Below are 56,330 nucleotides of genomic sequence, written 5' to 3'. Positions count from 1 at the left end.
TTCGATCCCTAAGTCCGACAGACTCCTAGAAAAGCTTTGAAACGGTTCCCCTTTGCTTCTATACTTACAACTTATGATAGAAATTGACAGTATCGGCCATTTTCCATCGTCACCCGGCGTCTACATTATGAAAGATGCGAGGCAGCAGTCCTCTACGTGGGCAAGGCCAGGGATCTGCGCAAACGGATCCGCTCCTACTTTGCCGCATCGGGTGATTCCCGTTACCAGATCCGCTTCCTCATGGCCAGGGTCACCGATATCCAGTTCATCGTCACCGATACGGAAAAGGAAGCGTTGATCCTTGAAAATACCCTGATCAAAAAGTACCGTCCCAAGTACAATTTCAATCTCCGGGACGACAAGACATATTTTTCCCTGAGAATGGACATGTCCAGCGACTTTCCTCGCCTGTCCATCATCCGCAAGGTTACCCGCGACGGAGCCCGCTATTTCGGACCATATTCATCCGCTTCCGATGCCAGGGCCGTGCTCAAGCATCTCTACAAACTGTTTCCCCTCCGTCACTACCCAATGGAGACCTGCAGGAGGCGAAATCGTCCCTGCCTGTTTTACCAGCTGAGGCAATGCTCCGCCCCCTGCCACGGCAAGATCTCCCGGGAAGACTACATGGCCCTGGCCGAAGGCGCCGCCCTTTTCCTCGAAGGGAAAAATCGGGAAATATTGAAAATTTTCAGGGAGCGGATGAGTGCCGCAGCAGCCGCTGAAGAGTACGAGAAAGCCGCCCGGTTCCGCGATCTGATCCGTTCCATCGAGGTTACGGTGGAAAAGCAGAAGGTGGTTGCCCAAGGGGGAGATTCCGATGTCATCGGCTTTTACCGGGAGGGGGAGCAACTGCACATCGCCCTTCTTTTTCTCCGCGGCGGCACCCTCACCGGCAGCAGGAACTATTCATTCAGCTGGGAAATGGACGATCGTGAAGGGATCGCTTCTTTCCTCAACGAATATTACAACCAGGAGGTATTCATCCTTCGGAAATAGTGCTCCCCATTGCCATCGCCGATCCCTTGCCACAGGAAGAGCTCCTCTCCGAATTACGCGGCAGGCGGGTATCCATAACGGTGCCCCAACGGGGCAACAAACTGGAACTGGTAAGACTTGCCATCAAAAATGCGGAAACGGCGGCCGCTGAACGAAAAAAAGCGGCCGAATCGGGTGAGGCCATTCTCCAGACACTCAAAGAACGCCTCCATCTGCATAAACTCCCCCGCCGCATCGAATGTTATGATATCTCCAACATTCAGGGACAGATGGCGGTCGGCAGCAAGGTTGCCTTTGTGGACGGCAAGGCTGACAAGCACATTATCGTCGTTATCGCATCAAGGGGGTCAGCCAGTCCGACGATTTTGCCATGATGAGAGAACTGCTTTCCAGGCGATTCAAGCCTGGAACAGCTCCCGACGACTACCCGGACCTGATCATCGTCGATGGAGGAATCGGCCAGTTGAACGTTCTCACCCATGTACTGGGCGACTTGCAGATTGCAGATGTGGAAGCTGCCGGATTGGCAAAGAGCAGGGTTGACCGGGAAATGGACGCTGCGGAAATCAGCAGGTCAGATGAGCGGGTCTTTCTGCCTAACCGAAAAAATCCGGTGGTGCTGCGGCAGAACTCCGCACCGCTCCTGCTTTTGGCCAGGATCAGGGATGAAGCCCATCGTTTTGCCGTGACCTACCACAAAAAACTGCGCGGCAATAAGCTGCTGGCTTCGCAGCTTGAAGCGATTCCCGGCATTGGCATTAAGAGGAGGAAGGAACTCCTGCGCCACTTCGGCAGCCTGAAAAAGATAAGTGAAGCAACGCTGGAAGAGCTGCGCCAGGTCCAGGGCATTTCCGCCACCGTCGCTGAGTCCCTATGGAAGCATCTGCATGAAAATGGAAAAGGCGATACAAACGCATCGCCCTTTGTGAATTTTGAATAACGTCCCAGGGATTATTCGACAAGAAGCCTCTTTATAGTATTTTCCAGAGTCCTTCCGACCTCTTCCGAATAGCCTTGCAACTTTTCGGCAACGATCCCTTTCTTGCTGATGACAAATATGGTCGGCACCGAGCGTAGCCCGTATTCTATCTGGAGATCTTCATCAACCATGGCAACCGGATAGTTGATCTTTTTTTCGGCGATGAATGCCTTGACCACCTTATCACTGCCATCGTCAACACTCATACCGAGGATCTGCAGTCCCTGCTTGCCGTACTTGCGATTCAGATTCAACAGATGGGGAATGGCTTCCTTGCAGGGGTAGCACCAAGTGGCGAAAAAATCCAGGACCAGCACATGTCCCTTGTAGTTGGCCAGCGATACCGGCTGGCCGGAGGTTGTCACCACATTGATTGGGGGAGCCGGCTGTCCTTTCTGCAAGGCGGCGGATACCGGAGCAGCAGATAAAAGCAGCGACATGGCGAGTAAAACGAAACGGATACTGCGTAACTTCATAGCAATCCTTTACAGAGCCTTTTTGATCAGCGCCTCAAGCTGTGCCTTGGGCACAGCACCGACCACCTGATCAACAACCTTGCCGTCCTTGATGAGAATGACGGTCGGGATACCGCGTACGCCGTATTTGCCCGGCATGCCAGGGCTTTCATCAACATTGACCTTGCCGACCTTTATCTTGCCTTCATATTCTTCAGCGATGGCATCGATGAGGGGGGCGATGGCTTTGCACGGGGCACACCAGGTAGCCCAGAAATCTACAAGAACAGGGATCTCCGACTGGAGCACCGCTGCTTCAAAGTTGTCGTCGGTAAATGTCAGTACTTTTTCGCTGGCCATGATTGCTCTCCTTGGATTTAAATCGGTAAAATACATGCAAAAAGTGCTATAACTATAGCCGACGCGAAAAAAAAATCAAGGAGTAATTGCAGGCGGCATGCGGTTCCGCGGTTCATGTACCTTCGATCATTATTTTCTATCACTGGCTATTGACTCCATTTCGCCGCTCATCCATAGTATATTCCCATGTCCTTTTTTCCCATAAATTTGAATATGGCCGGCAGGATGGTAACCGTTGTCGGCGGCGGCAAGGTCGCGGAGCGCAAGACTTGCAAGCTGCTTGAAGCAGGTGCACTGATCACCCTGATTACCCCCGCCCTGTCAGACAAGCTGGCAAAGCTGAGCGAAGGCGGTTTCATCAAGCATCTGCCACGGAACTACAAAAATGGCGATCTGGCCGGAGCATTTCTTGCCATTGCCGCCACCAGCGACAGATCCGTCAATCTGGCAGTAGCCGATGAGGCAAAAAATCGCAGCATTCTTGTTGATGTCTGCGACGATCCTGAACTGAGCAGCTTTATCATGCCGGCAGTGATGACCAGGGGCGACCTGGTGATTGCCGTCTCCACCGGAGGCAAAAGCCCGGCAATGGCAAAAAAAATCCGCGAGCAGTTGGAAGCGTCGTTTGGACCGGAGTATGAGCAGACCCTGAGGCTATTGGGCATTCTGCGTGAAAAGCTATTGACTGCAAAGGGCAACAGCGCATACAATAAGGCGCTTCTAAGCCAACTGGCAGCCCATGACCTTCCTCGAATGATCAAAGAACGGCGATACGACCAACTGGACCATCTTCTCCTCAAGATTTTCGGTTCGGAATTCAGCATCAGCCATCTTTTGGAGGAAGAAAAGGACCATCAATGAATGCCCTGCTCTTTTATTGCACCCTCGGCATCTATTTTGTCGCCACCGTCATTTATCTCATCTACCTGGTGAAACCTGAGAACTTGCTGGGGCGTACCGCACACTGGACCATCTCCGCCGGGTTCATTGCCCATCTGGCCTTCACCGCCAATCGTTTCATCGAGGTGGGGCATACGCCGATCACCAACCTGCACGAGTCCCTCTCCTTTTTCAGCCTGGCCGTTATCGGCATTTTCATCATTTTCGAACGCAAGTACAAAATGTTTGTCCTTGGTTCTTTCATTACCCCTCTGGCCCTGATTCTTCTGGCCGTATCCACCACATTTCCTTCAGCCATCACGCCGCTGAATCCGGCCCTGAAAAGCAAATGGCTCGCCGTGCATACCATTGTTGCGTTCCTCGGCTATGGCGCATTTGCCGTCTCTTTCGGCGCCAGCATCATGTACCTGATCCAGTCCCACTTCCTGAAAAGCAAAAAGCTCGGTGCTATGTTCCAGCGGCTCCCCTCCCTGGATACCCTGGACGATATAAGTTACCGCTGCCTCACTTTCGGCTTCCCTCTGCTCACCTTCGCCATCATAACCGGGGCGATCTGGGCTGAAACCGCCTGGGGCACATACTGGAGCTGGGACCCGAAAGAGACATGGTCGCTGATCACATGGTTTGTCTATGCAGCTCTCTTGCACGGCAGACTTACCACCGGCTGGCGAGGGCGCAAGGCTGCCATCCTCTCCATCTTCGGCTTTTTCATCATGCTTTTTACCTTTCTCGGCGTCAATCTCTTGTTGTCGGGGCTTCACAGCTACAAATGAGGGAAATTGGCAAATGCCCCGCTGCTCCAGTGGGCATTTGTGGAATCAGAGGCAGATCGAGCTATGAACATTATCGTTGTCGGGCTGTCCCACAAAACAGCCGCAGTTGAGATAAGGGAAAAAGTTGCATTTTCCCCGACCCAGATGGAGAAGCCGTTGCACGCATTGGTATCCATTCCGGATATCACTGAAGGGGTGATCGTCTCCACCTGCAACAGGGTTGAAATCTACGCCACCACCCGTGACATTGCCGGGGGTATCGCCCGCCTCAAGCGGTTCCTGGCCGACTATCACAACTTTCCCCTGGAAACCCTGGAGCCGCACCTCTACAGCTATCATGGCGAGGCGGCAACACGCCATGTTTTCCGGGTGGCATCAAGCCTGGACTCGATGGTAGTCGGCGAACCGCAGATCCTTGGCCAGATCAAAACCTCCTACGCTATGCCGCCGAATACAAAAGTTCCGGCATCATTCTCAATCGCTTCCTGCACAAGGCCTTTTCAGTGGCCAAGAGAGTACGCACCGAGACAAAGATTGCCTCCTCAGCCGTTTCTGTGGCCTTTGCCGCCGTGGAGCTGGCAAAAAGATCTTCGGCGATCTTTCCGACAAGACAGTCATGCTCATCGGCGCCGGGGAGATGTGTGAGCTGGCGGCCAAGCACTTTATCAACACCGGCGTGCGCGGCGTCATGGTCACCAACCGGACCTTCGAGCGGGCGTTAAAGCTGGCCGAAGAATTCGACGGCAAGGCAGTCAACTACGAGGACCTCTTCGACCAGCTGCACAAAGCCGATATCATCCTCTCTTCACCGGTGCGCCCCACTTCATCATCAAGCCAAAGGATATCGAAGACGTCATTCGCCGCCGCAAGCTGAAACCGATGTTTTTCATCGATATTGCAGTTCCCCGCGACATCGATCCCAAGGTTAACGACATTGAGAACATCTATCTATACACCGTGGATGATCTAAACGGCGTTGTCGCCACCAACCTGGAACAGCGGAAAAAGGAATCGGAGAAGGCCGAAGCCATCGTCGAGCAAGAGATCGGCCAGTTCTTCAAGTGGCTCTCTTCCCTTGAAGTCACCCCGACCATCGTTGCCCTTCGCTCCAAGTTCGACGAAATCCGCCGAGCCGAATTGGCAAAGACCATGGCCAATTGGAAGGACCTGCCACCCGAAGGTGAAAAGCGGCTGGAAGCCCTGACCAATGCCATCATGAACAAGCTGCTCCACCAGCCGACCAGTGTCCTGAAACGGAGCGACCAGGGCAATCGCAACGATCTTTATGTGGATGCGCTGCGGAACCTGTTCGATCTGGAAACCGCCCCCCATGAGGAAATGGAACTGGGGGAGCTGGAAGAATAGCTGAATAGCTGGATAAGCGACTGTCATTTGATGATGAGAAGATATAGATAGAAAAGGAGATTTCCGTGGCACTTAAACAACTGAGAATAGGCACACGCGCCAGCCAGCTGGCACTCTGGCAGGCAAACTGGGTCAAGTCCGAACTGGAAAAGCGTCATCCGGGCATGGAAGTGTCGCTGGTGAAGATCAAGACCATTGGCGACAAGATTCTTGACGTGCCGCTGGCCCAGGTAGGGGGCAAGGGACTCTTTGTCAAGGAAATCGAAGAGGCCATGCTCCGGGGCGATATCGACATTGCCGTGCACAGCATGAAGGATGTCCCCACCGAATTTCCGGAAGGGCTTGGCCTCCACTGTATCACCGAGCGTGAAGACCCGCGTGACGCCGTTATTTCCCGCGGCATCAAATTCGCCGATCTGCCCCAGGGGGCCAAGATCGGTACCAGCGCCCTGCGCCGTCAGGCCCAACTCCTCAAAGTCCGCCCGGACATGGAAATGGTCATCATCCGCGGCAACGTGGAAACCCGCATCAACAAACTGGAGACCGAGAAGCTGGATGCAGTAATCCTTGCCGCCGCCGGACTGAAGCGGCTTGGCTTTACCGAAAAGGTCGCAGAATATCTGCCGACCGAGCTGTCCATCCCTGCCATCGGCCAGGGGGCACTGGGAATCGAGTGTCGCCTGGACAATGAAGAGGTGAAAAAGACCATCGACTTCTTCAACCACCCCGCCACCGCCTTTGCGGTCAGGGCAGAACGCGCCCTGCTCTGGCGTTGCGAGGGAGGCTGCCAGGTGCCTATTGCCGCCTTCGGCGAAGTGACCGGCTCTGAACTGAAACTGGTTGGCTTTATCGCTTCCGTGGACGGCAAAACCTCGGTGCGGGGCACCATCAGCGGGCCTGCAGAAGAATGTGAAAAACTGGGCATCAAGTTGGCCGAGCAGCTCCTTGCCGACGGCGGCCATGCCATTCTTGCAGAGGTTTATCAGCGGGAAGTATCGCGGGAGAAGGAAATACCAGTTTAACTGCCGTTACTGCAGTTTGCGCTGAAGAAAACCATAACCAGCCGTCACCAAAAGGCGCAAAGACGCAGAGAAAAGCTCAAGGGTTTCCTGTCGTTCTTTGCGTCTTGGCGTCTCCGCGTGAATATGCTTTCCCGGTTTGAACGAAAGATATGCCATGACTAATATTTGCCCATCTAAAATTGATAAAGCTACGTCTACCTCATTGGCGCCGGTCCCGGCGATCCCGGCCTCATTACCGTGCGGGGACGTGAATGCATTGCTGCAGCCCAGGTCATCCTCTACGATTACCTGGCCAACCCGGCGCTTTTGGGAAATGCCGCCCCTAGGGCGGAGTTGATTTATGCCGGAAAGATCGGCGGAGCCCATAACCATGAGCAATGGCAGATCAATGAACTGCTGGTGGAGAAGGCGTTGCAAGGGAAGGTTGTTGCCAGGCTCAAGGGGGGCGATCCCTTCGTCTTCGGCCGTGGCGGCGAAGAATGCGAAGCCCTGGTTGCTGCCGGCATCCCCTTTGAGATCGTGCCGGGTGTCACGGCAGGTATCGGCGCCGCTGCCTATGCTGGTATTCCCCTCACCCACCGCAACTTCACAACCTCGGTGGCCTTCGTCACCGGCCACGAAAATCCGGGTAAGGAAGCATCGGACATGGATTGGGAGCGGCTCTCCCTGGGGAGCGGCACCGTCGTCTTCTACATGGGGATCAAGAACCTTCCCCTGATCGCGCAGAAGATGGTGGACAATGGCCGAGCGGCGGAAACTCCGGTGGCTTTGGTCCGCTGGGGAACAAGGACCGAGCAGGAAGTTCTGATCGGCACCCTGGGCGACATCGCCGACAAGGCCCGCCAGGCATCATTCAAAGCCCCGGCCATCACCATAGTCGGAGAAGTGGTCAACCTGCGGAAAAAACTGCGCTGGTTCGATAACCGGCCCCTGTTCGGCACCGGCATCATGGTAACCCGCGCCGCAGACCAGGCAGGGGAATTCTCCAGACTCCTGGCCAGCCACGGCGCCACCGTCCACGAATGCCCGACAATTCAGATCATTCCGCCTGAAACATTCAGCGAACTGGACAGGGCAATCACAGAACTACCCACTTTCAACTGGCTGATTTTCACCTCGTACAACGCCGTGAAATACTTTTTCTGCCGCCTTGACGAGCTGGGACTGGACAGCAGGGCCATCGGCCGCTGCCGCATCTGCGCCGTCGGGCCGAAAACCGCTGCCGCTCTCGCTCCCCACGGCATCAAGGCGGATCTTGTCCCGGAAAACTACAAGGCGGAAGGAGTTGTCGAAGCCTTCAGCAAGCTGGAAATCCAGGGAAGCCGCGTGCTCTTTCCCAAGGCAGACCGGGCTCGCGAGGTGATACCTTCCGAACTGCTGAAAATGGGGGCGGAAGTAATTGCCCCCATCGCCTACCGCAACGTCGTACCGGAGGAGCTTCCGACCTCAGCTCTGGAAGCCCTTGAAGCCGGACACATCCAATGCATCACCTTCACCTCGTCCTCCACCATCCAGAATCTCGCCGCCATGGTGGGGGAAAATCGGCTGCTCAAGCTACTGGATGGTGTCGCCGTCGCCTCCATCGGCCCCATTACCTCCAAGACCTGCCGCGAGTTGGGACTGACCGTAGATATTGAACCGGCCGAATACACCCTTGATGCACTTACCGCCGCCATCATCGAATACTTCGCCTCTCGACGCTAACTTCCATTCCCGAAACAATTAAATACCGACCAATCAAGTCAGCTGGTAACGTATGTTGTTTAAAGACAACAAGCCTTCATTCGTTAATCCGATTGAAGGCTTGTTACTCAGGTGATTTTTTCCATGAGCGGCGAGCAGCGTGATGGCTGAGCACTCGGCTATGGCAAATTATTGTCGGGGCTTAACTTTTGATTCTCTTCCGCAATAATCCAAAACCAGCCAGCCCGCTGGCAAACAGCAGGCAGGTAGCAGGTTCAGGTACCGGAGCTGTACTCGTCTGCACATCGACAAGCTGTAGACCAATACGATAATCGGGGTCCCAATCTTTCGTAACGTCTATCCAATCACCCACATGAAGTGATGAGAAAATATAAGTGTCGTAGGCATGATATTCGGGGGAACCAAAACGCGTCCTGTCGTGCCCCTCTAAAACTTCCATACCCCCACCCAAAAGATAATCAAAGTTGTCACCTGCCCGGGTCACCAGATTGCTCAGGTTGCCAAATATGTTACCGGAAACGTACTCAGCGTAATAGGCCCTGCCGGTCTGGTAGGGTGAGTTTTCTTTACGATAGTACTCAAGATCTCTGGTGGGATCAATATAGATCGTCGCGTTGTAATCGTTTTTCGCCTTGTCATGACCGGCAAAGGTATAATAGGTGGGACCGGCATAAGCACCCATAAATTGGGGCATGGTATTGTTATGATATGCCGCATCACTAAGCTCAGGCCAATGGGCAATATCGTCAGAAGTGAAGGGATATGCCGAGGCTATTCCAGCTGAAAAAAAGGATGCAAAAAGGACCAGCAGAAACAGGTTTTTCCTTTTCATGTTGAATCTCCTTTAATTGGAATACAAGCAGATCAATTATAGCACCAATTAAAGGTTTTTTATTATAGAGTCAATATTCTAAATTCCTTCCTTATGGCCCCGACTTTTTTCAACAGCCCACGTTACCGACGGGCCGATAAGAGAAATTGCTTTTAGTTCTGGCATTGCCATAGATATTGAACCGGCCGAATACATCCTTGATGCGCTTACTGCAGCCATCATCGAATACTTCTCGCTCCCGTCGCTGATTCCTGTATTTTTTCACCGCCACCCCAGTTGCGGCGCTCTTTCACCTGCCGCCAATGCCCCTCTTTGCCCGCCAACGATAACCACTGCAGCGGTTAGACATTTTTGCCCTTGACATGCCCCACTACCTGACATAATGTACCGGTCGGTCGGTTTATCGAGCGGAGGTGGAGCCGCATGTCGGAAAAAGGTGATAAGAGCCGGGAAAAGATTATCGATGCAGCATATGCCTTGTTCAAGAAAAAAGGCTTTGCTGCAACCAGCATCAACGACTTGATGGTCGCCAGTGGCCTAAAGAAGGGGACCATTTATTTCCATTTCACCGGCAAGGAAGAGATCGCTCTGCTGGTTCTGCAGCGTGCCCGGGAGCAGCTCCTGGAGTTCCTGAAAACGGTGACGACCGGCGCGACACCGGCTGACGCTCTGGAAAACTACTTTGCCGGGACCATCGCATTACACCATAGCCATGAATTCATCGGCGGCTGCATCTTCGGCAACGCCGCCCTGGAAATGGCCGATTCCAACGAACTGCTGGCCAACTTCGTCAACCTGGTGTTCCAGGACTGGACCAGGAAACTGCAGCAACTCATAACCGAAGGACAAAAGGTAGGCCAGGTCAGAACAGATTTGGCGGCTGAAACTCTTGCCCAGCACCTGGTGACGGCAACCGAGGGAGCCATCATGCTCGCCAGGCTTTGCAAAAGCGATGCACCCATTCGAACCTGTTTCGACACTTTCCGCGCTCTGCTGGCTCTGCCGCAGGCCACTAACACCATTGAAAGAAAGGAGTAAATTAATGGCACTAAAAAGTATCACACTGACAACAAGTGCACTAGTCCTGGTCGCTTCCCTGCTGGGGAGCATGAATGCCTGGGCTGGTCACAGCAATGATGCTGCAGCCCTTGAAGGAGTGAAGCAGGGAAAGGGGATATTTCTCGTGGATACTGATAATCCGCAGAAGACCGCCCTTTACTTGAATCTCATCAATGAGACCCACAAAAGCCTCGCGGCACAGAAGGTAAAATCCGACCTGGTGGTCGTTTTTATCGGCCCCACGGTTCGCTTCCTCACGGCGGCACCCGAAGCGGAACTGGCGGCCAAACACCAGGAGTTCCTGAAATCGATCACCGCCACAGTGAAGGAACTGGATAGGAAAGGGGTCAGGATGGAAGTCTGTGAAATCGCCACCGGCGTTTTCAAAGTCCCTGTAGACAAGCTGCTACCTGGTCTCAAACTTGTCGGCAACGGCTTCATTTCGCTGATCGGCTACCAGAGCAAGGGTTATGGACTGGTGCCCATTTTTTAACGAACCGGCAGGGGGAATCAGCTGCTCTCCCCCTGCCCGCGCAATATCAAGGTACCATCCTCCCGCTCCACATGTGTACCCAGCTTCTGCCCTTCCCGGTTCAGCAGGTCTCTCAGCCATAGTTCATCCCTGGTGGAAGCCCGCTTCAGCCTGAACTGCTGCATCTGCATCGGCTTCATCGAACACCGGGCCAACCTGCCGCTCTCCGGGTCCATGCTTATGAAATACATCAGCGACAGATCGCCGCGGAACCTCTCCTCGCCATGGATTCCCTCATAGTCATTGATGAAGTCGCCGCAGCCGTAAATTATCGGCTTGCCCCGATAAACCTCCATCCCCTTCACATGATGGGAGGAATGGCCGTGGATCACGTCCACCCCCGCCTCATCCACCAGGCGGTGGGCAAACTGCCTCTCCTCCGGAGCAATACTATAGCCCCAGTTTCCCCCCCAATGGATGGAAAGTACCACCAGGTCCCCCGGACGTTTTACCCGGCGCACCATTTCTGCCACACGGCCAGCCGTCCTGCTGGAAAGATCAGGCAGTAGATTCACCCCTGCTCTTTTATCGTTAGTCCCCCAGTTGATGGGAATGCCGCTGGACGTGCAGCCGCAGGCAAAGATCAGCACCCGGCCTTTCCCTTCAATATCAAACACTGCCGGTGCCCGTGCCTGGGCCAGGTCCTTCCCCGCACCGCCGTGCTTCACATGGGCCTTGTCCAGAACTGCCAGGGTCTCCGTTAACCCGGAATAGCCCCAGTCAAGGACATGATTGTTGGCCAGAGAACAGAAATCGATGCGGGCAGCGGTAATGGCCGGCAAATTCTCCGGGCTCATGCGGTAGTTGATTCCCTTCCCTTGCCAGTAATCGTCGCTTTTGGTGACGCTGGTTTCCAGATTGATCATGCGCAGGTCCGGGGCCACCGAAGAAAGTACTTCCAGGGCGTCGCCCCAGATATAGAAAAAGCTGGCCGGCTTCGGAATCAATCCATTGGTCTCCTCAGCCAGTGCCACATAGCCCCGTGCATCTTTCATATAAGGTTCATGGATGGCGGGATCACCGGGATGGGGAAGGATCTGGTCGATCCCCCGGCCGGTCATGACGTCGCCACACATGAAGATAGTGATCAGATTGTCTCTGCCCATACTCGTCTCCCTTTTGCAGATAACAACAGTTTCACAGACCAGGGGAAATGTGCAAGCGGGGGCATTTCCTTTCCCATTATAAATGAACATCCTTCTGAATTTACATATATGGGATATTCCTTACTTCTAAACTGATTGCCAGTACTTTTAACTGGTGCTATTATTGAGGCTATAAACTGGTCTCTTAAGGGGGCAAAACCATGCAAACATCGACTAAATTTTCCGAAGATATCGTACCACTAAGCGATATGAAGGTTAATCCCGGCAAAATCATAAGTCAGGTGGATAAAACCCACCGGCCTGTGCTCTTAACCAATAGAGGGCGAGGTGTTGCCGTTGTCCAGTCACTAAAGGACTACGAGACAGAAACAGAAGAGCGGGCCTTTTTACGTGGCGTAGTTCAAGGTTTGATGGACCTGGAAGAAGGGCGGGAAATGAACCTCTCAGATGTCAAAAAACATCTTGGTTTAAGCTGAAACATGCCACGAAAACACACCATCACATTTGCAGCCTCGGCGATCAATGATCTTGAGGAGATCCGAGAGTGGTATGCTGAACAGCAGATTCCAGACGTGGGCGCGCGGCTATTGAGGGAAGTAGTTTCCCATTTGGAACGGCTTGCCGACTTCCCCGAAGCCGGTCGTATTGTGCCGGAGTTCGGGGTTGCTCATTTAAGGGAAATTATTTATCCTCCCTTTCGCATTGTTTATCGTCTCGGTGAGAACCGGGTCAGAGTCGTTCGAGTTTGGCGGAGCGAGCGTTTGCTTAAAATACCATAAGGGGAGTAGGGTCAAGCTTTGTAAATGGTAATTTTGACCAGTAGGAGTTGGGGTGCTTTACCTCTTTCCCCAGACAATGCAGGCTTGACAAAGAGTAATCTTACTGGCGGCACAGCTGAGGAAGGCATAAAGATGGGAGAACTTTTGAAAGCATTAGGCGCGGTCTGGAAGACGCCATAGCTCACAGCTCGTCAGGCACTAAAAATAAACATGCCGCAAAGCACTCGCCGTTCAAAGCCGCCGTGCACTTAAATCTCGCAACAACCAAATTGATCAATAATGATACCGCGCCTGCAGAAAATCGATCCGGTTTTCACGGACCAGGTAGACGATGCGATGTTCCTGGGTGAGGCGTCTGGACCAGGCGCCGGTTGCCAGATACTTCAGCGGCTCGGGTTTACCGATGCCGGAGAAAGGATCGCGCATGATCGCTTCTATCAGATCGAAAGCGCGTAACGCAATTTTTCGATCAGTTTCCACCCAGTAACGCAGATCCTCGCGAAACTCGGGTTGGAAGACCGACTCCCGCAGCTTAGTCTTCTTCAAGACCGACCTCGTCACGCAGCGACTTCAGTGATGATGTTTCTCCTCCCCCTTTCAATGCACGTTCCAGGGCAGAAAGAATTCTTTCGGCATTTTTGGGAGAACGCATCAAATAGGCGCTTTCCACCAGGCTCTGCAGTTCATCGGCGGCAATCAGCGCCACATTGCTTCCCTTGCGGCGGTGGATGACGACAATCTCCCGGTTTTCTGTAACTTCATCGCAAAGTCCGGCAAAATTGGCTCTGGCATTGGTATATGTTGTCTGCAGCATGGTCGTGATCCTCCTTGACATGTACAGGATTACAGTACAGCAGAAATACTGCCCGGTCAACTGCTTTGATCACGGTTCCTCCCGCCGTTCAAACCAACCCCGCCTTGACTAATCTCTCCCGATACTCTACATAAGATACATCCGTGGCACCAAGAGCCAAGAGGATTTTCTGCAGCCGTTGTTTTTTATCAAAGAGCCGGTAGCCGTCCATGAACGAAAATTATAACCAAGTGCTGGTACGGGACTGCACGACAGGCCGCTGGCTTCGGTTCGAGCACCCTGTGGAGATCGTACAGGCTCATGCCGTAGGTGAAGTGCTTTCCTGTCTCAGGTATGTGGAGGAGGCTGTCGACCGACGCGGACTGTATGCCGCAGGAATGGTCGCCTACGAGGCTGCGCCCGCATTCGATCCTGCGCTGCAGGTGCGACCCGATGACGGTGATCTGCCGCTCCTCTGGTTCGGGCTGTACCATGGGCCGCATAAGGTAACCAGGTTTCCTCCTCCATCGGAATCGACCCGGCCCGAGATGGCCTGGCTTGCCACAGTTTCGCCTGAAGAGTACCGTTTGGCTTTCGACCAGATAAAAGGGCACATCGAAAGTGGCGACACCTACCAGGTGAACTACACCTACCGCCTGCGCGGCTCATCGTCGGCAGCCACCATCCATGACTTCCTCAGCCTGTTGCAGGACAAGTCTGCACCGTTCGGCGTCGCTCTTGCCACCAAGTCGTTTTCGATACTCAGCGCTTCACCGGAGCTTTTCTTCAGCCTTGACGGCGAACTGATCGAGTCACGGCCCATGAAGGGTACCATCGCCCGTGGTTTGACCCAGGAGGAGGACTGTCGCCAGGGACAAGCCCTGCAGAACTCGGAGAAGGATCGGGCGGAAAACCTGATGATCGTGGACATGGTGCGCAACGACCTGGGCCGGATCGCCGAAACGGGCAGCATCCAGGTTCCCCGCCTCTTCACCCTGGAGAAGTATCCGACTCTCTGGCAAATGACCTCCACGGTCAGGGGGCGGACACGGGCCTCGGTCACCGAGATTTTTGCGGCCATGTTTCCTGCCGCTTCCATTACCGGGGCACCTAAAAACAAGGCCATGCAGATCATCGCCAATCTGGAAACAACGCCGCGGCGGATCTACACAGGCTCCATGGGCTTTATCGCCCCCGGACGCAGAGCCCAGTTCAATGTGGCTATCAGGAGCATGCTTTTCAGCGAAAAAGAGAATGCTGTCGAATACGGCACTGGCGGGGGAATTGTCTGGGATTCCCATTGGCAGAACGAGCTGGCCGAATCACGCACCAAGGCGGCGGTGCTCCGGACGCGCCCGGCTGGTTTTTCGCTTCTGGAATCCATCCTCTGGACCCCTGAGGAAGAATACCGGCTGCTGGAACACCACCTGAAGCGCATGGCACTGTCGGCGGCATATTTCGATTATCCCATGGCCGAGAATGACCTGCGCCGGCATCTGGCCGACCTCTCCCGGCGGCTGCAACCATGCCCCCACAAGGTCAGGCTGCTCCTGGAGCAGAACGGCACGTTCACATCACAGGTCGAGCCGCTGATCCAGTCCGGCGACACATCACCCAAGGAGGTCGCCCTTGCTCCCTTTGCGTGGATAAGTCGGACCCGTTCCTCTATCACAAGACCACCTGCCGGGATGTGTACCGACGATGTCTCGCAGCCTGCAGCGGGTATGAGGATGTGATCATGTACAATGGGGATGGCGAGGTGACCGAATCCACCATTGCCAATGTGGTGGTCGATGTGCATGGGGTGCTCTATACCCCGCCCGTTCAGTGCGGTCTGCTGCCGGGTACCTTCCGCCAGTCACTCCTGGAAATGAAGAGGATCGAGGAAGGGATCATCACCCTGGACCAGCTTCACGGTCATGATGTCTACCTGATCAATTCGGTACGGGGCATGTACCGCGTCAAGGTGACATCCCCGCCTTGACTAATCACTCCCAATACTCTACATAGATACTACTTTCCCCTTCACCAAGCGCAAAGGATGAGATCATGGAACGGCACAACGGATTTGAACAAGGCCCCATTCGCCCCCCCAGCGAGGCTTCCAGCTTGCTTTTGCGCGTCAACCGCAACTGCCCCTGGAACCGCTGCACCTTCTGCTCCATCTATAAGAAGAGCAAATTTTCCATTCGCCCAGTGGACGATGTCATCCGCGACATCGACAACATCCATGAATTCATCAACCGGCTGCAGGACCGGGGCACTACGCCTGCCGCCCTTCAGAAGAACCTGTCCCCTGGGGAAGAGCCTGCGTTTTATGCCGCATACAACTGGCTGGCGGGGGGGATGGAGTCCATTTTTCTTCAGGATGCGGACAGTCTGGTCATCCGGCCGGAAAATCTCCTGAAAATACTCCGCCACATCCGGTCGAAATTTCCGGGGGTGAAGCGGATCACCTCCTATGCCCGTTCCGACAGTGTGGCGCGCATCGGTGATGAGATGCTCAAGGAAATCGCCGCTGCGGCCTGAACCGCATCCACATCGGCATGGAGACGGCTTCGGACACTGTGCTCAAGCTGGTCCGCAAGGGGGTCACCAAGGAGACGCACATCAGTGCCGGTCTCAAGGTGAAGGCGGCCGGTATCCAGCTTTCCGAATATTTCCTCATCGGCCTGGGGGGTACTGAATTCTCGCAACTGCACGCCCTGGAGTCGGCAGACGCCCTCAGCCGGATCAACCCAGATTTCATCCGCTTCCGGACCCTGCACCTGCCGGACAAGATCACCCTCTACCCCGATGGCGACACCCGCTATCAGTGGGCGCCCGACCTGGTCCTCGCCAGGGAGGTCCTTACCCTCATCGAGCACCTGCACGGGATCACCAGCCGCATGACCAGCGATCACAGCTACAACCTCTTCCAGGAAATCGACGGCACCCTGCCCCAGGACCGGTCGCGGCTGGCAGACGTTCTGCGGACATTCATCGCCATGGATCGTAAACAGCAGATCCTCTTCCAAGTGGGAAAACGGGCAGGATATTTCCTCCGCCTGGGGGATATGCCGATCCCGGACGGGTCAAGCAGGTGCGGAACATCTGCCGCCAGTCGGACATCGCCCCGGATAACGCCGATGAGCGAATCCACGAGATTGTCCAGGATCGCATGCGCCGGGGGATGCCTTTTTAGCACCGGTTGTGGTTTGCATGGCAAAGGAATGGAAGATTTGAATCTGTCAGCCATAATGGAATTAATTTTCCCATTACTTGTCTTGACAATCATTGTCAGGACATTTATTATCGACACATATTATTCTCAGGAGAAGTCACATGCCCTTCCTGCTTGATGAGTCCATTGGTTTCGTTGTCAATCAGACGGCCCTGAAACTGCGCACGGAGATGGCCCGCCGCTTGAAGCCCTTCGGGCTGACACCAGAGCAATGGTCGGTCCTGAACCGGCTGGCGGAACAAGATGGCATTTCCCAGCGGGAGCTGGCCACCCGCACCTTCAAGGACCAACCGACCACCGCCCGCATCCTGGACAAGCTGATGGCTCTGGCTGGTACGGCGGGATGACAGCACCAGCGACAGACGCGCGTTCACCATCATAATCACCGACCGTGGCCGGGAACTGCGCCAACGCATCCTCCCGCTGCCGAGGCCATGAACGACGACGCAGGCCGGGGGCTGTCCCAGGAAGAGCGCCGGCAGCTCTTCCGGATGCTCAATCATCTGCAGGGAAATATGAGTGGCAAGTGACTCCGGAAAAGGAGCAGTTATGAATATCAAAGGTAGTGTGGTAATGGTAACCGGCGCCAACGGCGGCATCGGTCAGGCGTTGGTCAAAGCATTCCTGGAGCGGGATGCGGGCAAAGTGTATGCTGCAGCACGGGACATCTCGGCCCTCGCCCCCCTGGCGCAGTTGGGCGAAGGACGGGTCGTGCCGGTCCAGCTGGACCTTTTGGACGGAGCCGGGATCGCACGTGTTGCAGGAGAGTGCGCGGACGTGCAGATCCTCGTCAACAACGCCGGCATCAATCGGGGCCTGTGGTTTCTGGCGCCGGCAGGTGCGACGCGGCACGGGAAGAGATGGAGGTGAATTTCTTCGGCACGCTCGCCATGTGCCGGGCCTTTGCCCGATGATGGCACATGGCGGTTCAGGCGTCATCGCCAGTGTCTGTTCCATTCTAGGCCTGGTCAACATGCCCGCCAACGGCACCTACTGCGCATCCAAGGCTGCCGGTCATTCCCTGCTGCAGGGTCTGCGCGGCGAGCTGGCGCCGAAAAACATCCGCGTCGTCGGCATCTATCCCGGCCCTGTTGATACCAGGCTGACGGCAGGGTTGGAAATCCCCAAGGCCTCTCCGGAAGGGGTGGCGCAAGCAATCGTCGAAGGTCTCGTCGCCGGCGCCGAAGACATATTTCCCGACGAGATGTCTCGGCAGGCCCATGCAATGATGCTGCAGGACCGAAGCTGGCCGAGAGGGAATTCGGGAAAATGATCCCCGCCTGATACTCTCTCCATTGGGAAACTGGAAGGGCAACGGCCCGGGGCTTGAGTGCCCCGGGCCGTTTTTGTGCAAATCAGAGTGTGAAGGTCTGGGGAGGGTTGCCGCTGAAGTCGGCAATTGTGGCGCCGGCCCCCTCCAGATAGAAAATTTCGAGGGCAGGGTTGTCGGCAGTTTTGTAGATGGATTTCACCAGAGGATTCCCCTCCAGAACCTTTTCCTTTATCCGGAGCTCCTGGGAAAAAACGGCTTTGCCATGGAGGCGCAGCCAGGCAAACTTCTCGTCGCAGATGCTGAATTCGACGGCAGGATGCTTCTGCATCTCCTGATAGACCGGTTTATTGTTGGCGGTGCAGAAATAGAGCTTGCCCCCATCTTCCAGCATGAACTGGAATGGACGCACCTTTGGATTGCCATCGAGGCCGATGGTGGCCAGGTAGACTGTCCGGTTCTTCGTCAGAAATTCAGTTACTGTGTTCATAATCTTCACTCCTTTTCTTTGGTGAATTACTGCCGACAGCCACCATGGCTACGGCAACTCGGTTTGACATCCAACCATTTGGGCAAAAAAATATCAGAGATTGCGGTCGATCTTGCTCAGAATCCTGACCACCTCCCGCCGTTCTTCCTCGGAAATGTCCTTGAAAACAGCAGCCAGCAGATTTTCGAAATTTCCCTGAATGAAGGTTCCAGTGCCCGCCCCTCCTCTGTCAGCTTGACATAGGAATAGCGCTGATCGGCATCACCGCTGCCTTTGGTCACATAGCCCAGGTTGACCAGCTTGTCCACCAGGGTCGTGACCGTGGATTTGTCCCGCCCGACCACTTCCGCCAGTTTTTTCATGGATACCTGCTCTTCCCGGAAGAGATGGTAGAGGATGCTGCCGTGGGAGGCAACGAGTCCCTTGACGGCACAGCGTTCCAGCTCCCTGGCCAGATAGCGGTTGATCTTTTCCCTGACGGTACCAATGAGATGGGCAATGTTGGAACTATTCATGGCTGCAACTTTAGTTGGATATCCAACCTTTTGTCAACGAATTTTTCCCTTGGTAAAAAAATAAAGCGCCCAGCAATGTTTGAGGACATGTCAGGTAAAAAAACTAACTGTGTTATCGCTGGATGTGGTCGATCAGGGAGAGAAGGGGGGCAGGGCAAATACCCAGGAAGAGAATAGCTGCTGCAGAAGCGGAGAGGGCAATGGTTTCGCCGATGTAAGTTTGACCTGATGGGGCACCTTTCGGATGCATGTAGAGGGCTACCACCACCCGGAGGTAGTAGAAGGCCGATGCCGCTGCCGTCAGGATGCCGACGATGGCCAGGGGAACTTCCCCTCCCCTGAAGGCTGCGTAAAAAATGAAAAATTTGCCCATGAAGCCGGCGGTGGGGGGAATGCCGGCCAGTGCCAGCATGGCCAGGGCCAGCACCGCCGCCGGAAAAGTATGGCTGTAACCCATACCCCGCAGGTCGTTGAGCTCCTCCCCCGCCCCTTCCCGGCTGAGTGCAGCCACGGCACCGAAGGCGGCCAGATTCATGGCCGTATAGGCCACCACATAGAAGATGACCGCCGTAAAACCGTCCCCCGTTCCGGTCAAAAGCGCCAGCACCACGTAGCCCATCTGGGCGATGGAAGAATAGGCCAGCATCCGCTTGACATTGGGCTGCAGCAGCGCTGCCATGTTACCGACCACCATGGAAAGTAGCGACAGCCACCAGAGCGGCCCATGGAGGGACTTGAAGCCAATGCCCCCCATGAGGAGCAGGAGGAGAAAAACGATGGCCGCACCCTTGGAGGCGGTGGAAAGGAAGGCGACGACCGGTGTGGGCGCCCCCTGGTAAACGTCGGGGGTCCAGAGATGGGCCGGAACCAGGGAAATCTTGAAGCGATGCCGGTGAGGAGCAGTCCCCAGCCGGCAAGGGCAAGGGGATCGGAGCCCCCTCCAAGGGTCAGGCGGGCCACCTCCCGCGTCTCCAGGGTTCCTGCCGCAGCATAGATGAGCGCGATGCCGAAGGCGATGCAGGCGGCGGAAATGGCGCCAAGCAGGAGGTATTTGAGACCCGCCTCCGCCGATCCGGTGCTGTTCCGGTCCATGGCAACGAGGATGTAAAAGGCGAAAGTCATGGCCTCGACACCGAGGAACAGGGTAAGGAGGTTGGTGGAGGCGCTGACCGCCACCATGCCGAAGGCGGCAAAGAGCACCGTCGCCGGATATTCTTCACCCTGGATGCCACGTTCCCTGTTGTACTGGTGGGAAAGGAGCAGGGTCACGGCGGCAGCCAGGAGGAATAGCGTACTGAAGAAGCTGGCAAAGGGGCCAAAGGCGATGCCCAGCGTTGGTGAAGCGGGTATCGGCGGCATGACGACGGTCCAGACGGCGGCGCCGAGGGTAGCGACAACGCCGAGGCCGGTGCAATGGCTTCCAGGCCTGACGGCGCCGATGATGAGGATGAGCAGGGCACCGAGGGCCAGGATGGCCAGTGGCATCACACTCCACAGGTCGAAGGCGGTCATGGCCCCCCTCCTGCGGTCAACAGCTGCACCGGCGCCTGGACCAGTTCCAGAACCGGGCCGGGATGGATACCCAGATACAAGGCCATCATCGCCAGCACCGTAAGCAGCGCCCCCTCGCGCAGGGACAGGTCAGGCAGGGGCAAAGCCTGCCGCTCCCGGACAAAGAGCACCTCCTGCACCAGGCGCACCAGGTAGACGAGCCCGAGCACCACGCCGAAGAAGCCGACGGCAACGGCCCACGGGGCGATGGGAAAAGCACCCGCAAGAATGATGAATTCCCCGGCGAAGTTGTTCAGGCCGGGGAGCCCGGCGGAAGCCATGGCAAAGAAAAGGAAGAAAAAGGAGAGCATGGGAATTTTCCCCCACAATCCACCGTAAGCATCGATTTCCCTGGTGCCGGTCCGCTCGTCCAGCATTCCTACCAGGCGAAGAGCGCCCCGGTGGTGATGCCGTGGTTGACCATCTGCAGGATCGCGCCGGATAGGGCGATTGGAGTCCAGGCGGCGATCCCTAAGGCAACGAAGCCCATGTGGCCGACGCTGGAATAGGCCACCAGCCGCTTCATGTCCCGCTGGGCATAGGCGATCCACGAACCATAAACTATGCCGATGGTTGCCAGGATGAAGAGCAGCGCGGCGCTTGCTTTTGCTGCCTGGGGGAATAATGGGAAGCCGAATCGGATCAGGCCGTAGGCGCCGGTTTTCAGGAGCAGCCCCGCCAGGATAACGCTGCCGGCAGTGGGGGCGTCTGTATGGGCATCGGGAAGCCAGGTATGGACGGGAAAAAGAGGCACTTTAATGGCGAAGGCCAGGAGAAAGGCGGCAAAGAGCCAACCGGCTGTTGATGAATCGATCTGCGTCTGGAGCAGCGCCGGCAGGGCAAAGGTATAGCTGCCGCTCTGGGCGCCGTGAATGAGATAAAGGGCGATGATCGCCAGGAGCATGAGCAGTGAGCCCGCCAGGGTGTAGAGGAAGAACTTCACCGCCGAATAGATGCGCCGCCCGTGTCCCCAGATGCCGATGAGGAGGAACATGGGGACCAGCATCACCTCCCAGAACAGGTAGAAGAGAACCAGGTCCAGGGAGAGAAAGACCCCCATGATGCCGGTTTCCATGACCAGAATCGTGGCATAGTGCAGCGCCACCCTCTCCTTTATGCTGCGCCAGGAGGTGAGTATGGCGATGACGGTAATGAAGGCGGTCAAAAGCACCATCAACAGACTGATGCCGTCCAGGCCGAGGGTATAGCGGATGCCAAAGCGTTCGATCCAGGGGTAGTCCTCCATGAGGAAGAAGGCGAAACCTGGCACGGTTTTGTTGACTGACGTGGCGAGTGGGAGAAGCATAAGACAGACGGCCAGTTCCACCAGGGCCGCTGTCACGGCTACAAACTTCGCCAGGCGCTCCTGCTGCCACAACGGCAAGAGGCAGAGTCCCCCGGCCAGGGGGAGAAACACTAGTATGGAAAGCCACGGAAAATCCGCCATCACCACACCACCCAGCCAGGTAGCGAGAATCAGGGCGCCCCCGGCAGCGAAACTAATGATGTACAGGGAGACCTGGCCGGTGGTCCAGCACCCCAGGCCCCTTCCCGCCCGTCCCAGGATCTCCGCCAGCCGGTCCAGGGTATCGTCGATGACTCCTTCGTCGATCCGCTGCCAAAATATGCCTGCTAACGCCTTATAGGGGCGGACGAACAGCAGGCGGTAAAGATCGTCCGCATACCAACCCTTGAGGAGAAAGGCGGTGATGCCGCTTTCCGGCTTGTCGGCTGCGGCAACAACCTTCTCGCGCCCCTTGCCGTACAGCAGGTGCGCTACCGCCAGTCCGACTAGGGCAATTACCGCTGCCACTGCCTGCAGGGCCAGTTCCTGCCCGTGGGAAGCTTCACCAACAGCGCCCCCCCCGAGAAAGCCCTGCAGCCAACCGTGCCCCAGATAGGCAGGGAGGTTGAGCAGTCCCCCGCACAGCGCCAGGATCGCCAGGGGAATGAGCATCACCTCCATGACCCTCGGCGGCTGCACAAATCCCTCCCCCTTTGACAAAGGGGGAGGGAGGGGGATTTGATGTGAAACTGCAGAATAAATCCCACCTGTCCCCCCTTTTTCAAAGGGGGGGAGGTGATGGGTGCCGCCAAAGACCAGGTAGACCATGCGAAAGGTGTAGATAGAGGTAATGAGCGCAGTCACAAGCCCCAGAATATAAAGCCCGCCATAGAGGGTTTCCCCCTTCTCCCAGACCGCCAGGAGGATGGAATCCTTGCTGAAAAAGCCGCCGGTGAGGGGAATGCCCGCCAGACAGACGGCACCGGCAAGGAAGGACCAGAAGGTGAGCGGCAGGCGGCTGCGCAAGCCACCCATGCGGAAGATGTCCTGTTCGTGGTGCAGGGTGGCTATGACGCAGCCGGCGGCGAGGAAGAGCAGCGCCTTGAAAAAGGCATGCACCAGGAGATGAAAGGTGGCGGCACTGATGGCGCCGCAGCCCACCCCGAGCATCATGTAGCCGATCTGACTGATGGTGGAATAGGCCAGGATGCGCTTCAGGTCCCGCTGGACAAGGGCGCAGGTGGCCGCATAAAAGGCGGTCAGGCGCCGGTGACGGCGATGGCCGCCTGCACCGTGGTGGAAACACCGATAAGGGGAAACATCCGGGCCAGGAGGTAGACCCCGGCGGTGACCATGGTGGCCGCATGGATCTGGGCGGAAACGGGGGTCGGGCCTGCCATGGCATCGGGAAGCCAGACCATGAGCGGCAGTTGGGCCGACTTCCCCATGGCGCCAAAGAGCAGGAGGAGCCCCAGGGCGGTGATCACCCCCACCGGCATGAGAAAGCCGAGGGTGTTGAGTTCGCTGATGGAAACCGTATGGAAGAGCTGGAACATCCAGAATATGGCTATGCCGAAGGCCGTATCGCCGATGCGGGTAACGATGAACGCTTTGCGTCCGGCATCGGCATTTTTCTCCTCCCCGTACCAGAAACCGATCAGGGCGTAGGAGCAGAAGCCGACCCCCTCCCACCCCAGGTAGAGGAGCGGCAGGTTCTCCGCCAGCACCAGCACCAGCATGGCGAAGACGAACAGATTGAGCAGGGCGAAGTAGCGGGCATAATCGGGATCACCGGTCATGTAGCCGACGGAATAGACATGGATCAGCCCGCAGACGAAGGTGATCATCAGCACCATCACCAGCGCCAACGGGTCCAGATAGAGAGTAACGGGGGCCTTGAAATCGAAGGCGGTCAGCCAGGAGGTGAGCTTGACGGTGACGGGCACTTGGTAAGCAGCATAGGCAAGCAGGCTGCAGAGGAACGCCCCCCAGACCACGCCACAGGCGAGAAATTCGCTGATGCGGCGGGGAAGCTTTCTGCCGATGACTGCATTCACCACCCCCCCGAGCAGGGGAAAAACGAGTATGAGGGTCAGGTAGAGTCTCAAATTTCTCAGCCTTTCATGTCGTTGAATTCATCGGCGTTGACGCTCTTTCGCCACCGGTGCAGGTAGACCACCAGCGCCAGGGCCAGTGAAACCTCGGCAGAGGTCATGGCCATGATCATCAGGGAGAAAACCTGGCCGTCGGCCGCCCCCCAGCGGTTGGCCGCGCGACAAAGGCAAGCATCGCCGCATTGAGCATGATCTCAATGCCGATCAGCATCATGATGACGTTCATCCGCCAGACCATGGTGCAGGCCAGGCCGAGCACGAAGAGAATGCCGGCCAGAATCAGGATATGCTGGAGTGGTACGATCATACAGCAGCACCCCCCTCACCCGGCCTCCGGCCACCCTCTCCCTCGGGGAGAGGGGCTGGGGGTGAGGGCCGCCTTCTTCCCAGATACAATGCTCCTACAAGTGAGAACAGCAGCTGCATGGAGATGATCTCCACGGCGATACCATATTTCTGGAAGAGCGTCCGGCCGAAGTCGCGGATGCCTATCTCCGCAACCGCCCCCGGCAACGGTTGCTGGCGGGCCGTGACCAGGGCAATGAAGGAGCCGAGAATGACAACAGCCAGCAAGATTGCGGGCCACCAGTTGGCAAGGCGCGGCAGGCCGATCTTTTCCGGGTGGCTCAGGTCCAGCATCATGATGACGAACATGAACAGCACCATGATGGCGCCGGCATAGATGATGACCTCGAAAACCGCCACCAGCGGCGCACTGAGCAGGAAAAAGATCACCGCCAGGGCAAAAAAGGAGGTCACCAGGTAGACGATGGCATGCACCGCGTGTTTTTCGGTAATGGCAAAAATGGTGGCAATCACCGTCACCACCGCCAGTATGTAAAAAAGTGCCTGTTCCATTGTAAACCCTCAAAACCGGTCAGCCACGAATGACACGAATGAACACAAATAGATGCTCAAAACCCATTTTTATGCATTATTTTAAGGAACGTCGATCCTTCTCGTTACAGAACATACATCGGAATCAGTGATAACAGTCCTTTCCGCTTTTATTCGTGAAAATTCGTGTAATTCGTGGTTAAAGCTTTTATCGCCGATAATCTGCGAAGCCGCATTACGGCATAAGTGTGCGTGCATCAACCGGTGGTTCCTCATCCACATTGCCCCCTCGTGGGTTGACCACGCCGATCCCCGCATGGCGATAGAAATTGTAGCTATCGTCCTTGCCGCAGCCGTCGATGAGCAGGTCTTCCTTCTCGTAGATCATCTCCATGATGTCCCGTTTGCAGAACTCGTAGTCGGTGGTCATCTGGATGGCAAGGGTCGGGCAGGCCTCGGCGCAGAGGCCACAGTAAATGCAGCGGGCGAAATTGATGCGGAACCACTCGGCATAGCGCCGCCCTTTGGGGCCTTCCGCCGATTGCATGGAGATGCAGTCCACCGGGCAGGCCGCCGAACAGAGATAACAGGCCACGCAGCGTTCGCCGCCGTCAGGATCACGGGTGAGGACGATGCGCGCCCGGAAGCGGGGATATGGCGTCCGTTTTTCCTCCGGGTACTGGATAGTCAACGGCCTGCGGAAGATGTGCTTCCAGGTGGTCCACAGGCCGAGCGACAGTGCTTTTATGTCCGCAAAGACAGACATGAATCTCCTTGTTCAGCTTAACATCTTCCCCCACCCCAACCCTCCCCCGCTGGGGGAGGGAGCAAACTCTTCCCCCAGCGGGGGGAGGTCGGAGGGGGGAGGGAGCTACCCAATGGCATGGGGCTTGGCTCTCAACACCTTTTTAAGTATCCCGGCAGTGTCCGATGATCATTGCTTTCTGCATAAATATATGCTGTGTTGCCTGCCAGGGTTCGGGCATTGACATCCGCCCCGGAACTCAAAAGATCCTGGACACATTCGTTGCAGCCGTAAATGGCGGCAAGCATCAGCGGTGTATGCCATTCCCGGTCCCGTGGGTCCACTTCGGCCCCCGCCGCCAGGAGCTCCTTGATGGCAATGGCCCTGCCGTTGGCTGCGGCGTAATGAAGGGCCGTTTTGCCTTTGTTGCTTTTGGCATTGAGATCGGCCCCACGGCTGAGAAGATCCTTGATTGCCCCCACATCCCCTGATTTTGCCGCCTCAATCAGGGGAGTGTGTCCTTGGTCGTCGATTTCATTCAAATTCTCACTCATCGCATCTCCTCCTTTTACATCTGAAATGGTTGGTTATCGGAAGCTCCCGGAAAGCGTTAAATACCAGCCGGTTACCACAATGTTGACCAGCGCCAGTGGCGTTAGAAGCTTCCATCCCAGATGCATGAGCTGGTCGTAGCGCAGCCGCGGCAAGGTGCCGCGTACCCAGATAAAGAGGAAGGTGAAGGCCAGGGTCTTGAGGAAGAACCAGACGACAGGCGGAAGCAGTGGACCGTGCCAGCCCCCGAGGAAGAAAGTAGTAGCCAGGGCGCCGAGGACGATGATGTTGATATATTCGCCGACGAAGAACAGGCCGAAGCGCATCCCCGAGTATTCGGAATGGAAGCCCGCCACCAGTTCCCCTTCCGCTTCAGGAAGTCGAAGGGTATGCGCCTGCATTCGGCAATGATGCTGATGAGGAAGATGACGAATGCCAATGCTGGTAAACGATGAACCAGACGCCTGCCTGGGCGTTGACGATCTCGGAAAGGCGAAAGGAGCGGGCGAGCATCACTACCGGCACCAGCGAGAGTCCCATGGAAAGCTCGTAGGAGATGAGCTGGGCAAGGCCGCGGATGCTGCCGAGAAGGGCGTACTTGGAATTGGAGGCCCACCCACCCAGGGCAACGCCATAGACGGCAATGGATGAAAGGGCCATGAAAAAAAGAATTCCCACGTGCAGATCGGCCACCTGCATGGGGATCTGCCGGCCGAAAAGAGTCACCGGTGCGCCGAAGGGAATGACGGCGAAGGTCATGATGGCCGGAATTGCCGCCATGGCCGGTGCCAGGTAAAAAAGCCATTTGTCCGCCGCCGCAGGCAGCATGTCTTCCTTGGTCAGCATCTTGATCACATCGGCCACCGGCTGCAGAAGCCCCATGGGCCCGACCCGGTTCGGCCCTTTCCGGTCCTGGATCCAGCCAGGATGCGCCGTTCGGCAAAGACCAGATAGCCGCCGTGGTGAGGATGACGAGGAAGACGGCTCCGATCTTTGCCGTGATCAGCAGTATGTCCAAGGAATCAATGTTCACAGTAATTCACCATCATAATATGCTCAGGCCGCCGCTTTCCGCATCCAGATCGCGCAACTTCTCCCATTGCCCGACAAGGGGTTCTACTATCTTCTCTCCGCTGAGGAGCTCTATCAGAGCGGCTATGATCTGCCAGGACGGCCGTACTTCACCACCAGGTGACGCCAACCGGTGCATGTGGGGTGGGTGGAGCGCCGGGTCGAGTCCTTTTATGGGCAGCCCGGGTTCAATGACCTTTTTGAAGCGCTGGCTCGCCCTTCGTTATTGATGAAGGTGCCGTCCATCTCGATGGTAGTGGTGGCGGGAAGAAAAACCGAGGCCTTCCCGGTGAGATCCGAAGGCATATAATCGGCAATGGCCACAAAGGGAAGTTTTTCCACCAGGTCTGCCGCCAGGTCCGCCTCAAAGGCAATGATACCCTTTATTTTTCCTCCGGCAACGACTGTCTGCAGATCGCGGGCCCCATGTTTCAATGACAAGCGTGCCGCGGCAAAGGCGTTTGCTCCGGAAAACAGATAGGAAATTTTAGCGCCTGCATCGGCCGCCTTCTCGATGGTGGCTGTATCTGCCTGGGCGGTACCGCAGATGACCACCGGTCTTTTGAAATCCGCAAAAGGTATGGCCGAAAGGGAATCCACCGCCTCGGCAACAATGCCGACCTCCGCCGTCAGTGCACCCACGTTGGCCTTCAGGAGAAAGACGCGTGCTCCGTTGCGCCATGCCTGGCGTACCGCCAGGGCCATCATCGCCCCTTCCGCCAGCAGGTCGCAGGCCATGACGATCACTGCATCGGCGGTCTGCACATCGGCCATGGAGGCGGAATTGGCTAGAGTAAGTTTTTCGACTGCCGCCTTAGCCTTGTCTGACTCATCCTTGTCGGTAAAGAAACAGAAGTTGCCGCTCCCCATTGTTTCCGCCAGCAGGGGAAGCATGACCAGCCCCTCCAGGGAAAGACGGGGTGAGCCGACGACGGCGATACTTCCCTGGCCGTGCAGTGCCGTAACCTCCCCGAGCCTCTGGACAAGTGCATCAAGAGCCTGATCCCAGCTTGCCTCCACACCGTCTATGCCTGGAGCGCGTGGCCTGGCCGGGTCGTTGACCGGGTATTTTGCGAACCGCCCCCGGTCGCAGATGAACCAGCCGTTGACGGCATCGTTTCTGCGGGCCATGGTCTTGAGCAGTTCCCGGTAACGGGCCGCAGGAATGGTATTGCAGCCCAGAGAGCAGTGGGGGCAGATGGAGGGAGCCATGTCGTAATCCCAGTAACGGGCGCGGAACCTTGCCGTCTTGTCGGTAAAAACGCCGGTAGGACATATATCGACAAGATTGCCGGAAAAGGGGGACTGCAACTGTCCATCCCGAAAGCGGCCGAAATAGGCCCGGCCGGCGCTCCCCATGACGCCGAAATCTGTTCCGCCGGCAAAATCCTGGTAGAAGCGGACGCAGCGGTAGCACTCGATGCAGCGGTTCATCTCGTGTTCGATGTACGGCCCCAGGAACTGGTTGTTGAAGGTCCGCTTCTTTCCCCGGTAGCGGCGGATACCGTGACCGCCGGCGATGGTGTAGTCCTGGAGCAGGCATTCGCCCCCCTCGTCGCAGACGGGCAGTCGTGGGGGTGGTTGATCATCAGCCACTCGATGACCATCTGCCGCATCTTTGCCGCTTCGCCATCGGTGGTGGAGACAACCATGCCGTCCTGTGCCGGGATCATGCACGACATCTGCACCCCTTTCACCGGTCCTTCCAGGAATTTCATGGCGCAAAGCGGCACGCGCCAACACTCCCCAGGGCAGGATGATAGCAGAAGTGGGGAATCCAGACGCCCACCTGCCTGGCCGCTTCCAGGACGTTGGTCCCGGCCGGCACCTCAACGGGTATGTTATCGATGGTCAATTTCGGCATTGAATTCTGTGTGTTTGACTTTTAAAAAAGGCCCCTCTCCATCAAGGGAGGGGGGATATGAACTGCGTCACTTAAAGGGACAGCCCCTCTTCCTGATATGTTCCCGGATCTCGTCCTCGAAGAGGCGCAGCAACCCTTCCACCGGGCCCATGGCTCCTGGGGCCAGGGCGCAGAAGGAATAGTTGAGATATTTCACGTGCTCCCGGAGAATCTCCAAGTCCTCCTCCCTCCCCTGGCCGTGCTCCATGCGGGTCAACACCTCACGAACGAAGGGAAGCCCTTCCCGGCAGGGGGTACACCAGCCGCACGATTCCCTGGCAAAAAAGCGGATCAGGTTGAGGGTGACGCCGACCATGCAGGTGTTTTCGTCGAAGACGACGATGCCGCCGGTGCCAAGCCGGGACCCCGCCTTGGCCACGGCATCGAAATCCATGGGGACAGCAAAGTGATCGGCAGTGAAAAAGGGGGTGGAAGCGCCGCCGGGAATGCAGGCCTTGAACTTCCTGCCGGGCAGCATGCCGCCGCACGGCCCGTCCATGATCTCCCCCAGGGTCATTCCCATGGGAAGCTCCACACAGACCGTATTCCGCACATGGCCGCTGATACAGAAGAGCTTCGTTCCTGCCGCCTCGGGCACTTTCGCCAGCCCCTTGAACCAGGCGGAACCTTTCGCGATAATCGCCGGGATATTCGCCAGGGTCTCCACGTTGTTCACCACCGTCGGCCCGCCCCACAGCCCTTTCACTGCAGGAAAGGGAGGTTTGGAACGCGGATTGGCACGTTTTCCCTCCAGGGCATTCATCAGTGCCGTTTCTTCGCCGCAGATATAACGGCCGGCGGAAACATGGACATCGATGGCACAGCTGAAGCCGCTTCCCATAATGTTGTCGCCGATGAATCCCGCCTTATCTGCCTCGGCAATCCCATGGCGAAGGTTGGCCGCCGCCGTTTCATAGCCACGACGGATGAAGATGAAGGCATGATGGACGCCGATGGCATAGCAGGCAAGGAGGATGCCTTCGATGAGGGAATAGGGATTGGCCTCCAGCAGCACCCGGTCCTTGTAGGTTCCCGGTTCCATTTCATCGCAGTTGCAGATGAGCCAGCGGGGACCGGGGAGGTTGCGGGGGACAAAGGACCACTTCTTGCCGGTGGGAAACCCGGCCCCGCCGCGTCCCCGGAGCCCCGAATCGATGACCATCTGCTGCACCTGGTCCGGCGACAGCCCCGCCAGCGCCTGCTTCAGGGCGTCGAATCCCCCTCGCCGCAATACTCGGCAAAGGTTGCCGCCCGGCCGGGGCGATTATATCGAAAAAGAACCTGTTCCATAGCTGCCTTGGAGCAATATGCCCAAACTTAAGCTTCAATCAGTTCCCCCTCTTGATGGGAGGGGGCAAGGGGGAGGGTGATTTCAGCATCAGGCGTTGCCGACCAACTCCTTCAACACCGCTGCATTGTTATGCTCTTCATCCTTGGCCGCATAAAGCAGGGTCACCGTTCGTTTTTCCGACTCGGCATGCAGCTTTGCCAGTTGTTCCCTTTGCCCCTGCAGCTCTTCTTCATAGCGGCGGCGAAATTCTTCCCATTTGGCGGGGTCGTGGCCGAACCAGGTACGCAACTCGCTGCTGGGGGCCAGTTCCTTGAGCCAGTCGTCAACCTGGGCTTTTTCTTTGGCCAGCCCCCGCGGCCAAAGGCGATCAACCAGCAGCCGCCTGCCATCGGTTGCCTCGGGGGGATCGTAAATCCTTTTGATCCTGATCATGGCATGCTCCTTGAGTGGCTGTCCGGCGTCTCTATTGCCGCCCCCCGAAACCAGCCGACCATCTCGGTCAACAGGGGTGCGGTCAACTTGCCGTATATTTTCTCACCGATCATCATGGTCGGGCCGTCACCGCAATTACCCAGGCAGGCACAGGGGAGCAGGGTAAATTGTCCGTCCGCCGTGGTTTCTCCCGGCTTTATCCCCAGAAGTCCTGCCAGATGAGCCATCATCGTTTCCCCACCCATGGCCCAGCAGGAAATGGAGTCGCAGACGTGGATGACCTGCTTTCCCACCGGCTGGCGATAAATCATTTCGTAGAAGGTGGCCAATTCCTCCACCTGTAGCGGCGACAGGCCCAGCAAACCGGCAGCCTCTACAACCGCCTCGTCGGTCAGCCAGCCATAGTGGAGTTGCAGTTCCTTCATCACGTCAACTGCCGCCTCACGCGGGGTAACAGCATGGGCGATACGGGATGCAAGTTCTTGTTTGAGCAATTCGGGAATCATTCTGTTCCTTCATAACACCCCCCGCCCCTCTTTGTTAAGGGGACCCGCAGTGCCTAAAGAGGACAGGAGGGGTTAGGCTTTTTTTTCATCTATCCACGTCGGCCAACACGAAATCAATGGAGCCGATAATGGCCAGAAAATCGGCCAAAAGCCATCCCCTGCTCATGATGGGAAGCGCCTGGATGTGTGGAAAGCTCGGGGTCCGAATCCGCACCCGGTAAGGGATATTGATGCCATCGGAGACTACGAAATAGCCGTTTTCCCCCTTGGGAGCCTCGATTGCCGCATAGGTTTCTCCACGGGGCGGGGTGATGCCGCGGGTAGAGTTGACGAAGTGATGGATAAGTGACTCGATGTCGCTCAAGGTGTCAGGTTTCTGTGGGATGACATACCGGTATTCTTCAGTAATCCAGCGTCCAGCCGGCATGTTGTCCAGGCACTGGCGGACAATGCCCATGGACTGGCGCATCTCTTCCAACCGCACCAAGTATCTCGCCCAGCAGTCCCCACCCTCAGCCACTGCCACCTGGAAATCAAAACGGTCATAGCCGGCGTAGGGCATCTTCTTGCGCAGATCCCAGTCAAAGCCGCAGGCGCGCAGGTTAGGGCCGCTGACACCCCATTCCATGGCTTCGGCACGGGTGATGACCCCCACCCCCCTGAGCCGGGCTGTAAAGATAGGGTTGCCGTTGAGCAGGTCCTCGTATTCCTTCAGCCGAGGGGGAAACCAGGCCAGGAATTCCCGCACCGGCGCCTCCCACCCCTGGGGAAGATCTTCAGCAACCCCGCCGATGCGGAACCAGGCGGGATGCATGCGGCCGCCGGTGATCATCTCGACGATGTCGAAAATCTTCTCCCGGTCGGTGAAGGTGTAAAAAACCGGCGTCATCGCTCCCAAATCGGCGGCAAAGGTGCCGAGCCAGACCAGGTGACTGGCGATGCGGAACAACTCGGCCAGCATGACCCTGATGGTGACGGCCCGGTCGGGAACGGTGATGCTGCAGAGTTTTTCCACACTGTTAACGTAGCCAGATTGTTCTGCACCCCGGCCAGATAGTCGATGCGGTCAGTATAGGGAATGTACTGATTCCAGTGCTGCCTCTCCCCCATCTTTTCCGCTGCCCGGTGATGAAAGCCGATATTCGTGTCCATATCGGTGACTTCTTCGCCATTGAGCTTGAGGATGAAGCGAATAACGCCATGGGTGCCGGGATGCTGAGGGCCCAGGTTGAGAATGAGGGTCTCATCGTCGACCCTCTCGAAAAATTCCCCTGCCGGCAGCGGCTGCAACTTGCGTGCATCCTCAACCGTATAGGGGGGCATCTCAGTGGCGCGGAACGGATGCTCCTTGCGCAGGGGGTGCCCCTGCCATTCCTCCGGCATGAGGATGCGGCGCAGATTGGGATGACCGGCAACGTGAATGCCGTACATGTCGAAAACTTCCCGCTCATACCAGTTAGCTGCGGGGAAGATGCCGGTCACTGTCGGCAGTTGGGGAGTCGCGCCGGAAAGCTCCGTTTTGATGCGGATATGGCCGGGAGTATCGAAGCAGAGCAGGTGGTAGTTGACTGTGAAATCCTGAAATTGTTCCCGTTGCCGCCTGCATGAATCATCGACGGCGGCAATATCTTCCAGGCGGGCAAAGGCGTTGCCGCTACGGCTTTTCAGGTGTCGCAGCACATCCGGGACCAGCTCAGGAGGACAACGATAGGTGAGCATGTCGGTTGCCTCACGATCTACCTTCACCCGCTCGCCGAAAACCCCTTCCAGTTCGCCTGCAAGCCCAAAATCCGGGTACGGATGCTTTTCTGCCGGAGGTCGCCACATTTCGTCGGAGCGGGACAGCCAGAATTTGGGATGATTGACCGAGGTCCCCCTTTTTGATGTTCCTTCCAAACCGGGACCGCGGGTATCGCGGGATTTGGATATTCCATCCACGAGGATCGGCGCTGTAGTCCCCTGGCTTCCACCCTGCAGGTGCAGCACCGGCCGAGCCGGTCTCTCGTCGTTGCGGATCTTCTCCTGAAGCAGCATCAACCCCTGCATGAAGGCCTCGGGGCGGGGGGGGCAGCCAGGCACGTACACATCCACCGGCAGGATCTGGTTCACCCCCTGAACAACGCTGTAGACGTCGTACATGCCGCCGGAATTGGCGCAGCTCCCCATGGAGATAACCCAGCGCGGTTCGGCCATCTGTTCGTAGAGGGTGAGAATGGAAGGTGCCATCTTCTTGAAAACCGTGCCGGCGATGACCATCAGGTCCGCCTCCCGCGGAGTGCCACGCAGCACTTCGGCGCCGAAGCGGGAGATATCGTAGCGGGAGGTGAATGAGGTCATCATTTCGACGAAGCAGCAGGAGAGCCCGAAGAACATGGGCCAGAGCGAATTAGCCCGCCCCCAGTTGATCAGGTCGTCCAGGTTGGTCAGGAGGATGTTGTCTGCCGTGCCGGCGTTTGTCTGCATGCTCATTCCTGACTTGGAAACCGTTCTACGTTCTATGTTCTAGGTTCTATGTTGTATGCTTTTTTAACCTAGAACTTAGAACTTAGAACCTAGAACCTAGAACCGCCTTTTGTAGGTCCCCATTCGAGCCCCCCCTTGAGCCAGAGCCAAACCAGCCCCAGCAGCAGGATGACAATGAAGATCGTTATGTGAACAAGGCCGGGAAAACCGAGCTCATCCCAGGCTACTCCCCAGATAAAGATAAACACCGCTTCCACATCGAAGACGATGAAAAATATGGCAACGAGATAAAAGGGGACCGGATATGCCAGGCGGGCAGTCCCGGTCGGAAAGATACCCGATTCATAGGCTTCTGTTTTACCACCGTCCGTCTTTTGCTCCCCAGCCACCAGGCAACCAGCAGCAGGAACCCTACAAGCAGGGTTGCGACGGCAGTGTAAAGCGCCAGCGACAAGACTGCGTCTGTTTGGGGGGATACGTGCTCCATTTGAAATGGCATAGCTGATCCGTATTTATTCAACTTTAAAATATTAAACAAAGTGTAATGATAGCCCCAAAACGCCCCATGTCAACGCGTGGCACCGTTTATAACCGATCAGGCGGCATTTTTTCGGACCCAGTCAATGATCGTCTGCTTGGGACGCGTACCGCTCATGCTGGCAATTGTTTTTCCCTGCTTGAGAATGAGCAGTGCCGGTATGCCGCCTATGGCAAACCTGGCGGCAACGGCTGGGCTTTCCTCGGTATTTATCTGAACAACTGCCGCTTTTCCGGCAAGGTCTCTGGCAATCTCCCGCACCACCGGTGCGAAGTCGCGGCAGTGCGGTCACCAGGGTGCCCAGAATTCGGCAAGGACAGGGCCTTTATAATTGGAAATGAAGGAGTCGAAAGATCGGTCGGTCAGTTGGACCGGTTGCAGGTAAAGGGGAGGAAGTGTGCCGCGGCAGTTGCCGCACTTGCCCGCTTGCCCTTCCCTGGCAGCGGGGACTCTGTTTTCCGTCTTGCATGACGGGCAGGTGACAAGGTAGGTGTGGCTGGTCTCGGTCATTATTTATCCTCCATAAAAAGTGGATAAAGCCGAACAGCAACTGTATTGCATGAGGGGTGGCGGAGGTTCGGTAGTGGAGGTTGCCCGCGAGCGGCGAGCGGACACCCGCCCTCTGTCCATTTCATACGGTGTAGTGGCAATATTCTTCAAAAACGAACCTGGCGGAAGGCAGACAAGGTCCGCAGCTCGGGGGCGGCCGGAACGGACGAGCCTTCGCCACCCCTTTCACCCACATATGAACAAGCCCCCTTCCGGATCAACCTGAAGGGGGCTTTTGTTCAGCCGAAGCAGACATTCTGTTCCCGCGCCGCCTTGGTCTCGTCGAGACGACCGACCGGCATTGTTTTTGGCGCCTCGTGGAGCATGTCCGGGTTCGTTTCCGCCATCCTGGCCGCCTCGATCATAATCTCGATGAAGGCATCCATGGTTTCCTTGCTCTCGGTCTCGGTGGGTTCGATCATGATCGCCTCCTTGACGTTGAGGGGAAAATAGACAGTCGGCGGGTGGTAACCCCGGTCGATGAGGTATTTGGCGATGTCGATGGCATGCACCCCCTGCTTCACCTGCCGAGAGGCAGAGAAGACGCATTCGTGCATGCAGGTCTGATCGAATGGCACGTCGAAATGTTCTTTCAGCCGCGCCAGCATATAATTGGCATTGAGCACCGCCTGCTCGCTCACCTGGATCAGGCCATCCCGCCCAAGCATGGTTATGTAGGCATAGGCCTTGACTATGACGCCAAAGTTGCCGAAGAAGTTGGCCACCCTGCCGATACTCAGTGGATTGTTCTTCTCCAGTCCGCATCTGCCGTCGGCAAGCTTGACGATCCTGGGGCCGGGAAGAAAGGGAATCAATGCCTTTTTAACGCCTACCGGCCCACTGCCGGGACCGCCACCCCCATGGGGGGTGCCGAAGGTCTTGTGCAGGTTCACATGGATCACATCGAAACCCACATCGCCGGGGCGCACTTTCCCCAATATGGCATTGAGGTTGGCTCCGTCATAGTACATGAGGGCATCGTGCTCATGGGCAATATCGCAAATCTCCTTGATGTGCGGGTTGAATAAACCAAGGGTGTTGGGGCAGGTCATCATCACCGCAGCCACTTCCCCGTTCATGGCGGCTCGATAGGCATCAAGATCCATGTCGCCATAGGGAGCAGACGGGATGGTGATGATTTCATAACCGACCATGGCCGCACTGGCCGGATTAGTGCCATGGGAGGAATCGGGAACTATGACATACTTCTTTTTGTTGCCTTTGGCCCGGTGATAGGCGGCGATGAGCATGATGCCGGTCATCTCGCCGTGGGCGCCGGCCAGGGGCTGGCAGCTGACCTCGTCCATGCCGGTTATTTCGGCAAGCAGGCGGGACACCTCCAGCAGGAGACATAAAGATCCTTGGGCACTGGTGTCCCCTTCCGGCAGCAGGGCAGTCATGGGATGAGTGCCGGCGAACAGGGCAGCGGCGTTTTCGGTTACCTTGGCGTTATACTTCATGGTGCAGGAACCGAGGGGATAGAAATTGCCGTCCACGGAGAAGTTGCGCCGCGACAGTCCGGTGAAATGTCGGACCAGATCCAGCTCGCTCACTTCAGGGAGTAGTGCAGGTTCAAAGCGTACCAGGTTATCCGGCAAAGGGGCAGCCTTGGGCACATCGGCTATAGGCAGCTTCAGGCCGCGCCTTCCCGGCACGGATTGTTCGAAAATAAGTTTCATAGTGAAGCCTCCAGCGCCTCGGCCAGCGCCTCGATCTCGCCCCTGGACCGTTTTTCCGTCACCGTCACCACCAGACAGTTGGCCATGCCGGCATAGTATTCTCCAAGGGGCACCCCGGCAGCAATGCCCTTTCCCATAAGTGTTTGCACGACATCTGCAGCATCTTTCGGCAGTTCCAGAGTAAATTCATTGAAAGTTGCGCCACGGTTCAGGACTCTCACCCCCCTGATGGAGCCCAGTCTTTCCTTGGCGTATTCAGCCTTGTCCCGGTTGAGATTGGCCAGTTCCGCCATCCCCTCCTTGCCGACGCTGGCGAGAAAAATAAGGCCACGCAGGGCACAGAGGCTCTGGTTGCTGCAGATGTTGGAGGTGGCCTTGTGCCTCTTGATGTGCTGCTCCCTGGCCTGCAGTGTAAGAACGAAGCCGCGGCGGCCTTCCTTGTCGATGGTCTCGCCGATGATGCGGCCAGGCAGGTTGCGGATATATTTTTTCGTGGTGGCAATGAAACCGAAGGAGGGACCGCCAAAGGCGAGGGGATTGCCCAGCTCTGGCCATCGCCGACGACGATATCGGCCCCCATTTCTCCGGGGCTCTTGATCAATCCCAGACTGATGGGATAGACCGAAGTTACGAGGAGCGCACCCTTGGCATGGGCAGCCTGGGAAATGGCTGTCAGGTCCTCGATGGAACCGAAGAAGTTTGGATTTTGCACCATGACTGCAGCCACGTCCCTGGTGAGGGCCTCGGTCAGGGCCGAGCGGTCGGCACTGCCGGAACTGGTGGGTATCTCCACCATCTCGACCCCGAGGTTCTTCATGTAGGTGGCGACAATCTGCCGGGCAAAAGGGTTGACGGAGGCATCAATGACGACACGGTTCCGGCCGGTAATGCGCAGGGCCATCATGGCCGCCTCTGCCAGTGCGGTACCGCCGTCATAGAGGGAGGCGTTGCTCACCTCCATTCCGGTCAGTCTGCAGATGGCAGTCTGGTACTCGAAGAGTGCCTGCAGGGTCCCCTGGGAACATTCCGGCTGATAGGGAGTATAGGCGGTATAAAACTCGGCGCGACCGGAGAGATGGTCCACCACCGCCGGAATATGATGATCGTAATAACCGCCGCCGATGAAGTTGATCAGGTGCCGATCGCAAGCAGCCAACTCCTGCATCTTCACCAATAGTTCCTGTTCCGAAATACCGGCAGGCAGATTGAAGGATTTTGCCCGTAGCGTATGGTGAATCGGCTCGAACAGCTCCTCGATACTGCCCTTGCCAATGGCGGCCAGCATCTCCCGGATATCTTCCGGCGTGTTGGGACAGTAACTCATCAGGCAAGCCCTTTCAGGTAATTGTCGTATTCCTCTTTGCTCATCAGGTTCTTCACCTCGCTGAGGTCGGCCGGTTCCAGCCAGGCAATCCAGCCCGCTTCCTCGGCCGCCTCGTTGACAATCTCGGGGGTGCCTTCAAGGGCCTCGTTGACCTTGATTACCTTGCCGGAAAGGGGGGCGTAGATGTCGCTGGCCGCTTTGACCGACTCAATGCCGGCAAGTACGTCAAACTGCTTGACCGTCTTACCCACCTGGGGAAGTTCGACAAAGGTGATGTCACCCAGTTCGTGGGCGGCATGCTCGCTGATGCCGACACTGGCAACGCCGTCCTTGATCTTGACCACTCGTGTTCCTTGCTGTAATACATTTCCATGGCCATCCTCCCATATTATTTCAAATAGTAATGACATCTATTTTACGAGCGGAGCGAACCACCCTTGTAAAAGGGGAGTTCCACCACACTGGCTTCCATGGACACCTTTTCGTGCCTGATGGTAACCTGTGCCCCAAGGGTTGCTATCTCCGGCTGCACATAGCCGATACCGATACCGCAACCGAGCATGGGGGAAAAGACGCCGCTGGTCACCGTGCCGACGGTCTCCCCTTCGAAGCAGATCTCGTAGTGGTGCCGTGGCGACCGCCGTGATTGTACCTGAAATGCAGCTTTGACTCTGGATAGTCCTGTCTGCTGCTGCTTCCTCAACGCCTCGCGGCCGATGAATTCCTTATCAAGGTTGACGAAAGCGCCAAGCCCAGCTTCCATGGGGGTCGTCGATTCATCAATATCGCTTCCATAAAGGCTGTAGCCTACCTCCAGACGGAGCACGTCCCGCTCCCAGACCGGCCGGCTTTACCCGCTGGTCGGCGAGGAGCAGATCCCACAGCTCGGCAACCTTCTCCGCTGGTAGAAAAATCTCGTAACCCAACTCGCCGGTATAGCCGGTGCGGCTGACGATGGCATCGACGCCCAAAAGCCGCGTCTTGATGAACTTGAAGTAGGGGATGGCAGCCAGTTCAGGCCCGAACTTTTCCGCCAGCAGCTGCCGGGAAAGGGGACCCTGAAGATCCAGCTTGCCGGTGGCGGTCGATATGTTGGTGAAGGATGTCCCCTGCTTGAGCCGCGACTGGATGACGGCGAAATCGTTGTCGATGGTGGCGGCATTGACCACGACCATGGCCTCTTCCTCACCCAGGCGAAAAACGATCAGGTCGTCGATAATACCGCCGTTTTCGTTGAGGAGGAATCCATAGCGTGAGCGGCCGACGGGGATGGATTTAACGGAGAATGTGAAAACCTCCTCAAGACCGCTTGCCTCAATATCCCCCTTGAAGAGAAACTCCCCCATATGGCAGATATCGAAAAGGCCTGCCATCTCCCGACACCACTTGTGTTCGGCTATGATCCCCTCATACTGGATCGGCATATTCCAACCGCCAAAAGGGGCAAGCAGGGCATGCAACTCCTGGTGTCGCGACAAGAGGGGGGTATTTTTCAGATTTTCCATTGGAGTTCTCCTGCCAGACGCTATAAATTGGCTAAATTTAAAGAAATTATACACGTTTGTAAACAGGTTTCTCGGCATAAACCATTAACAGCCCTCAGTAAAGCATAAAAAAAAGCCTCGCCGTAAGCGAGGCCGATTTTAAAGAATGTTGTGGTTGTCATTGGAGCTTGAAGCGGTTCACCATCTGCTCCAGATTTGATGAAGAGCTGGCAAGCACCGCAGCAGCTTTTGCCGTTTCGTGGGCTCCAGTTGCCGCACTATGAATAATCTGCGAGATGCGCTGCATACTTTCCGTTATGCCGGCGCTGGTTGCAGACTGTTCCTCTGCTGCCGTCGCCACTTGGGAAACCCTTTCCACAAGGGGAGCGATCTGCTCGCTGATGGTACTGATAGCCTGGGTTGAGAGCTGGACATCCTGGGCTCCATTACGCACGCTGTCAGCGCTTTTGTCCATTAACGTCACTACGTTTTTCACATCCCCCTGAAGGGCCGCGATTATCGCCTGTATTTCCTTGGTGGAAGAGGTCGTCCGCTCTGCAAGGCTGCGCACCTCGTCGGCGACAACGGCGAATCCCCGTCCCTGTTCTCCGGCCCTGGCCGCCTCTATGGCCGCATTGAGCGCAAGGAGATTGGTCTGGTCAGCTATATCCTCGATGGCATCGATTATGGTGCCGATGCGCTCGGAATTCTCCCCAAGGGCCTTGACTGCATCCATTGTGTTGATCACCATCCGCTCTATCTCTGCCATGACTGCCGACATGCCGGCGACTGTCTCTGTCCCCGTCCTGGTGGCCGCTTCTGTTGCCGCCGCTTTATCAGCCATCTCCTGACAATTTCCGGAATGGTGACGCTGACCATGGACAGCTCGCCTACGGCGCAGGTAACACTGTCCGACTGGCTGGAAGCGTCATCGGTGCCATGGACGATGTCGGCCGAAGTTGACGAAAGCAGGCAGGATGCATTTGTCAGCTCTCCCGCCGTAGCCTTGATCCCCGAAATGATCTCGCGCATGGAGCTCTGCAGTTCGATCATCGCCGTCAACATTCTGCTGAACTCATTCTTGCGCAGCACCGTGATCTCCTGGCTCAGGTCACCGGCGGCCATGGTCTGCAGATAGCTTATGGATCTCTGAATCGGCCTGTTGATGGACCAGATGTTGATCCAGCCGAAAAAGCCGCCGGCTATGATAAAGAGCAGCATCGAGCCGTACTTGACCGACAGGTAATCCGACTGGGCGGCGAGGGCTGTGGCGATAATGCAAAGGCTGTAGCAGATGCAGAGGGTGGCCAGCCTCACCTTGATTGAAAAATTAAGATAACAGTTCCAGAGCCGTTCCATTGCTTCCCTCCAATAAGTTGCTGGTTTCTACTGACACTTATCGGCGGAAACCTCGTTTTATTGAGGGCAGGCATCTATAAATTTTGGTTCTTCAGATATTTCCGGAGGAAGGCAGTCGTGGCATCGGGAGTGAGCGACGAGCTACAGCGGCGAGCTGACACCCGCCGCATGTGGAACGGAGAGGCACGTTACACTCCTTAAGGTTACTGGGCATTGACGCCGAATTCCACCCGGCTTAACGGCTGTCCCTTCTTTTCCGGCGGGTGGAGCATGTCCCCCCCCTTTTCGAAGATTCTTTCAGGTGGCAGCTTCCCTTCGCTGATGAGCAGTGTGCGGACGGCTGCAATACGCTCACGGGAAAGGGCCTGGAGCTGCGGGTCACCGATCAGGGTGTTGGCAAGAATGAGCTTTTTCATCTCGGGAGCCGGGATGTCCTTGACGAAACCGAAAGTGTTGCGGGGTTTAGGAAATTTCTCCTTCACATAGACCGCCTTCAGATAGAGGTCATGCTCTGCCGGCAGGATCTCCATCTTTTCCGGAGTTTCTCCCGGCACATTCTTTCGCTCCTTCACCAGGGCGGCAAATTTCTCTCCTTTCATCTTCCTCGCCAAAAGCTCGTTGCGATAGCCTTCCGCATCCTTTTCCCGATCCACATATGCGGTCATTTCCAGCTTCACCCCCGGCCGCTGTTCCAGTGCTCCGGCCAGCTTTGCCACTTTGGTCCGTTCCTCAACGCTCAACTGTGATGAACCATAGGCAAAATTTACGCTGCTCAGGTCTTCCCCCCCGCTGAATGCCGACTGGAGCAGGGCGAACGGTGCCGTTGCAGCCTTCACCAGCAGGTTCTTGAGCACCGTCAGAACAACGCCGAAAATGCTGAATTCCGGGTCATCGGTGCGCCCGGTCACCGGCAAGTCCAGATGGATCTCGCCATGGCGGTCCTTGAGCAGGGCGACGGCGAGGCGAACGGGAAGCTTGGTGGCCTTGCCGCTATCCACCCCCTTGCCGAAGGTGAACTGGTCGATGAAGACCTTGTTCTGGGCATTCAGGGCCTTTTTCTCGATCTTGTAGGTAAGGTCGAGGAAGAGCTTTCCCTTGTCGATCTCATAACCGAGATAGGTGCCGGCATAGGGGGTAACCGGGCTCAGCTCGATATCGGTGAAGCGCACTTTCAGGTCGGCGAAGAGTTCACGGGACAGCGGATTGATCTTTCCGGTGATCTGGAGCGGCGAGTGTTTGTCCAGGTCGCCGCGCAGGTCAACGTCGGCGTAGCGGAAATCCTCCGAAGAAAGGCCGCTGATTCTACCCCCCAGATTGTACATGGTCGTGCCGAACTGCTGCGGCGTGTGCTGGTCGAGAAAGGAAACCGTTCCCTCCTGGAGAGTGACCGTGTCGATCCGGATTTCGGGGCGAGCCGCTTCAGGCTTTTGTAGTGCCGCTGCTGGCGAAGGTAAGGCTGGTGCAGCACGGACAGTGGCAGGAGCGGGTTGGACATTTGCGACTGCAGCCTGAGCAGCGGGTCCAGAGCGGATCTTTTTCAGGTTGATGGTCCCTTCCCGGTCAACCACCAGCCGCGCCAGAAACCTGTTCAGGGAAATACCGCCGATATTTACCACCAGCGGTTTCAGTGTTCCCCGCACCTCCTCCACCTGCAAACTTTCCCATTTGAGCAGGTCGTCCGTATCCACCGTGTCCAGGGCATAAAGATTCCTCAGCCCCATATTGCCGGCAAAGCTGCCGGTCAACTGCTCACCCTTGGTGACATCCAGAGTCGCCGCCAAGTCCAGATTGCCATCGGCCAGATAGATATTCAGATCATCGGGGAAATAGGGGCTGAAGTCGGGGATCGGCAGATCTTTCACCTGAACGGCGCCATTGTACCGGAGCGGCTCCCGGGTGATATTCCCCTTGGCCGACAGTTTCGCCCCGCCGCCCGTAGGAGGCGTTAAACCGCACCGGGATCGGTGTCCGCAGAATCTCGGTAATGCCGGTGGCGCTGACATCTATAGCCTTCAGGTCGAAACGGGGCGCAGAACTGCGGGCTTCGTCGCGAAAAGAGACATCGATGCCCTTTCCGGCAACGGATGAGACCGTGTAATGGAAGGGAGAAGCCGGTTTTGCCGCGGTCTTAACCGGGTTGACATTGGCAGAGGGCTTGTTTTCACGCAACAGGGACAGCAGGGAAAGTTTTCCTGCAGCATCCCTGGTAACGGCAATCTTGGCCTTGCGAAATGAAATGGAACCGACAGCTGCAGTTCTTTTCTTCAGGTCCAACTTCCCCCCCGCCAGCACTGTCTCTCCGATGCGGGCGCCATCACCTTTGCCGAACCGGACAGCAAGATCCAGCAACTTAAGCCCCAGATCGTCGATAACGACCCCGTCCTCCTTCGTCCAGGAGCCTCGGCGTTGAGTTCTGCCCTGCCGCTTACCGGTGAGGTCAACCGGTCTGCCAGGTAAGGATGATAGGCTTCCAGGGGAACACCAGAAACATTGAGCGATACCGATCCCTCCATGGGCTCCAGGGCCAGATCGCCGGCAAGCTCCAGATGCTCTCCCCTGGCCGTGGAAAAGGAGATCTCATAATCGGCTGCATCCTCGCCCCTGGTGGCAAGACCGGTCACCAGAGCGGTAAGCTCGCGGATTTCGGAGCGAAATCCACCGGCGGCAGCCGGTCATCCAGACGCACCATGCCGCCGTTGAGCCTGATTTCGGCAATACGCACCAAGGGTGCAGGCTTCTTTTCCGCCGGTTTTTCAGCCTTTTGCTCACCTGCCGGAACGGCCGGCGGCATCATGCGCTGGTTCGGCCAGCGACCGTCTGCCGTTCGCAGCAAGGTAACTACCGGCGCATCCAGGTTGACCGAAGCGAGATCGTAACTGCCCCCCATCAGGTCTGCCTGATTGATCTTTACGGCAAAGCGATCAAAGGCAAGAAGCTCGCCTCCACTTTTCTCAGCCATGGCCAGCCGCGCCACTGCCGCATCTCCGGTAATGGCGATCACCGGTTTCTTGTCCGGAGTGACCCTGTAGGAAACGGCGATCTTCGAGGAGAATTTTCCCGAGCTTATGGCCATCGGCAATCGGGCAGGAAGGTAAGCCGCATAGTAAGGAATATCCAGATCAGTCAGATTCACATCCAGCAGGGTCTCCATTCCCTTCTGAAAAGGTTTGAGCCGTCCTGTCAGGTCCAGTGAGGCACCGTTGATCTCGGCTGCAAAGCGCGGCTGGATGTATTGATCCACCAGATACGGAATATTGCTGATGAACGGCACTGCAATATTCATCCTGCGCACGGTGTGCAATTTCGGGGTTCTTGCAGCGCGGTCGTCAAAATCGATGGAGCCGCCAGTAACGGTAATGTTGTTGAGGGAAAAAAGGGTGGGCGATGATGATTTCTTTTCGCTTTTCGGCATTCGTTCCGGGATGTCGGAGAAATTGTACCTGTTGGCGCCGGTCCTGACAATGCGCACATAGGGAGAGATGACGTGGATACCGGTAACGATGGGAGCCCGGCGCCAGACGGAGGCGGGGCTAAGTCGCGCCGAGGCGCTGCTGAAGGAAACGAAGGTGACTTTACCACCTGGCTCCTGCATTTTCAGACCATCCACCTTGACCCGCATGGTCAAAGGGTTGATGGAGATATGGCGGATGGCGAGTTTTCTTCCGGTGAGTGCCCCGACTTTCTTCTCAGCCTGGCTGCGGACAATCCCCGGCAGGACGAAGGCAACGAACAAGACCAGGAGAGTAAAAAAAGCAGCGGCAGCAATGGCGAGTTTCTTCCATAACGGCATGGCGGCCTCCTTCAAAAAGAGCATTTCATGGGGCTAGTCTACAACCATGAATTATTTAAGCAAGGACAAAAAAAACCAGGAAATGAATATACTTACACCAGAGAACAAACGCAAATGAGGCAATGCATGACCTCTGGAAAAGATCACGGACATGGCCACCGCAGCCGTCCCAAGAGCACGACTGACGGTTACTTGCAAAAAGGTTACCCGAAACACAAAGTGCCCCCGGTCGGTATCTGGAGCCTTTTTATTTTTCTTAACTGGTGCCCAGGGAGCGAATGGAACCGCCGACACGAGGATTTAGAGTCCTCAATCCATAGTCAACGCTTCGTGCTGACAGGCGTTTTAATGTCACAAATGTTGATTTTTGTGACACATAAGGCTATATTCCGTCACGAAAGTAAGTTACGAGACAGAAGGGGTTTGCTGTGCCGAAGCATATCGCAGAAGAGGAACTGAGGCAGATCGAAGAGCGGATTGCGGCGTATCCCCATGGCGTTGGCATAACCGACCTGGAGGAAGCCCTTTCAGCGACAGGAATCGTCATGAATCGGCGTTCCCTGTTGCGCCGACTGAGCATCCTCATCGAGAGCAACCGCATTCGTGCCACCGGAGCATTCAAGGGACGTGTTTACTGGCCGTTCATGCCCGAGTCTCCCAGGGTCGCGGAACCGGAAGAATCGCTCATCCCCCTCTCTGTGCTGGTAGCGAAGTCCGCGGTTATGTCAGTCAGCCGATTCAGCGTCGCGAACCGGTCGGCTACCGGCGCGATTTTCTCCTCTCCTATCCCAATTCAGGACCGTATCTCGACGACGCCACCCGGGCACATCTGCACCGAATCGGCCGTTCCCACCAGGAGTCCTTGCCCGCCGGCACCATGGCCAGACAGGTCCTGGGCAGGCTTCTGATCGATCTTTCCTGGGCATCCAGTTACCTGGAAGGAAATACCTATTCCCTGTTAGATACGGAACGTTTGATTTCCTTCGGCCAGGCCGCAGAGGGAAAAGATGCGCTGGAAACCCAAATGATCCTGAATCACAAACAGGCCATCGAGTTTCTCGTGGAGTCCGCCGATGAGATCGGCTTCAACAGGTATTCGATCCTGAACCTCCACGCCATCCTGTCCGACAACCTCCTTTCAGATACGGAGGCCTGCGGCAGGTTGCGGCAGATAGGCGTCGGCATCGGCGGCTCGGTTTACACGCCGCTGTCCACCCCACAACTTCTTGACGAATACTTCCAGCTGGTCCTCGATTCGGCGGCTGCCATCACCGATCCATTCGAGCAATCGTTCTTCGCCCTGGTGCATCTCTCCTACCTGCAGCCGTTTGAAGATGTGAACAAGCGGGTGGCCCGCCTCTCTGCCAACATCCCGCTTATCAGAAACAACCTCTGTCCGCTCTCCTTCATCGACTTACCGAAACGTGCCTACGTCGAGGGAATCCTGGGGATTTACGAGCTGAACCGCATCGAACTTTTGCGCGACGTTTTTGTCTGGGGATACGAGCGCTCGGTCAAGCGCTACCTGAGCGCCAGGGAAGAGCTGGGTGAGCCGGACCCATTCCGGATGAAGTACCGCTCCGCCTTGACCGAGGTGATTCGTGCCGTGGTCCTTCAACCAACGGGGGACGCGCGGGTATTTGTCAACGCGTGGACAACGGAGTACATCCCGGAGAATGACCGGCAACGGTTTATCGGTCTGGTGCATGCCGAATTGAAGGGCCTGCATGAGGGGAATATCGCGCGGTTTCGGCTGCGGCCGGCGGAGTTTGAGGTGTGGGAGATGGGTAATCGAAGGCATCAACGTTCGTGATTGTCAATTTCGAAGAGGCAACTTCTCTGGTTTTTATGAGGGTACCTTGGCTTTGTGTGCAAGCACGGGTAGGGAGGTGCAATAAAAATGGTGTATTTTGCATCGTGACTTATTGATATGTTGCAGGCGCCATATATGAATCGTGGCTTATAGTTCATATTTGCAAAAATCAGCATTTTGAGGTATATATTGCGCATGATAACAATGGAGTGAGTCAATGTACCTGGAACTCATCGATGAATTTGCCGCCAAGGGACGTTACTGCTTTTCTTTTAACGAAATCGCAGAGAAGCTTGATGCTTCCCCGGTGGCAATCAAATCTGCGCTGAATCGATTAAAGAAGAAAGGCGAGCTGGCAGTACCCTATCAAGAGTTCTACGTTATCCTCCCACCCGAACATCGTGTACGCGGCTGTCTACCTCCCCAGCAATTTATTCCTCATCTGATGCACCACCTTGGTGAAGTTTATTATACCGGCCTGTTGAGCGCTGCCGAGTTTCATGGTGCGGCCCATCACCGTCCACAGGTTTTTCAGGTCGTTGTAGCAAAAGCTCGTCGTCCGATTGAGTGCGGCCAGATCAGGGTGGAGTTCATCTTTAGAAAAAATGCCGCCGTCATCCCAACCGAACCAAGAAACACTACCGCCGGAATAATACAAATATCAACTCCAGAAGCAACGGCACTTGACTTGATAGGATATGTTCGTCATTGCGCCGGACTGGATAACGTCGCCACTGTGCTGGCAGAACTTGTTGAAAAGATCGATATCCGGCAACTGGCTGAAGTCGCTGCACTGTCACCAGTTGCTGGGCACAGCGCCTTGGTTATATCCTTGAACTATTGGGGGAAAACGACAAAGCCAATGTGCTTGCTGATTCTCTACAGGGCTTACATTTCATGCCGACTCCCCTGGTTCCGGGATGTGATATCAAGGGAGCAAAGAAAAACTCACGATGGCAGGTATTTATAAATAGCGAAGTGGAGCCGGACATTTGATTGATCGCGCCTATATTACCGAATGGCAACATGCAGCCCCCTGGCCGCAACGTTACCAGGTGGAGCAGGACCTTGTTATCTGCCGGGCGTTGGTTGAAATCTTCAACCATCCCCTGCTTACTGAACAATTGGCATTTCGTGGTGGGACCGCCTTGTTCAAGCTCCATCTGCCACCAGCCCGCTATTCGGAAGATATCGATCTGGTTCAAGTCCAGGCGGGTCCAATCGGTCCTGTAATGGATGCGTTACAGGAAAAACTCAATCCCTGGCTGGGCATTCCGAAGCGGAAACAGTCCGAGGGGAGGGTTACCCTCACTTACCGGATGGAGTCGGATGAGGGCCTGCCGTTAAAGCTCAAGGTGGAGATCAACTCACGAGAACATTTCTCTGTCCTTGGACTCGACAGACGAGAGTTTTCTGTCGAATCACGCTGGTTCAGAGGAACCACCACAATCCTGACCTATCAGCTTGGGGAATTATTGGGGACCAAGGTCAGAGCGTTATATCAACGAAAGAAGGGTCGTGATCTTTTTGACCTCTGGAAAGCCTTTACCTGTGCCGAATTAATGCCGGAACAGATTGTCAGCTGCTTTCTAAAGTACATGGAGCACGAAGGGCACCGGATTTCCCGTGCAGAGTTCGAAAAGAATCTCAAAGAAAAATTCCATGATCCCCGTTTTCTTGAGGACATAGGGCCGCTTCTTATGAAGAACAGCGGGTGGGATTTTCATAAAGCTGCTGATTTTGTAATGGATTCTCTGGTGGCCTGTTTGCCGGGAGAGCCTTGGCAGGGAAAGTAGCAGGGAAAGTAAAAAATGTAATCGGCATATTTTGTCCTACTCCTGTTGTATCATGAAAAGAGCAGAAACATGATTGGCTGGATCATAGTGATTGCAGTTGATCGAGGTATCCAATCTGGATAATTACCAAAGATTTTGAAGACAGTGGAAAAAGTGTCGGCGTCCGTTCGCACGATTACGACGAGAGCATGAGAGATAAAATGACTCATAGCTTCCGGCTTCTTGATGCGGACAATGAAGTTTATTACGAAGGTCTTTCTGATGACTGTGATTCGGGAAAGGCATTTGCTCCACTTGATGATTTTGGAGAAAGTTTTGCTGGCTGTGTTGAAATTCAGTACCTGCAATAGGCGACAATGTAACTCATGAAAATCCCAAAGCATCTACATGTAGCCTGCGCGATCATCGAGCGTGATGGCCTCGTTCTTGCCGCCCAGCGAAGCGCCACTATGAGCTTGCCGCTCAAGTGGGAGCTTCCCGGCGGGAAGATCAATCACGGAGAGACCACAGAAGAGTGTCTTCAGCGAGAACTAATGGAAGAGCTCGGCATTCAGGTGAACGTCGGGAAAGGCCTTTCCGCCAATACTCACGATTACCCAACGTTTTCAATCACGCTCCATCCATTTGTCTGTGCCATTGAATCGGGAGATATTGTCCTCCATGAACATGCCGATCTAACTTGCTACCACCAGATAAATTGCACGCCCTCGATTGGGCTGAGGCTGACTTGCCGGTGATCCAATCCTATCTCGATGAATGCAGGACCACCTGATGAAATCGCTGCATCACGGAATATATGAAGCATTACTTGATGAAGCCTTGCAGGAAGCGCTGGCCCGGCGGCCGGAGCTGCGGCGCGTCTTCGGCAAAATAGAACCCGAAGAAGAACCGGCACTCTATGCCAGTTTCGTGGCCAAGGTGCTGGAACAGGCGCTGCGGGAAGAGAGCGACCCGGCGCTGCGGCTGGCGCTCTGTAATCGGATTCTCAGCACGGTAGCTGCCGAGCCGGGGCGAGGGCATCTGAACCAGCGCCGGCTGGTCCCGGAAGCCAAGCAGCTACTGCTGGAAATCACCCCGCCCAATTACAATCAATCCGGCCTACCCCGGCCCCATACCTCCCTCGCTGAAAGCAGCCTCTTTACCGGCTCTCCCCAGGAACCGCAACTGGCCCACGAACTGCTGGAAGAGATGCGCTCCGCCGATGGGGTGGACATTCTCGTCTCGTTCATCAAATGGTCAGGCCTGCGGCTGCTGGTGCCGGCCTTTGAAGACCTGCGCGACCGGCAGGTGCCGGTGCGGCTGATCACCACCTCCTACATGGGGGCGTCTGATGCCCCGGCAGTGGAGTGGCTGGCCAAGCTCCCCAATGTGCAGGTGCGGGTCTCCTACGATACCGAGCGGACTCGGCTCCATGCCAAGGCCTACCATTTCCGGCGCCAGAGCGGCTTCTCCACCGCTACATAGGTTCGGCCAACATGTCCCAGGCGGCCATCACCAGCGGGCTGGAGTGGAACCTGAAAGTCACTGCCCAAGACATGGCCCATGTGCTGGAAAAATTCACCGTCGAGTTCGAGACCTACTGGAACAGCCGGGAGTTTGTCCCATTTGACCCGGAGCGCCCGAGCAGTTCCGCAGCGCCTTGGCCCGCGCCAAGAGCAAAGAGACCAGCTGCCGTGCGGTTTTTTTTGACCTCACCCCGCACCCGTTTCAGGAACGGATTCTGGAGGCGCTGGAGCGGGAGCGGAGCGCCCACGACCGCTGGCGGAATCTGGTCATCGCCGCCACCGGCACTGGCAAGACCGTGGTGGCCGCCTTCGATTTCAAGCGCTTCTATGACCAGCGCAAGCGCCAGGCGCGGTTGCTTTTTCTGGCTCACCGGCAGGAGATTCTCCAGCAGGCGTTAGGCACCTTCCGCAACATCCTGCGTGACCAGAATTTTGGCGAACTGCAGGTCGGCCCCTTTCAGGCGACTCGCCTGGAGCATCTGTTCTGCTCTGTCGGCATGCTTGCCTCCCGCCAGCTCTGGCAGCAGGTGGGGAGCGGCTTCTACGATTATATCGTGGTGGACGAGGCCCACCACGGCACCGCTAGCAGCTATCGCCCCATCTTCGACCATTTCACCCCGCAGATTCTTCTCGGCCTCACCGCCACCCCGGAGCGGGTGGACGGCGACAACGTGGCCGCCGATTTCGGCAACCGCTTTGCCGCCGAAATCCGCCTTCCCGAAGCGCTGGAGGAAAAGCTCCTCTGCCCGTTCCACTATTTCGGCATTGCCGACCCCATCGCCATCAACGGCGACCAGTTCTGGCGCAGCGGCAAGTACGACGCCGCCGCGCTGGAGAATGTCTACGTGCTGGATCCGGCCCGCGCTCGCCAGCGAGTGGAGGCCATCATCATCGCCCTGCACCGCTACGAGCCGAACGTGGCGAGCCTCAAGGGGATCGGCTTCTGCGTCACCATCCGCCATGCCGAATACATGGCCGAGCAGTTCAGCCAACGGGGTATTCCGTCAGCCCCCTTTGTCTCAGGCATTGACACCGACCGGTGCGCCGACCTGCTGGCCCGGCTGAAGAATGGCCAACTCACCTTCCTCTTCACCGTGGACAAGCTAAGTGAAGGGGTGGACGTACCGGAGATCAACACCGTCCTCTTCCTCCGCCCCACCGAGAGCCTGACGGTCTTTCTCCAGCAGCTCGGCCGTGGCCTGCGCCATGCCCCGGAGAAGGACTGCCTCACCGTGCTCGACTTTGTCGGTCAGGCCCACCGCCGCTACCGCATCGACACCAAACTGAAAGCGCTCCTCCCCCGGCACCGCTTCTCCATCGACAAGGAAGTGGAACAGGATTTCCCCCACCTCCCGGCCGCTGCGCCATCCAGCTTGACCGGCTCTCCCGCCAGTATGTGCTGGAGAATATCCGGGAAAATCTCGGCCGGCTGGCCGTGCAGGTGCCGGACCGGCTCCAGACCTTTACCAGCGAGACCGGGCAGGAGCTGACCTTTGGCAACTTTATCCGCTACCACGATTACGAGCCGGAAGTGCTGCTGGCCAAGGAGTCGTGGAGCGAGTGGAAAGCCAAGGCCCAGTTGGCGCCGATCCCGGTTGATCCTGATTTGGCACGGCTGAAAAAGGCGTTGATCCGGGCCGTCTTCATCAATGGGCCACGGGAAGCGACACTGCTGCGGCAGGTGCTGACCATGCTTGCGGCCGGTCAGGTGTCCGAGGCGCTGGAGTTGGCCGGTTCATCGGCCATGCTGCTCTATTACCGCATCTGGGGGGACAAGGCGGAGAAAGCAGGGATAGCCTCGCTGGCCGATGCCTTCCAACGGCTGGCCGCCAACCCGGCGGTCTGCGCCGATCTGGATGAGATACTGGCCTGGACGCTGGATACCACCGAGGTCGCCGGCGCCCCGGAGCTGCGGTATTCCGTGCCGTTGGAGCTGCACGCCCAGTACGGCATCAGGGAAGTTCAAGCCGTCTTTGGCCGGGCCAACCTGGAGAGTAGCGGACAGACCGGCGTTGGAGTGATGCACTTTGCCGAGCAGAAGACCTATGCCCTACTGGTGACCTTCCAGAAGACTGAAAAGGAATTCTCCCCCAGCACCATGTATGCGGATTATCCCATCAGTCGGGAGTTGCTGCACTGGGAGTCACAGACCAACACCGCCCAGCACCACACTGATGGTCAGAACCTGATTCACCATCAGGAGCGGGGCTACACGATTCTGGTCTTTGCCCGCGGGCAGAAGAAGCGGAACAATGTCACGGTGCCGTTCACCTATCTGGGGCCGGTGGATATGGTGAGTTTCGAGAGTGAGCGGCCGATCAAGATGGTCTGGCGGCTCAGGTATCTTATGCCGGTAGTGATGTTTGAGGATAATCGCCGGGGAGGGTAACTTGGCTCTACGAAAAGACTATCTTTATAGAAGAGGATTATGACTCAGCCCTGACGGCCTTCCCTGCCGAAGCTCTTCGTTTTGTGTATGAAAAATTCGGCCCCAGACTTTTGGAAGCCAATGTCCGGTCATTTCTCAGCATCACCGAAAAAGTCAATAAGGGGCATCGAGATACACTCAAGGATGCCCCTGAAAGATTCATGGCATACAATAATGGAGAAAATTCGAGAAAACTAGCATGAGGTTTAAGAAAGTCATAAACCCAGCCAGTAAAGATGGTGGCTTCCATGGCACCGAACCAAGGGCGGGCAGTTCGATCAACCACCCCTGTAAAGCTTTACGATCAGCGGTTATGTTACCTTGGTGGACAAGCGTCCCATCAATCTTCTTGATGCAGTATGCGATTGACTTCTTGTGGATATCCAGGCCAATGTAGTAAATTGCGTTCATGGAAGCCTCCTCGTGGTAGTTTGATTTCGGACGGTTTTGCCGGTCCGACAGCTTGTTCGCACAAGCTATCAAATACCACCGGAGGCTTCCACCTCAACTACTTATGCATTCAAACACCCCCCCGCATTCCCGACCTATTCTTATGAGTCAGGTTAAGCACTACCTCCCACTCACCCCTATCCCCGCCACCACAATCGGCATCTCGAACATGAACTCCAGAAACGGCAACACTAACGCGGCCCTCTCGTAACTCATCATCACCGAAAGACTACCCACCCCGCGGCATCAGAGAGAAGCGCATGCAGGCTGAAAATCGTATAGGGTGTAAAGACACTTGTTGGCGCACTATGTCAATTTATTGCGCCAATAGTTGTTGTGGCAATTCCTGTCTATACCCCGGATTTGTCGTGAATCGAGAGCATTTGCCAAACAATTTAATATTCGCAGTATTTGGCAATACTCGTAATTTAGATTGCTGGCTAAGGAAATTATTTTAAAAGTAGATTATCCTGCATTTCAAGTGTTTCAGGAAGGCGGAATAAGGTAAGACGAGGCTTTAACCTTGTTTGGGGGATAGAACCGAAGAATCCCGACCAGAAACATCATGGTCCCGTGCTCCATCTTCATGACCCTGCCTCGAAAGTGAGCCGGCGCAGCGAAGTGCATTGGCGATCACCGAGACGGAGCTGAACGTCATGGCTGCGCTGGCGATCATCGGGCTGAGAAGGAGGCCGAACACAGGATAGAGAACACCTGCCGCTATGGGCACGCCAAGAACATTGTAGATGAAGGCGAAGAACAGGTTCTGCCGGATGTTGCGCATCGTCGCTGAACTGAGTTTCCTGGCGCGGGCGATTCCTTCAAGATCACCCTTGACGAGGGTCACGCCGGCACTCTCGATGGCAACGTCGGCCCCTGTTCCCATGGCAATGCCAACCTCTGCCTGTGCCAGTGCAGGGGCATCATTTATGCCGTCTCCGGCCATGGCCACGTGCAGTCCCGCCTGTTGCAGCTCCTTCACCACCTCGCTCTTTCGTTCAGGCAAGACCCCAGCTTCGACGCGGTCAATTCCTACTTTACTGGCAACGGCCTCGGCCGTCACCCGGCTGTCTCCCGTCAGCATGATGATGCGCAATCCCTCGCTGCGAAGGTAACGTATGGCGTCCATTGCAGAAGGTTTTACTTCATCTGCGACACCTATGGTGCCTGCGAGCTGGCCATCAACCGCCACCAGCATTACTGTCTGTCCAACCCGCCGCAATTCTTCTGCTTTCCCTGCCAGGGGAGCCGCGTCCAGTCCCTTGCTTATGAATAGATCCTGATTGCCGAAAACTACACTACGTCCAGAGATGTTCCCGGCGACGCCCTTGCCAGGAATCGCCTGGAAATTTACCGCCTCCACCAGATCGAGCCTTCGTTCGTCGGCTCCCTTGACAATTGCCGCCGCCAAAGGATGCTCGCTCCCCCGTTCGAGACTGGCGACCAGGCGCAGCACCTCGTCTTCATCATAAGCGGGTTCGACGATGACAGAGACGAGCTTCGGCTTTCCTTCGGTAATGGTGCCGGTCTTGTCGATGACGAGCGTATCGACCTTCTCGAGGCGTTCGAGTGCTTCGGCGTTCTTGATGAGTATTCCTGCAAGGGCACCACGCCCTGTACCCACCATAATCGACATGGGGGTGGCAAGGCCGAGGGCACAGGGACAGGCGATGATAAGGACAGCGACCGCGTTGACCAGTGCGTGGGCCATGGCCGGTTCGGGCCCGATGAGACTCCAGATGACAAAGGTAATGACAGCGCTCAGGATGACGGCGGGGACGAACCATGAGGCGACCAGATCCGCCAGCCTCTGGATCGGGGCCCGGCTGCGCTGCGCATCACCCACCATGCGGACGATCCGGGCAAGCATTGTTTCATTTCCCACCTGCTCGGCCTGCATGACGAAACTGCCCGCTCCATTGAGAGTGCCCCCGACAACGTTCGTCCCCGGAGGTTTTTCAACCGGGAGCGGCTCGCCGGTGATCATCGATTCGTCAACGGAACTGAAACCCTCAATCACAACACCGTCAACCGGCACCTTTTCTCCCGGGCGCACCCGCAGTCGGTCTTCCTGGCGCACATCGGCAAGCGGCACCTCCTCATCCCGCCCTGCGGAGATTCTCAGGGCAGTTTTCGGTGCCAGATCGAGAAGAGCCTTTATGGCACTACCAGTCTTGCTTCGCGCCCGCAACTCGAGCACCTGGCCCAGGAGCACCAGGACCGTGATCATAGCCGCTGCCTCGAAATAAACAGCTATTTGCCCGCCGTGGCCACGAAATGCGGAAGGAAACACCTGCGGGAAAAAAGTTGCGGTAACGCTGTAAACGTAGGCAGTGCCGATGCCCATGGCGATCAGCGAAAACATGTTCAGGCGACGATTTGTCAGGGACTGCCACCCCCTTTGCAACAGGGGCCATCCTCCCCAGATCACCACAGGTGTCGCCAGAAGGAACTGGGCGATTACGGCAAAGCGGCCATAGACGGCAGGGTCGAAGGTTTTGGCAAAGGCCATCTCTCCCATGGCAATGAGAAAAACGGGGATGGAGAGTACCAGGGAGAACCAGAACCGGCGAGTCATGGCCACGAGCTCCGGATTCGCCTCAGCCGTTGCCGTCACTGTCTTTGCCTCCAGCGCCATGCCGCAGATCGGGCAGGAGCCGGGCTCGGTACGAACCACTTCCGGGTGCATCGGACAGGTATACTCCACCCCGGTTGGCGCCGAAACCGGCTCTGGCCGGACGCTGTCCAGGTACTTCCCCGGCTCGCCTCGGAACTTGCTCAGGCAGCCGGTACTGCAAAAGAAGTACGTCTTTCCCGCGTATTCAGCGCTGCCGGCTCCAGTCTCTGGGGAGACCTCCATTCCACAAACAGGATCTTTTTCTTTCGCTTTCTCCTGCATGGGCATCTCCGTCATCCCCTCTGCTGCTCTATCCCCTTCATCTTCATCACTTCGCACTGCTTGATGATCTGTTCAACCTCTGTCACGACCTTGTTCGGGTCTGGGTTCTTCCCATTCACTTCCTTCTCCAGCAGGTCCAGGTGCTGCCTGCTCGTCGAAAACCGGTTGTCCATCATCTTGACCATGTCGGCCATCTCCGTTCGGAATGCATATTAATCATAGCTAATTTTACCAGACCCTCGCTGGCTTACCAAGCTGGTGGTTTGAATCATTTTGGATTAAGGTTCTGAAAAAAGAAGTAATAAATGTCTCAGGCGAGCGATGCAAATACAAAGAGGAACGAAACGAGGATGAAAAGGTTAGTATGACGGTTAATCATCAGTATTTTAAGCAGCCTGAGCCTGTGGTGGTGATTCACGGGCTTGTTCTGCTCAGTCTTCAAAGGTCTGTTCCAAAGAGGTTAGGTTTTTATCACCACAAGATTCAGCTCAAGCCCTCTTTTTTATCTTGAGAATTTTTGCCGCAATTATCGCAGGACCTGCAATGGTAATACTCAATAGTGCACCCATTTTGGCCCCATTAGTTAAAGCGGGATCGGTAAAGGCCTCACCTGCGATAAATAGAGACACGGTGAATCCAATTGCCGCAATTGTGCCGACCAGCAAAGTTTCCTTTGCCCCCATGCCGTGAGGCCTGTGCCAGCCAAGCCGATGGGCAACACTGCTGAATAGTGATATGCCTGCAACTTTACCAATCAGCAGACCAAGTAGTACCAGTATGGTCGGTACCCCCATATGTGAAATCTCTACG

General features: G+C 56.4%; 52 protein-coding genes and 15 pseudogenes. 26 read left to right on the top strand and 41 right to left on the bottom strand.

What is annotated here, in order from left to right; genetic code table 11:
- The first annotated feature begins 73 nt into the window (after positions 1–73).
- Positions 74–1,939 (top strand): annotated as a pseudogene (uvrC, locus tag JCM15764_RS16915) (excinuclease ABC subunit UvrC).
- A gap of 11 nt (positions 1,940–1,950) precedes the next feature.
- On the opposite strand, the gene JCM15764_RS16910 reads toward uvrC, so the two are convergent.
- Together JCM15764_RS16910 and trxA are read right to left on the bottom strand one after the other, a co-directional pair.
- On the bottom strand, positions 1,951–2,454 hold the full coding sequence (locus tag JCM15764_RS16910) for a TlpA disulfide reductase family protein (protein WP_054697814.1): 504 nt from the start codon (positions 2,452–2,454) through the stop codon (positions 1,951–1,953).
- 9 nt (positions 2,455–2,463) lie between these two features.
- A complete protein-coding gene (trxA, locus tag JCM15764_RS16905; protein ID WP_054697811.1) occupies positions 2,464–2,793 on the bottom strand; it encodes a thioredoxin in 330 nt (109 codons plus the stop codon).
- 186 nt (positions 2,794–2,979) lie between these two features.
- Here trxA and JCM15764_RS16900 point away from each other — a divergent pair, with 186 nt between their 5' ends.
- From JCM15764_RS16900 to cobA, 7 genes and pseudogenes are all read left to right on the top strand, one after another.
- Positions 2,980–3,654, top strand: a complete 675-nt coding sequence (locus tag JCM15764_RS16900) for a precorrin-2 dehydrogenase/sirohydrochlorin ferrochelatase family protein (RefSeq protein WP_054697808.1) — start codon at positions 2,980–2,982, stop codon at positions 3,652–3,654.
- Positions 3,651–4,466 (top strand): c-type cytochrome biogenesis protein CcsB, encoded by an 816-nt coding sequence (gene ccsB / locus JCM15764_RS16895; protein WP_054697805.1) that lies wholly within the window; start codon positions 3,651–3,653, stop codon positions 4,464–4,466. Before JCM15764_RS16900 ends, ccsB begins: the two co-directional genes overlap by 4 nt.
- Before the next feature lie 6 nt (positions 4,467–4,472).
- Positions 4,473–5,111 carry a glutamyl-tRNA reductase gene (locus JCM15764_RS28720; protein ID WP_369412358.1) on the top strand — a complete coding sequence of 213 codons (639 nt, stop codon included), beginning with the start codon at positions 4,473–4,475 and terminating at the stop codon, positions 5,109–5,111.
- Positions 5,083–5,384: pseudogene (locus tag JCM15764_RS28715) on the top strand (NAD(P)-binding domain-containing protein); the annotation flags it as partial. The gene JCM15764_RS28720 and the pseudogene JCM15764_RS28715, both read left to right, overlap by 29 nt.
- 39 nt (positions 5,385–5,423) lie before the next feature.
- Positions 5,424–5,831: a glutamyl-tRNA reductase gene (locus JCM15764_RS28710; RefSeq protein WP_369412360.1), complete on the top strand. Its 408-nt coding sequence runs from the start codon at positions 5,424–5,426 to the stop codon at positions 5,829–5,831.
- A gap of 65 nt (positions 5,832–5,896) precedes the next feature.
- On the top strand, positions 5,897–6,853 hold the full coding sequence (gene hemC, locus JCM15764_RS16885) for a hydroxymethylbilane synthase (RefSeq protein WP_054697801.1): 957 nt from the start codon (positions 5,897–5,899) through the stop codon (positions 6,851–6,853).
- Between the two features lie 237 nt (positions 6,854–7,090).
- On the top strand, positions 7,091–8,557 hold the full coding sequence (gene cobA / locus JCM15764_RS16880; protein ID WP_243689266.1) for a uroporphyrinogen-III C-methyltransferase: 1,467 nt from the start codon (positions 7,091–7,093) through the stop codon (positions 8,555–8,557).
- A 181-nt stretch (positions 8,558–8,738) separates the two neighbouring features.
- Here the strand turns inward: cobA and JCM15764_RS16875 are convergent, their stop codons facing one another.
- Positions 8,739–9,389, bottom strand: coding sequence for a PEP-CTERM sorting domain-containing protein (locus JCM15764_RS16875; protein ID WP_054697795.1), 651 nt, complete (start codon positions 9,387–9,389; stop codon positions 8,739–8,741).
- A gap of 109 nt (positions 9,390–9,498) precedes the next feature.
- Positions 9,499–9,654, bottom strand: a complete 156-nt coding sequence (locus JCM15764_RS24705; protein WP_243689265.1) for a hypothetical protein — start codon at positions 9,652–9,654, stop codon at positions 9,499–9,501.
- A 158-nt stretch (positions 9,655–9,812) separates the two neighbouring features.
- Here JCM15764_RS24705 and JCM15764_RS16870 point away from each other — a divergent pair, with 158 nt between their 5' ends.
- Together JCM15764_RS16870 and JCM15764_RS16865 are read left to right on the top strand one after the other, a co-directional pair.
- Positions 9,813–10,427, top strand: a complete 615-nt coding sequence (locus JCM15764_RS16870; RefSeq protein WP_054697792.1) for a TetR/AcrR family transcriptional regulator — start codon at positions 9,813–9,815, stop codon at positions 10,425–10,427.
- A gap of 4 nt (positions 10,428–10,431) precedes the next feature.
- Positions 10,432–10,941 (top strand): DsrE family protein, encoded by a 510-nt coding sequence (locus tag JCM15764_RS16865; protein WP_054697789.1) that lies wholly within the window; start codon positions 10,432–10,434, stop codon positions 10,939–10,941.
- 17 nt (positions 10,942–10,958) lie between these two features.
- On the opposite strand, the gene JCM15764_RS16860 is transcribed toward JCM15764_RS16865, so the two are convergent.
- On the bottom strand, positions 10,959–12,086 hold the full coding sequence (locus tag JCM15764_RS16860) for a CapA family protein (protein WP_054697820.1): 1,128 nt from the start codon (positions 12,084–12,086) through the stop codon (positions 10,959–10,961).
- Between the two features lie 200 nt (positions 12,087–12,286).
- On the opposite strand from JCM15764_RS16860, the gene JCM15764_RS16855 reads away from it, so the two are divergent.
- Together JCM15764_RS16855 and JCM15764_RS16850 are read left to right on the top strand one after the other, a co-directional pair.
- Positions 12,287–12,562: a type II toxin-antitoxin system Phd/YefM family antitoxin gene (locus JCM15764_RS16855; RefSeq protein ID WP_054697786.1), complete on the top strand. Its 276-nt coding sequence runs from the start codon at positions 12,287–12,289 to the stop codon at positions 12,560–12,562.
- Positions 12,563–12,565: 3 nt separating this feature from the next.
- On the top strand, positions 12,566–12,865 hold the full coding sequence (locus JCM15764_RS16850; protein WP_054697783.1) for a type II toxin-antitoxin system RelE/ParE family toxin: 300 nt from the start codon (positions 12,566–12,568) through the stop codon (positions 12,863–12,865).
- Positions 12,866–13,138: 273 nt separating this feature from the next.
- Here JCM15764_RS16850 and JCM15764_RS16845 read toward each other — a convergent pair whose 3' ends face one another.
- Both JCM15764_RS16845 and JCM15764_RS16840 read right to left on the bottom strand, forming a co-directional pair.
- The gene (locus JCM15764_RS16845; protein ID WP_243689264.1) at positions 13,139–13,411 is read right to left on the bottom strand and encodes a Txe/YoeB family addiction module toxin; all 273 of its coding nucleotides are present in this window, start codon (positions 13,409–13,411) and stop codon (positions 13,139–13,141) included.
- Entirely contained in the window at positions 13,398–13,679 is a 282-nt protein-coding gene (locus JCM15764_RS16840; RefSeq protein ID WP_054697778.1) for a type II toxin-antitoxin system Phd/YefM family antitoxin, read from the bottom strand. Before JCM15764_RS16840 ends, JCM15764_RS16845 begins: the two co-directional genes overlap by 14 nt.
- A gap of 209 nt (positions 13,680–13,888) precedes the next feature.
- Between JCM15764_RS16840 and pabB the strand changes: the two are divergent.
- The 6 genes and pseudogenes from pabB (at position 13,889) to JCM15764_RS27140 (ending at position 18,154) form a co-directional block, all read left to right on the top strand.
- Positions 13,889–15,642 (top strand): annotated as a pseudogene (pabB, locus tag JCM15764_RS28705) (aminodeoxychorismate synthase component I).
- 65 nt (positions 15,643–15,707) lie between these two features.
- On the top strand, positions 15,708–16,187 hold the full coding sequence (locus tag JCM15764_RS24690; RefSeq protein WP_243689262.1) for a radical SAM protein: 480 nt from the start codon (positions 15,708–15,710) through the stop codon (positions 16,185–16,187).
- 38 nt (positions 16,188–16,225) lie between these two features.
- Positions 16,226–16,999, top strand: a complete 774-nt coding sequence (locus tag JCM15764_RS24685; RefSeq protein ID WP_243689261.1) for a hypothetical protein — start codon at positions 16,226–16,228, stop codon at positions 16,997–16,999.
- Positions 16,983–17,228 carry a MarR family winged helix-turn-helix transcriptional regulator gene (locus JCM15764_RS24680; RefSeq protein ID WP_243689260.1) on the top strand — a complete coding sequence of 82 codons (246 nt, stop codon included), beginning with the start codon at positions 16,983–16,985 and terminating at the stop codon, positions 17,226–17,228. Before JCM15764_RS24685 ends, JCM15764_RS24680 begins: the two co-directional genes overlap by 17 nt.
- A 202-nt stretch (positions 17,229–17,430) precedes the next feature.
- Positions 17,431–17,751, top strand: coding sequence for an SDR family NAD(P)-dependent oxidoreductase (locus JCM15764_RS27145; protein ID WP_279384515.1), 321 nt, complete (start codon positions 17,431–17,433; stop codon positions 17,749–17,751).
- Positions 17,720–18,154 (top strand): SDR family NAD(P)-dependent oxidoreductase, encoded by a 435-nt coding sequence (locus tag JCM15764_RS27140; protein ID WP_279384514.1) that lies wholly within the window; start codon positions 17,720–17,722, stop codon positions 18,152–18,154. The genes JCM15764_RS27145 and JCM15764_RS27140 overlap by 32 nt, the downstream gene beginning before the upstream one ends.
- An 82-nt stretch (positions 18,155–18,236) precedes the next feature.
- On the opposite strand, the gene JCM15764_RS16810 is transcribed toward JCM15764_RS27140, so the two are convergent.
- The 30 genes and pseudogenes from JCM15764_RS16810 to JCM15764_RS16685 form a co-directional block, all read right to left on the bottom strand.
- Complete coding sequence (locus tag JCM15764_RS16810) at positions 18,237–18,641, bottom strand: pyridoxamine 5'-phosphate oxidase family protein (protein ID WP_054697768.1); 405 nt, start codon at positions 18,639–18,641, stop codon at positions 18,237–18,239.
- A 116-nt stretch (positions 18,642–18,757) separates the two neighbouring features.
- The gene (locus tag JCM15764_RS16805) at positions 18,758–19,156 is read right to left on the bottom strand and encodes a MarR family winged helix-turn-helix transcriptional regulator (RefSeq protein ID WP_243689259.1); all 399 of its coding nucleotides are present in this window, start codon (positions 19,154–19,156) and stop codon (positions 18,758–18,760) included.
- Between the two features lie 112 nt (positions 19,157–19,268).
- Positions 19,269–20,668, bottom strand: a pseudogene (locus JCM15764_RS16800) (NADH-quinone oxidoreductase subunit N).
- Positions 20,665–22,154: pseudogene (locus JCM15764_RS16795) on the bottom strand (complex I subunit 4 family protein). Before JCM15764_RS16795 ends, JCM15764_RS16800 begins: the two co-directional pseudogenes overlap by 4 nt.
- Positions 22,155–22,943: 789 nt before the next feature.
- Positions 22,944–23,198, bottom strand: a pseudogene (locus tag JCM15764_RS27135) (proton-conducting transporter transmembrane domain-containing protein); the annotation flags it as partial.
- 53 nt (positions 23,199–23,251) lie between these two features.
- Positions 23,252–24,100: a proton-conducting transporter transmembrane domain-containing protein gene (locus tag JCM15764_RS27130; protein ID WP_279384513.1), complete on the bottom strand. Its 849-nt coding sequence runs from the start codon at positions 24,098–24,100 to the stop codon at positions 23,252–23,254.
- 5 nt (positions 24,101–24,105) lie between these two features.
- Positions 24,106–24,413, bottom strand: a pseudogene (nuoK, locus tag JCM15764_RS16785) (NADH-quinone oxidoreductase subunit NuoK).
- Positions 24,410–24,964: an NADH-quinone oxidoreductase subunit J family protein gene (locus JCM15764_RS16780; protein WP_243689258.1), complete on the bottom strand. Its 555-nt coding sequence runs from the start codon at positions 24,962–24,964 to the stop codon at positions 24,410–24,412. The pseudogene nuoK and the gene JCM15764_RS16780 overlap by 4 nt, the downstream one beginning before the upstream one ends.
- Positions 24,965–25,178: 214 nt before the next feature.
- Entirely contained in the window at positions 25,179–25,709 is a 531-nt protein-coding gene (nuoI, locus tag JCM15764_RS16775) for an NADH-quinone oxidoreductase subunit NuoI (protein WP_054697764.1), read from the bottom strand.
- A 131-nt stretch (positions 25,710–25,840) separates the two neighbouring features.
- Positions 25,841–26,242, bottom strand: a complete 402-nt coding sequence (locus JCM15764_RS16770; RefSeq protein WP_054697761.1) for an ankyrin repeat domain-containing protein — start codon at positions 26,240–26,242, stop codon at positions 25,841–25,843.
- Between the two features lie 33 nt (positions 26,243–26,275).
- A pseudogene (gene nuoH / locus JCM15764_RS16765) lies at positions 26,276–27,273 on the bottom strand (NADH-quinone oxidoreductase subunit NuoH).
- A gap of 12 nt (positions 27,274–27,285) precedes the next feature.
- A complete protein-coding gene (locus JCM15764_RS24670) occupies positions 27,286–27,450 on the bottom strand; it encodes a hypothetical protein (protein ID WP_243689257.1) in 165 nt (54 codons plus the stop codon).
- A gap of 32 nt (positions 27,451–27,482) precedes the next feature.
- A complete protein-coding gene (locus tag JCM15764_RS24665) occupies positions 27,483–28,988 on the bottom strand; it encodes a molybdopterin-dependent oxidoreductase (protein WP_369412357.1) in 1,506 nt (501 codons plus the stop codon).
- A gap of 37 nt (positions 28,989–29,025) precedes the next feature.
- Positions 29,026–29,175, bottom strand: coding sequence for a 2Fe-2S iron-sulfur cluster-binding protein (locus tag JCM15764_RS24655; protein WP_243689256.1), 150 nt, complete (start codon positions 29,173–29,175; stop codon positions 29,026–29,028).
- Between the two features lie 67 nt (positions 29,176–29,242).
- Positions 29,243–30,504: pseudogene (gene nuoF / locus JCM15764_RS16755) on the bottom strand (NADH-quinone oxidoreductase subunit NuoF).
- 88 nt (positions 30,505–30,592) lie between these two features.
- On the bottom strand, positions 30,593–30,937 hold the full coding sequence (locus JCM15764_RS16750; protein WP_012646354.1) for a DUF488 domain-containing protein: 345 nt from the start codon (positions 30,935–30,937) through the stop codon (positions 30,593–30,595).
- A complete protein-coding gene (nuoE, locus tag JCM15764_RS16745) occupies positions 30,934–31,443 on the bottom strand; it encodes an NADH-quinone oxidoreductase subunit NuoE (RefSeq protein WP_054697757.1) in 510 nt (169 codons plus the stop codon). The genes JCM15764_RS16750 and nuoE overlap by 4 nt, the downstream gene beginning before the upstream one ends.
- A gap of 85 nt (positions 31,444–31,528) precedes the next feature.
- Positions 31,529–33,906: pseudogene (locus JCM15764_RS28700) on the bottom strand (NADH-quinone oxidoreductase subunit B/C/D).
- Between the two features lie 89 nt (positions 33,907–33,995).
- Positions 33,996–34,405: pseudogene (locus JCM15764_RS16735) on the bottom strand (NADH-quinone oxidoreductase subunit A).
- Between the two features lie 96 nt (positions 34,406–34,501).
- Complete coding sequence (locus JCM15764_RS16730; RefSeq protein ID WP_243689255.1) at positions 34,502–34,954, bottom strand: thioredoxin domain-containing protein; 453 nt, start codon at positions 34,952–34,954, stop codon at positions 34,502–34,504.
- A gap of 278 nt (positions 34,955–35,232) precedes the next feature.
- A complete protein-coding gene (gene gcvPB, locus JCM15764_RS16725; RefSeq protein ID WP_054697754.1) occupies positions 35,233–36,672 on the bottom strand; it encodes an aminomethyl-transferring glycine dehydrogenase subunit GcvPB in 1,440 nt (479 codons plus the stop codon).
- Positions 36,669–37,996: pseudogene (gene gcvPA, locus JCM15764_RS16720) on the bottom strand (aminomethyl-transferring glycine dehydrogenase subunit GcvPA). Before gcvPA ends, gcvPB begins: the two are co-directional and overlap by 4 nt.
- Positions 37,996–38,369, bottom strand: a pseudogene (gene gcvH / locus JCM15764_RS16715) (glycine cleavage system protein GcvH). Before gcvH ends, gcvPA begins: the two co-directional pseudogenes overlap by 1 nt.
- Positions 38,370–38,411: 42 nt before the next feature.
- Positions 38,412–39,501: pseudogene (gcvT, locus tag JCM15764_RS16710) on the bottom strand (glycine cleavage system aminomethyltransferase GcvT).
- Positions 39,502–39,658: 157 nt separating this feature from the next.
- Positions 39,659–40,324 (bottom strand): methyl-accepting chemotaxis protein, encoded by a 666-nt coding sequence (locus tag JCM15764_RS24650; protein WP_279384511.1) that lies wholly within the window; start codon positions 40,322–40,324, stop codon positions 39,659–39,661.
- Positions 40,237–40,839, bottom strand: coding sequence for a HAMP domain-containing protein (locus JCM15764_RS24645; RefSeq protein WP_243689254.1), 603 nt, complete (start codon positions 40,837–40,839; stop codon positions 40,237–40,239). The genes JCM15764_RS24650 and JCM15764_RS24645 overlap by 88 nt, the downstream gene beginning before the upstream one ends.
- Before the next feature lie 203 nt (positions 40,840–41,042).
- Positions 41,043–42,740, bottom strand: a complete 1,698-nt coding sequence (locus tag JCM15764_RS16700) for a DUF748 domain-containing protein (protein WP_279384516.1) — start codon at positions 42,738–42,740, stop codon at positions 41,043–41,045.
- On the bottom strand, positions 42,655–43,188 hold the full coding sequence (locus JCM15764_RS16695; protein ID WP_279384510.1) for a DUF748 domain-containing protein: 534 nt from the start codon (positions 43,186–43,188) through the stop codon (positions 42,655–42,657). Before JCM15764_RS16695 ends, JCM15764_RS16700 begins: the two co-directional genes overlap by 86 nt.
- Entirely contained in the window at positions 43,104–43,460 is a 357-nt protein-coding gene (locus tag JCM15764_RS16690) for a DUF748 domain-containing protein (RefSeq protein WP_054697744.1), read from the bottom strand. The genes JCM15764_RS16695 and JCM15764_RS16690 overlap by 85 nt, the downstream gene beginning before the upstream one ends.
- On the bottom strand, positions 43,457–44,629 hold the full coding sequence (locus JCM15764_RS16685) for a DUF748 domain-containing protein (protein ID WP_054697741.1): 1,173 nt from the start codon (positions 44,627–44,629) through the stop codon (positions 43,457–43,459). The genes JCM15764_RS16690 and JCM15764_RS16685 overlap by 4 nt, the downstream gene beginning before the upstream one ends.
- A gap of 428 nt (positions 44,630–45,057) precedes the next feature.
- Here JCM15764_RS16685 and JCM15764_RS24640 point away from each other — a divergent pair, with 428 nt between their 5' ends.
- From JCM15764_RS24640 to JCM15764_RS28695, 8 genes and pseudogenes are all read left to right on the top strand, one after another.
- Positions 45,058–45,537, top strand: a complete 480-nt coding sequence (locus tag JCM15764_RS24640; RefSeq protein ID WP_243689253.1) for a hypothetical protein — start codon at positions 45,058–45,060, stop codon at positions 45,535–45,537.
- Positions 45,507–46,442 carry a Fic family protein gene (locus JCM15764_RS16680; protein WP_243689252.1) on the top strand — a complete coding sequence of 312 codons (936 nt, stop codon included), beginning with the start codon at positions 45,507–45,509 and terminating at the stop codon, positions 46,440–46,442. The genes JCM15764_RS24640 and JCM15764_RS16680 overlap by 31 nt, the downstream gene beginning before the upstream one ends.
- 217 nt (positions 46,443–46,659) lie before the next feature.
- Positions 46,660–47,412, top strand: coding sequence for a type IV toxin-antitoxin system AbiEi family antitoxin (locus tag JCM15764_RS16675; RefSeq protein ID WP_243689251.1), 753 nt, complete (start codon positions 46,660–46,662; stop codon positions 47,410–47,412).
- A gap of 22 nt (positions 47,413–47,434) precedes the next feature.
- Positions 47,435–48,238, top strand: coding sequence for a nucleotidyl transferase AbiEii/AbiGii toxin family protein (locus JCM15764_RS16670; protein WP_243689250.1), 804 nt, complete (start codon positions 47,435–47,437; stop codon positions 48,236–48,238).
- 188 nt (positions 48,239–48,426) lie between these two features.
- Positions 48,427–48,588 (top strand): hypothetical protein, encoded by a 162-nt coding sequence (locus tag JCM15764_RS24635; RefSeq protein WP_243689249.1) that lies wholly within the window; start codon positions 48,427–48,429, stop codon positions 48,586–48,588.
- Positions 48,589–48,603: 15 nt separating this feature from the next.
- Positions 48,604–48,975 carry a (deoxy)nucleoside triphosphate pyrophosphohydrolase gene (locus JCM15764_RS16660; protein ID WP_279384509.1) on the top strand — a complete coding sequence of 124 codons (372 nt, stop codon included), beginning with the start codon at positions 48,604–48,606 and terminating at the stop codon, positions 48,973–48,975.
- Between the two features lie 34 nt (positions 48,976–49,009).
- A pseudogene (locus JCM15764_RS27125) lies at positions 49,010–52,132 on the top strand (DEAD/DEAH box helicase).
- Between the two features lie 83 nt (positions 52,133–52,215).
- Positions 52,216–52,374: an AIPR family protein gene (locus tag JCM15764_RS28695; protein ID WP_439645324.1), complete on the top strand. Its 159-nt coding sequence runs from the start codon at positions 52,216–52,218 to the stop codon at positions 52,372–52,374.
- On the opposite strand, the gene JCM15764_RS16650 is transcribed toward JCM15764_RS28695, so the two are convergent.
- From JCM15764_RS16650 to JCM15764_RS16635, 4 genes are all read right to left on the bottom strand, one after another.
- A complete protein-coding gene (locus JCM15764_RS16650; protein WP_054697733.1) occupies positions 52,331–52,582 on the bottom strand; it encodes a hypothetical protein in 252 nt (83 codons plus the stop codon). The two genes, JCM15764_RS28695 and JCM15764_RS16650, sit on opposite strands and share 44 nt — an antisense overlap.
- Positions 52,583–53,138: 556 nt before the next feature.
- On the bottom strand, positions 53,139–55,520 hold the full coding sequence (locus JCM15764_RS16645; protein ID WP_243689245.1) for a heavy metal translocating P-type ATPase: 2,382 nt from the start codon (positions 55,518–55,520) through the stop codon (positions 53,139–53,141).
- 11 nt (positions 55,521–55,531) lie between these two features.
- Positions 55,532–55,705 (bottom strand): hypothetical protein, encoded by a 174-nt coding sequence (locus tag JCM15764_RS16640; protein ID WP_243689244.1) that lies wholly within the window; start codon positions 55,703–55,705, stop codon positions 55,532–55,534.
- Between the two features lie 303 nt (positions 55,706–56,008).
- The coding region (locus JCM15764_RS16635) for a Na+/H+ antiporter NhaA (protein ID WP_243689243.1) at positions 56,009–56,330 on the bottom strand (322 nt) is incomplete at its 5' end.

Source organism: Geotalea toluenoxydans JCM 15764, assembly GCF_001311985.1.
GTDB classification, from domain to species: Bacteria; Desulfobacterota; Desulfuromonadia; order Geobacterales; family Geobacteraceae; genus Geotalea; species Geotalea toluenoxydans.
The sequence above is the reverse complement of the archived record's forward strand: the minus strand, read 5'-3'. Positions and strand labels throughout refer to the sequence as shown.

Excerpts from the sequence above, each read along its gene's own strand:
- JCM15764_RS16910 (WP_054697814.1), bottom strand. The coding sequence starts at position 2,454 with ATGAAGTTACGCAGTATCCGTTTCGTTTTACTCGCCATGTCGCTGCTT.
- trxA (WP_054697811.1), bottom strand. The coding sequence starts at position 2,793 with ATGGCCAGCGAAAAAGTACTGACATTTACCGACGACAACTTTGAAGCA.
- JCM15764_RS16900 (WP_054697808.1), top strand. The coding sequence starts at position 2,980 with ATGTCCTTTTTTCCCATAAATTTGAATATGGCCGGCAGGATGGTAACC.
- ccsB (WP_054697805.1), top strand. The coding sequence starts at position 3,651 with ATGAATGCCCTGCTCTTTTATTGCACCCTCGGCATCTATTTTGTCGCC.
- JCM15764_RS16875 (WP_054697795.1), bottom strand. The coding sequence starts at position 9,389 with ATGAAAAGGAAAAACCTGTTTCTGCTGGTCCTTTTTGCATCCTTTTTT.
- JCM15764_RS16870 (WP_054697792.1), top strand. The coding sequence starts at position 9,813 with ATGTCGGAAAAAGGTGATAAGAGCCGGGAAAAGATTATCGATGCAGCA.
- JCM15764_RS16865 (WP_054697789.1), top strand. The coding sequence starts at position 10,432 with ATGGCACTAAAAAGTATCACACTGACAACAAGTGCACTAGTCCTGGTC.
- JCM15764_RS16860 (WP_054697820.1), bottom strand. The coding sequence starts at position 12,086 with ATGGGCAGAGACAATCTGATCACTATCTTCATGTGTGGCGACGTCATG.
- JCM15764_RS16855 (WP_054697786.1), top strand. The coding sequence starts at position 12,287 with ATGCAAACATCGACTAAATTTTCCGAAGATATCGTACCACTAAGCGAT.
- JCM15764_RS16850 (WP_054697783.1), top strand. The coding sequence starts at position 12,566 with ATGCCACGAAAACACACCATCACATTTGCAGCCTCGGCGATCAATGAT.
- JCM15764_RS16840 (WP_054697778.1), bottom strand. The coding sequence starts at position 13,679 with ATGCTGCAGACAACATATACCAATGCCAGAGCCAATTTTGCCGGACTT.
- JCM15764_RS24690 (WP_243689262.1), top strand. The coding sequence starts at position 15,708 with ATGGAACGGCACAACGGATTTGAACAAGGCCCCATTCGCCCCCCCAGC.
- JCM15764_RS24680 (WP_243689260.1), top strand. The coding sequence starts at position 16,983 with ATGCCCTTCCTGCTTGATGAGTCCATTGGTTTCGTTGTCAATCAGACG.
- JCM15764_RS27145 (WP_279384515.1), top strand. The coding sequence starts at position 17,431 with ATGAATATCAAAGGTAGTGTGGTAATGGTAACCGGCGCCAACGGCGGC.
- JCM15764_RS16810 (WP_054697768.1), bottom strand. The coding sequence starts at position 18,641 with ATGAACACAGTAACTGAATTTCTGACGAAGAACCGGACAGTCTACCTG.
- JCM15764_RS16805 (WP_243689259.1), bottom strand. The coding sequence starts at position 19,156 with ATGAATAGTTCCAACATTGCCCATCTCATTGGTACCGTCAGGGAAAAG.
- JCM15764_RS16780 (WP_243689258.1), bottom strand. The coding sequence starts at position 24,964 with ATGGAACAGGCACTTTTTTACATACTGGCGGTGGTGACGGTGATTGCC.
- nuoI (WP_054697764.1), bottom strand. The coding sequence starts at position 25,709 with ATGTCTGTCTTTGCGGACATAAAAGCACTGTCGCTCGGCCTGTGGACC.
- JCM15764_RS16770 (WP_054697761.1), bottom strand. The coding sequence starts at position 26,242 with ATGAGTGAGAATTTGAATGAAATCGACGACCAAGGACACACTCCCCTG.
- JCM15764_RS24670 (WP_243689257.1), bottom strand. The coding sequence starts at position 27,450 with ATGCACCGGTTGGCGTCACCTGGTGGTGAAGTACGGCCGTCCTGGCAG.
- JCM15764_RS24655 (WP_243689256.1), bottom strand. The coding sequence starts at position 29,175 with ATGCCGAAATTGACCATCGATAACATACCCGTTGAGGTGCCGGCCGGG.
- JCM15764_RS16750 (WP_012646354.1), bottom strand. The coding sequence starts at position 30,937 with ATGATCAGGATCAAAAGGATTTACGATCCCCCCGAGGCAACCGATGGC.
- nuoE (WP_054697757.1), bottom strand. The coding sequence starts at position 31,443 with ATGATTCCCGAATTGCTCAAACAAGAACTTGCATCCCGTATCGCCCAT.
- gcvPB (WP_054697754.1), bottom strand. The coding sequence starts at position 36,672 with ATGAAACTTATTTTCGAACAATCCGTGCCGGGAAGGCGCGGCCTGAAG.
- JCM15764_RS24650 (WP_279384511.1), bottom strand. The coding sequence starts at position 40,324 with ATGGCTGATAAAGCGGCGGCAACAGAAGCGGCCACCAGGACGGGGACA.
- JCM15764_RS24645 (WP_243689254.1), bottom strand. The coding sequence starts at position 40,839 with ATGGAACGGCTCTGGAACTGTTATCTTAATTTTTCAATCAAGGTGAGG.
- JCM15764_RS16685 (WP_054697741.1), bottom strand. The coding sequence starts at position 44,629 with ATGCCGTTATGGAAGAAACTCGCCATTGCTGCCGCTGCTTTTTTTACT.
- JCM15764_RS16680 (WP_243689252.1), top strand. The coding sequence starts at position 45,507 with ATGGCCAGACAGGTCCTGGGCAGGCTTCTGATCGATCTTTCCTGGGCA.
- JCM15764_RS16675 (WP_243689251.1), top strand. The coding sequence starts at position 46,660 with ATGTACCTGGAACTCATCGATGAATTTGCCGCCAAGGGACGTTACTGC.
- JCM15764_RS24635 (WP_243689249.1), top strand. The coding sequence starts at position 48,427 with ATGAGAGATAAAATGACTCATAGCTTCCGGCTTCTTGATGCGGACAAT.
- JCM15764_RS16660 (WP_279384509.1), top strand. The coding sequence starts at position 48,604 with ATGAAAATCCCAAAGCATCTACATGTAGCCTGCGCGATCATCGAGCGT.
- JCM15764_RS16650 (WP_054697733.1), bottom strand. The coding sequence starts at position 52,582 with ATGAACGCAATTTACTACATTGGCCTGGATATCCACAAGAAGTCAATC.
- JCM15764_RS16645 (WP_243689245.1), bottom strand. The coding sequence starts at position 55,520 with ATGCAGGAGAAAGCGAAAGAAAAAGATCCTGTTTGTGGAATGGAGGTC.
- JCM15764_RS16640 (WP_243689244.1), bottom strand. The coding sequence starts at position 55,705 with ATGGTCAAGATGATGGACAACCGGTTTTCGACGAGCAGGCAGCACCTG.